The following is a 56364-nucleotide window of genomic DNA, read 5'->3' on the forward strand; positions in this document are numbered from 1 at the left end:
CGTATAGGCGCGGCTGCCGGTGTATGGCGAACCCGTGCCGGCGCTGCTATCCGTGGCTGTCACGGTGAAGTTGAAGGTGCCGCCCGCCGTTGGCGTACCGGACAGCACGCCCCCCGTGGTCAAGGCCATGCCTGCCGGCAGCGAGCCCGACGTGATGACATAACCGTAGGGCGCCGTACCGCCGCTGGCCGTGATGGTCTGGCTATAGGCCGTGGCAATGGTGGCCCCGGGCAGCGTGGTCGGGCTCACCGCAATGGTAGGAACACTGACCGTCAGGCTGTACGCGCGCGCGCCGGTATAGCTGTTGGCATCGGTGGCCGTGATGGTGAAGTTGAACGTGCCGCCGGCCGTGGGCGTGCCCGACAAGCTGCCGCCGCTGGAGAGCGTCAGACCCGCGGGCAACGCGCCGCTCGTCACCGCATAGGTGTACGGCGCGGTGCCACCACTGGCCGAGACCGTCTGGCTGTAGGCCGCGCCGACCGTCGCTGCGCTCGGCGTGATGGGCGACACGCTGATGGTGGGAGCCGCGGTGGTCAGCGTGTACGTACCTGAGGTGGTGTACGGCCCCGTACCTGTGGAGCTGTCCGTACCGGTAATGGTGAAGTTGACGGTGCCCGTGCTGGTGGGCGTACCTGATAGCACGCCAGTGGTGCTGTTGAACGACACTCCCGTGGGCAGCGCGCCGGAGTTGACGCTGAGGCTGTAGTGGTAGGGCGCCGTACCGCCGCTGGTGCTGAACGTCTGGCTGTAAGCGACCCCAGCCGAGGCGCTGAGGCTGCCCGATGCCGGCGTGATCGACAACGTGGGCGCATTCACCGCAAACGAATACGCTCGACTCCCCGTGTACGGGCCTGCACCGCCGGAGCTGTCGGTAGCCGTTACCGTGAAATTGAATGCCCCACCTGCGGTGGGCGTGCCCGAGAGCACGCCACCCGAGCTCAGCGTCATGCCCGAAGGCAGCGAACCTGACGTGACTGCGTACGTGTACGACGCCGTACCGCCGCTGGCCGACACGGTCTGACTATAGGACGTGGCCACCGTTGCCATGGGCAGCGAAACAGGCGACACGCTGATCGTGGGCGCATTGATGGTTAGCGTGAGTGGGCCGCTGGTGGCCGAGAACGGACCGGTGCCGGTGCTGCTGTCGGTGGCGGTCACGGTGAAGTTGAACGTACCGCCTGCGGTGGGCGTACCGGAGAGGACACCGGTGCCGGGGTTCAGGGTCAGGCCTGCAGGTAGCGCGCCCGAGGCGAGCGTGTAGGTGTACGGCGCCGTGCCGCCGCTGGCGCTGGCCAGCGACTGGCTATAGGCCGTGCCCACCGTGCCGGCGGCGGGCGACGACGGTGCATAGGTAACCGTCGCATTCGATACGGTGACAGTGATCGTGGCTGGCGACGACGTGCCGCCCGCGTTGGTGGCCGTGTAGGCAAACGTATCGGTGCCCGAAAACGATGGGTTGGGCGTGTAGGTGAGGCTCAAGCCCGATGCGGTGACCGTGCCGTGGGTTGCTGGTGTAGAGACAGTCACGCTGGTCGGCGCGCCGCCGGTAATGCTCAGCGGAATCGCGTTGTTGGTACTGCCGTGCGCCACGGTGGCGCTGGTTGCACCAGTAATTGGCGGGGCAACGTAGGTGAACTGGTCGGCCGCGCTGGTAGCGCTGGTGCCACCAGTGGTGGTCACGGTCACGTCGACAACGCCGGCCGAGCCAGCGGGCGACGTCGCCGTGATCGATGTAGCGCTGTTGACGGTGAAGCCGGTGGCGTTGGTTGCGCCGAACTTGACGGACGTGACGCCCGTGAAGTTGGTGCCGGTGATGGTGACGGAGGTGCTGCCTGCGGTTGGGCCGGTGGTGGGCGAAATGCCGGTCACAGTGGGAGATTGCAGAGGCAGCGAGACGTTGATTGTCACGTTGCTCGTATAGGGGCCGATACACCCAGGTTGCGCGGCAGGGCACCCATAGAACGGGAACGTCCATGGCCCGGTCTTGCCGGCTGCCTGGATGAACACCAGAATGTCCTTCGGATAGTTGTTCAAGTTGACCGACATCGACGAGCCGTCTGCTGCGTTAACCTGACCCGTGTTACCACCCGAGTCTGAGTAGATACCGGCCTTCCCCGAGTCACAGCTAGCGTATTCGGCAGGAGTCAGTTCCCGCGTGTAGGTGTTACCCGACTGTTCCGACGCCTGCACAGTCCAGTTGATGGTGCAATCAGCCCATGCGGCAGATGCGACCGTCCACAGCACCATCGCCAGCATCAGTGCACGCAGCCAGCGCCACCAAGCAAGACGGTGCGAGTGGCCATGCTGCCGACTGGATTCACTGGCACTCAGCCATGCGCTCCCGTCTGCCCCCAGACGCTGGGCCATCGACCATCCGGCGACCCCATGCCGGCCATACGGGCTGCTTTGTGTCAGCACGCGCATTCTCCCTCGTCCCGCCCGCTGTATTGCAGGCTTTTCTCTTTAGCGTTCTGGGTAATCAGGCCTGACTGCCATCAGGCACCCCTCGTAATGGGGGAATGGCGTGCGAATTCAAATATCTACAACCAATTGCATAATGCATAACTATGCAAATGATTAGGCATTAACCCTTAGAAATTCCCCGCGGATCAGCGAGGCCTTTTCCTTAATTTGACAGCCACACCGATGCCGACGCGATGCTAGGAAAAATCTCCCGTGCCGTCAATACAAACTTTCGGCTTAATCGTTATCCGACAATGGTTTTGGCGGGCTCATCTGCCTTGACATGGGAGCTTCATCGTATCGTTTGAAAATACTTTGCGGCATGTCTTGTTAGTACAACATACCCGTGTCGTAAATCAAATTGCAGTGTCGAGCCGGACAATGATAAAAATACCGGCCATCAAAAATTCAAAATCGTGGCAGTGCCACATCACGAGGGAGGGGGTTGTGGATCAATTTCTTGGCGAGATTCGCCTCTGTGCATTTTCTTTTCCACCAAGAGGATGGGCGCTCTGTAGCGGCGCGCTATTGCCGGTACAGCAGAACACTGCACTGTTCTCGCTGCTCGGCACCATGTACGGCGGTGATGGCATCCGCACCTTCGCACTACCGGACCTGCGCGGCCGTACCCCGCTGCACCGCGACCTTCAGAGCTACGTGCAGGGCGAGGAAGCCGGCTCGGAAACGGTCACGCTGAATGGGCAGCAACTGCCGGTGCACAACCACCAGTTCGTCGTATCGGCTTCATCAGCCACGTCGGTCAATGTCAGCTCGACGCAGGATCACTTGCTCGCCGCCAGCAACCTCTACAGCGCGACCGACCCGAATATCAAAGGCCCCGGCACGGTGCTGTACGGCACCCCCGGCACCCTGACCGCAATGTCGGGCGAAGCCTGCGGCTCCATCGGCGGCTCGCAGTCGCACGAAAACATGCAGCCCTCGCTGGTGCTGAACTACATCATCGCGCTGACCGGCATCTACCCGTCGCGCAGCTAGGAGTCCATTCATGGCAACACCATACATTGGCGAAATCCGTCTGTTCGCCGGCAACTTCGCGCCGGCAGGCTGGCTGCTGTGTCAGGGGCAGATCATCAGCATTGCTGACAACGAAACACTGTTCATGCTGCTGGGCACGACCTACGGCGGCAACGGCCAGACCACCTTCGGCCTGCCCAACATGCAGGGCAGGCTGCCGATTGGCCAGGGTCAGGGCCCCAATCTGACCAACCGTGTGATCGGCCAGTCGATCGGCGTCGACAGCGTAACGTTGACGATCAACCAGATTCCTGCCCACACCCACACCATCAGCGCCACCAGCGCGGCGGCTTCGACCGTCACGCCGGGTCCCGGCGTGCTTCTTGCGACGACACCCGACACGAAGGCCTTCTACGACGACGGCACGCCCAATCCGCCAGGCAAGGCCGCAATGGCCCCGCAAACGATCGGCACCGCAGGCAACAGCCAGCCGCACGCGAACCACATGCCGACGGCGTCCATCAACTACATCATCGCCACGGTGGGTATCTACCCGTCGCAGAGCTAAGCAAGGGGCACTCCATGTCTGATGCATTTACTGGCGAAATTCGCGTCTTCGGCTTCAACTTCCCACCCGCGAATTGGGCCGCCTGCGATGGCACGATCCTCCCGATTTCGCAGAACCCCAACCTGTTCTCGATCCTGGGTGCCACCTATGGTGGTGACGGCAGAACTACGTTCGCCTTGCCCGATCTGCGTGGTCGTGCCGCGATGGGGCCGGTTGGCGGAGCGTTAAACGCCCCACAGGGCTTCCCCACGGTAACACTGACGACCGCTGAAATGCCCATGCATACGCACACAGCGTATGCCGATGGCGGCCGCCCAGCCTCAACCACGGCGGCGGGCCATTTGGCCGCCCGTTTCCTGGTCGCCAACAATCAGGCGTACATCGTGAACAACCCGCTGCCAACGCTCACAATGCTGGCACCGCAAGCCGTCGGTTCCGCCGGTGGCAGTCTGCCGCACGACAACATGCAGCCGTACCTAGTGGCCAACTACTGCATCTGCCTGTCCGGCGTGTATCCGCCGCGCCCGTAAGCCGCGCTGCAATTGCGGACCGGCAGCGCACACCGTGCCGGTCCGTTTTTAGGTTCCCGATTTCCGCCTCTGTTTCTTCGCAGCCTCCATGACGATTTCCGCCGAGCTGTTCCAGCCGCATGTCGGCACCGCGTTCTCCGTGCTCCAGGAGCCGGGTCAAACGCCCAACCCCCAATTCACGCTGCGCCTGGACGAAGTGACCGCCGCACCCGCGGCACGCCCCGGCCAGCAAGCGTTCTCCCTGTTCTTCGCGGGCGATAGCTCGTTCACGCTGCAGCAGGGCACGTACTTCCTGCAGCACGACTCGCTGCCCGAACAGGCCATCTTCCTGGTGCCGATCGAGCGCAACGCTGAAGGCTTCCGCTACCAGGCTTGCTTCAACCTCGGCTGAGCCACCGCATGCCCGTCTTCCCTATCGAACGGCCCGGCACCACGCTGCGCCCGCTGACCAACGCAGACCAACCCTTCCTGCTGCACCTGTACGGCACCACGCGCGAAGCGGAACTGCAGGCGACCGGCTGGACGGATGCGCAAAAAGCGCACTTCGTGCAGATGCAGTTCGATGCGCAGCAACGCGCGTACTTTGCTTACCCCGATGCGGAGTTCTTCGTGATCGAGCAGGACGGCGCACTTGCGGGGCGCCTCTACCTGCAGCAGCGGGAAGAGGCGTTGCTGATCATCGATATTTCACTGGTGCCCCAACGCTGCGGTTTGGGGATCGGTAGCGCGGTGCTGTCTGCCGTGTTTGCGCAGGCACTTGCCGTGGGCAAACGGGTGCAGTTGCACGTGGAGCGCTTCAACCCTGCGTTGCGGCTGTATCAGCGGATGGGGTTTCGGCCGGTGGAGGACAAGGGCGTGTATCTGTTTCTGGAGTGGGGCGGGGCAACCGCTCCAGCAACGCCTGTATAGAATTCCCTTGTAAATGAACTGTTGTTCCGGATGTTCCGCTATCAGGTGCAGTGCCTCTGCACAGGACCGAGCCCGCACGCAGGTTGCAGCGCGCAGAGGCACCGGCCGTGCTGAGACCCTTACGCCGCACGCAGCTCGCGAATGCCTTTGCCCAAGCGCTTGCGCAACAGCGTGCGCAACGTCACGCCATCGGCATAGCCGACCTGCTCGGCAATCTGGTCGACGCTGTGCTTGCTGGTCTTGAGCAGATGCACCGCGCGCTCGACGCGCAAATCCTGGATGTAGGCGATGGGCGTCTTGCCGAGCACCTCGTTCAGCCGCCGCGATAGCGTGCGCTTGCTGGTGGCCAGCGCATCCGCCGCCGCGTCGAGCGTGATGGCGGTGTCGAGCCGCTCGCGCACCCAGCGGTCAAAGCGCTCGACCAGCGGATCGGCATGCGAGAGGTGGTCGGCAATCGCATAGGCTGATTGCGACGGCCGCGTGTCGAACACGAGGTAGCGCGCGACCAGCGCGGCCAGCTCCGGGCTGCTCTGGCGGATCACCCACAACGCCATGTCGATATGACTGAGTGCGGCGCCGGCCGTCAGCATCGTGCCGCTGGGCACGATGATGCGATGCGCGTCGAGCCGCACCTGCGGATAGCGCTGGCGGAACAGCGGCGTGAGCCACCATGTGGTGGTGGCGTCATGGCCGTCCAGCAGGCCGCTTTCTGCCAGCACGAATGTGCCAATGCATGCAGCCGCCATGCGCGCACCGCCTGCCGACCACGCGCGCAAAACGGGCAGCGCGTTCGTCACATCTTCACGGCCCAGCGCGGGCACCAGCACGTCGGGCATCTTGGCGCTGATGGCCGGCACGATCACCCAGTTTGGGGTGGCCGCATCGCCCACGCTGCACACGGGCACCTGCAGGCCCAGTCCGCTATGCACCTGCGGCCGCATGCCGACCACCGCCACCTCAAACGCAGGCACATCAATGCCGGCCATCCGCGCCAGTTCATTGGCCGTGGCAAAGGCATCGAGCACCGTGGCCAGCCCCGTATCGAACACACCTTCCAGCGCGAGCACCGCAATCCGCATGGCAGTATCGATATCAAAGTTGTCAATCGGGACAGTATTTTCCGTCACGACGGCTTTGTAAAGTCGGTCTGTCCGTGCAGACCCCCTGCGCGGCATCTGGAGACCCAAGATGATCAAGTACGCGTTGTTCGCCCGGCTGACTGCCAAGCCGGGCAAGGAGCAGGCTTTGGCTGACTTTCTGCAGGCCGGCCTGGAGATGGCCAATCAGGAAGCCACCACCCCGATCTGGTTTGCGTTGCGCATTGCGCCCAACGTGTTCGGCATTTTCGATGCCTTTACCAGCGAGCAGAACCGCCAGGCCCACCTGGACGGCCCGATTGCCAAGGCGCTCATGGCCAACGCGCCCGAGCTGCTGGCCTCGCCGCCCGAGATTGCACCGATTGAAGTGCTGGGCATGAAGAACACCGGCGCAAACTGAACGCCAGAAACGACAAAACCGCCGCTGCCGGTTTGTGCCCGGATGCGGCGGTTTGGGTTCGCGAAGCGTACGTACCCTTAGCCCGGCACGCGCACCCAGCCTTCCATCAACACGCGCGCGCTGCGGCTCATGATGGCCTTGGTGACGGTCCACTCGCCGTCGACCAGCTTGGCCTCGGCGCCTACGCGCAGCGTGCCGGACGGATGCCCGAAGCGCACCGCACCACGTTCGCCGCCACCGGCTGCCAGGTTGACCAGCGTGCCCGGAATGGCCGCAGCCGTGCCGATGGCCACTGCAGCCGTACCCATCATGGCGTGGTGCAGCTTGCCCATCGACATGGCACGCACCAGCAGGTCCACATCGCCCGTACCGACCTTCTTGCCGCTCGACGCCACGTAGTCCTTCGGCGGCGCCACAAACGCCACCTTGGGCGTGTGCTGGCGCGTGGCCGCTTCGTCGATGCGCTTGATGAGGCCCATGCGCACTGCGCCGTGCGCGCGGATGGTCTCGAACATCGCCAGCGCCTTTGCGTCGCTGTTGATGGCGTCCTGCAGCTCGGTGCCGGTGTAGCCGATGGACTCGGCGTTCACGAAGATGGTCGGGATACCGGCGTTGATCATCGTCGCCTTGAGCGTGCCCACGCCGGGCACGTCCAGGTCGTCGACGAGGTTGCCGGTGGGGAACATCGCGCCGCCGCCGTCGCCGTCTTCATCTGCTGCGGGGTCGAGGAATTCGAGCTGCACTTCCGCGGCCGGGAAGGTCACGCCATCCAGTTCAAAGTCGCCCGTCTCCTGCACCGCGCCGTTGGTGATGGGCACGTGCGCAATGATGGTCTTGCCGATGTTGGCCTGCCAGATGCGCACGATGGCGGTGCCGTTCTGCGGCACACGGCTCGCATCGACCAGGCCGTTGCTGATGGCGAACGGGCCGACAGCGGCGGACAGGTTGCCGCAGTTGCCCGACCAGTCCACAAACGGCTTGTCGATGGAGACCTGACCGAACAGGTAATCCACGTCATGGTCCGGCCGCGTGCTCTTGGCGAGGATCACCGTCTTGCTGGTGCTGGATGTGGCGCCGCCCATGCCGTCGATCTGCTTGCCGTACGGATCGGGGCTGCCAATCACGCGCATCAGCAGGGCATCGCGCGCCGGGCCGGGCTCCTGCGCGGCCAGCGGCAGGTCTTGCAGACGGAAGAACACGCCCTTGCTGGTGCCGCCACGCATATACGTGGCGGGAATCTTCACTTGGGCTGGATGGCTCATGCTGCCTCCTTGTTCGATTCCAGGAAGTCCTGCGCAAAGCGCTGCAGCACACCGCCGGCTTCGTAGATCGAGACTTCCTCATCGCTGTCCAGGCGGCACGTGACGGGCACTTCCACGCGTTCGCCGTTCTTGCGGTGGATCACGAGCGTGAGATCCGCACGCGGCTGGCGCGCCCCGATCACGTCAAAGGTTTCGGTGCCGTCGATGCCCAGGGTCAGGCGCGTGGTACCCGGCTTGAACTCCAACGGCAGCACGCCCATGCCGATCAGGTTGGTGCGGTGAATGCGCTCGAAGCCTTCGGCCACGATGGCCTCCACGCCGGCCAGTCGCACGCCTTTGGCGGCCCAGTCGCGCGAACTGCCCTGGCCGTAGTCGGCACCGGCAATCACGATCAGCGGCTGCTTGCGCTCCATGTAGGTCTCGATCGCTTCCCACATGCGCGTGACCTTGCCTTCGGGCTCGATGCGCGCCAGCGACCCCTTCTTCACCGCGCCATCCACCACAGCCATCTCGTTGATGAGCGTGGGGTTGGCAAACGTGGCGCGCTGCGCGGTCAGGTGGTCGCCGCGGTGCGTGGCGTACGAGTTGAAGTCTTCTTCCGGCAGCCCCATCTTGGCGAGGTATTCGCCGGCGGCGCTGCTCGCCAGAATGGCGTTGGACGGCGACAGGTGGTCGGTCGTGATGTTGTCGCCCAGAACAGCCAATGGGCGCAGGCCCTTGAGCGTGCGCTCGCCCGCCAGTGCGCCTTCCCAGTATGGCGGGCGGCGGATGTAGGTGCTCTGTGCGCGCCAGTCGTACAGCGGGCTCACCTTGGTGGTGTTTTCGCTACGCTGTTCGAACATTGGGATGTACACCTGGCGGAACTGCTCCGGCTTGACCGAGGCACGCACGATGGCGTCGATCTCTTCATCGCTGGGCCACAGGTCTTTCAACGTGATCGGCTTGCCGTTGGCATCCGTGCCGAAGCTGTCGCGCTCAATGTCAAAGCGCACCGTGCCGGCAATCGCATAGGCCACCACCAGCGGCGGCGAGGCGAGAAACGCCTGCTTGGCATACGGGTGGATGCGGCCGTCAAAGTTGCGGTTGCCCGACAGCACGGCGGTGGCGTACAGGTCGCGGTCGATGATCTCTTGCTGGATCTTCGGGTCCAGCGCGCCGCTCATGCCGTTGCACGTGGTGCAGGCAAACGCGACGATGCCGAAGCCGAGTTTCTCCAGCTCGGCCTTCAGCCCAGCCTCTTCCAGGTACAACTCAACCGCCTTGGACCCCGGCGCCAGGGAGCTCTTCACCCACGGCTTGCGCGTTAGGCCCAGGCGGTTGGCATTGCGCGCCAGCAGCGCGGCGGCAATCACGTTGCGCGGGTTGCTGGTGTTGGTGCAGCTCGTGATGGCGGCGATGATGACCGCGCCATCCGGCATCTGGCCCGGGGTTTCTTCCCACTTGCCGGCGATGCCCTTGGCGGCCAGGTCGGTCGTCGCCACACGTGCGTGCGGGTTGGACGGGCCGGCCATGTTGCGCACTACGCTCGACAGGTCAAAGCGCAGCACGCGTTCGTATTCAGCGTGCTTGAGCGTGTCGGACCACAGGCCTGCCGTCTTGGCGTAGGTCTCGACCAGCTTGATTTGCTCGTCGGTGCGACCGGTCAGGCGCAGGTAGTCGAGCGTGTTCTCGTCAATCGAGAACATCGCGGCCGTGGCGCCATACTCAGGGGCCATGTTGGAGATGGTGGCGCGGTCGCCCAGTGTCAGGCGGGAAGCGCCTTCCCCGTAGAACTCCAGATACGCGCCCACCACCTTCTGCTTGCGCAGGAACTCAGTGAGGGCCAGCACGATGTCGGTGGCGGTGATGCCGGACTGGCGTTGGCCCGTCAGCTCCACGCCGACGATGTCCGGCAGGCGCATCCACGAGGCGCGGCCCAGCATCACGTTCTCGGCTTCCAGGCCGCCCACGCCGATGGCGATCACGCCCAGCGCATCCACGTGCGGCGTGTGGCTGTCGGTGCCCACGCAGGTGTCGGGGTAGGCCACGCCGTCGTGTGCCTGGATGACGGGTGACATTTTCTCCAGATTGATCTGGTGCATGATGCCGTTGCCCGCCGGGATCACGTCGACATTCTTGAACGCGAGCTTGGTCCAGTCGATGAAGTGAAAGCGGTCTTCGTTGCGGCGGTCTTCAATGGCGCGGTTCTTGGCGAAGGCGTCGGGGTCGAAACCGCCGCATTCCACGGCCAGCGAGTGGTCGACGATCAACTGCACCGGCACGACCGGGTTGACCTTGGCGGGGTCACCGCCCTGGTCGGCAATGGCGTCGCGCAGGCCGGCGAGGTCCACCAGTGCAGTCTGGCCCAGGATGTCGTGGCAGACCACGCGGGCGGGGAACCACGGGAAGTCCAGGTCGCGCTTGCGTTCGATCAGTTGCTTGAGGGAATCGGTGAGCGTGGCCGGGTCGCAGCGGCGAACCAGATTCTCGGCCAGCACGCGGGAGGTGTAGGGGAGCTTGTCGTAGGCGCCCGGTTGAATGGCTTCTACGGCTTCTCTAGCGTCGAAGTAGTCGAGCTTTGTGCCGGGGAGGGGCTTTCGGTGTTCTGTATTCATGGTGTGGGTGCATCCCTTGTTTCATCCCCTGCCGGGGCTGACTCACTTTCTTTGTCTTGCCAAAGAAAGTAAGCAAAGAAAGGCGCGCCCGAGATGGCGAAAGCCTCCTTGAATTTTCATAACCGAGCGGAGACGGGGAAAACTCGCTTCGCTCAGACAGTTCCCCGTCTTGTTTCCGCTCGCTTACAAAAATTCAAGGCGCCATCTAGGGCAGGAACGTCAACGGCCAAACCGTCTTGGGGGCTGGCGTTGACGCTCCTTTCGCAGGCGCGTTTACGGGCGCTTGCTGATCGGCACGAACTTCAGGTCGTCCGGGCCGGTGTAGTTGGCGCTCGGGCGGATGATCTTGTTGTCGATGCGTTGCTCGATGATGTGCGCTGCCCAGCCCGACGTACGTGCGATCACGAACAGCGGTGTGAACATGGCCGTCGGCACGCCCATCATGTGATACGACACGGCGCTGAACCAGTCCAGGTTCGGGAACATCTTCTTGATGTCCCACATCACGGTTTCCAGGCGCTCGGCAATGTCGAACATCTTGGTGTTGGACGCTTCCTTCGACAGCTTGCGCGCGACTTCCTTGATGACCTTGTTGCGCGGGTCGGACACGGTGTACACCGGGTGGCCGAAGCCGATCACCACTTCCTTGGCTTCCACGCGGCGGCGGATGTCGGCTTCGGCTTCGTCCGGGGTGTCGTAGCGTTTCTGGATCTCGAAGGCGACTTCATTGGCGCCACCATGCTTCGGGCCACGCAGCGCACCGATGGCGCCGGTGATGGCCGAGTAGATGTCCGAGCCCGTGCCGGCAATCACGCGGCCGGTGAAGGTGGAGGCGTTGAATTCGTGCTCCGCATACAGGTTGAGCGACACGTGCATCGCGTCGACCCACGACTTGGACGGCTCCACGCCGTGCAGCAGATGGAGGAAGTGGCCGCCGATGGAGTCATCATCGGTTTCGACTTCAATGCGCTTGCCGTTGTGGCTGTAGTGGTACCAGTACAGCAGCATCGAGCCGAGACTCGCCATCAGGCGGTCGGCGATGTCGCGTGCACCGGGGGTGTTGTGGTCGTCCTTCTCGGGCAGCACGGTGCCGAGCACCGACACGCCGGTGCGCATCACGTCCATCGGGTGAGCGGAGGCGGGCACCCATTCCAGAGCAGCCTTCACGTTGGCGGGCAGGCCGCGCAGGGCCTTCAGCTTGGCCTTGTACGCAGCCAGTTCGGCCTTGTTGGGCAGCTTGCCGTGCACCAGCAGGTGTGCGACTTCTTCAAACTCGCACGCGCCGGCCAGGTCGAGGATGTCGTAGCCACGGTAGTGCAGGTCATTGCCGGTGCGGCCGACGGTACATAGCGCGGTGTTGCCGGCGGTCACGCCCGACAGGGCCACGGATTTCTTCGGCTTGAAGGCGCCAGCGTTCGGGGTGCTGTTGTCTGCTTCGCTCATGGTGAGGTCTCCTTGGATGCGTTGAATCTTGTGGGCGTTACTTTTGGGCGGCAAACAGCGCGTCGAGCTTGTCTTCGTACGCGTGATAGCCGAGGTATTGGTACAGGTCGGCGCGCGATTGCATGGTCTCCACCGCCGCCTTCTGCGTGCCGTCGCGCAGCACGGTTTGATAGAAGTTGAGTGCCGCGGCGTTCATGGCGCGGTACGCACCGCAGCAGTAGAGCGCGATGTCCACATTGGCGCTGCGCAGCTCGTCGAGGGTGAACAGCGGCGTGCTGCCGAATTCGGTCAGGTTGGCCAGGATGGGCACCTTGACGGCGGCCTTGAAGCGGCGGTAGTCGTCCAGCGTCTTCATCGCCTCGGGGAAGATCATGTCCGCGCCGGCTTCCACGTAGGCCACGGCTCGCTCGATGGCAGCGTCCACTCCCTCGGAGGCAGCCGCATCCGTGCGGGCCATGATGACGAAGTTGTCGTCGGTGCGCGCATCCACGGCGGCCTTCACGCGGTCGACCATCTCTTCGGTGGGCACGACCTCCTTGCCGGGGCGATGGCCGCAGCGTTTCTGGCCGACCTGGTCTTCCATGTGCACGGCCGCCACGCCTGCCTTGATGAACGAGCGAACGGTGCGCGCGATGTTGAAGGCGCCGCCCCAGCCGGTGTCGATGTCGACCATCAGCGGCACCTGCACGGCATCGGTAATGCGGCGGGCGTCGATCAGCACGTCTTCCATCGTGCTGATGCCCAGGTCCGGAATGCCGAGCGAGTTGGCGGCGACGCCACCGCCCGACAGGTACACGGCCTTGAAGCCGGTTTGTTCGGCCATCTTGGCGGCGTAGGCGGTAATGGCACCCACCACCTGCAGCGGCTGGGACTCAGCCACCGCCTGGCGGAATTTGGCGCCGGCGCTGATGGGGTGTCGTTGGGTTGTGCTCATGTGGGCTCCAAAAAGAATGGCCCCTTACTGCAGGAAGTGGGCCATCCCGTTTGTCCTGCGTAACCCGTTGATTTTTATAGAAGTGACGTTGCCGCCCAGGCGCACATCATTTCAAAAATGAAATTTCTAATTTCAATGTGGAAATGCGCAGCGCATAATGACCGGACCGCCGTTTCTGCACCTCGCACTGCACCATGAACCCCATCCCCGCTGATCTTGCCGACCGCCCGCGCATCTGGGCCTGCGGCATCAGCCGCCTGAGCGACCTGTTCCTCGACATTGCTGCCGAGTACAACGACCGCGCCGAGCTGCGCGTCATCACGCGCGGCTTTGAAGACATCGTGCGCGAGATCGACGCTGCCGGTGCCGACCGCCCTGACGTGGTGGTCGCGGGTGGGTCCAATGGCGCCTATCTAAAGCCGCGTCTGTCGTTGCCCGTGGTCGTCATCAACCCCACCGGCTTTGACGTGATGCACGCGTTGGCCCGTGCGCGGCGTGATGCAGCGTCGGTCGCACTCGTCACCCACGGCGACACGCCGGATGAAGTGCGCCGCTTCGTCGCTGCCTATGGCATGGACGTGGTATTTGCCTCGTACACCTCGCGCCAGGGGGCAGAAAGCTGCGTGCTGGATCTGCGCGACCGGGGGGTGGGCGCGGTGGTCGGCCCTGGCTTGGTGACGGACCTGGCGGCGCAGGCGGGCATGAACGCGGTGTTCCTGTATTCGCGTGACTCCGTGCGCGCGGCGTTCGACACCGCGCTGGAAGTCGTGCAGGCCACCCGGCGCGAAGCGCAGCGCCGCCAGCGGCTCGACAACCTGCTGCAGCACTTGCGCGACGGCGTGGTCGCGCTGGACGCGCAAGGCCGTGTGGAGGCCATCAACCAGCGTCTTGCCACGGCGCTGGGCATTGATGCCAAGCAGGCTGTCGGCCAGCCGCTGCTCAACATCGCACCTAATCTGTTGGGGCTGCTGCCCGATACCGAGGGGGACACGCTGGGTACCGTGCAGGGCGTGAACTACGTCATCCATCGCGGCCCGCTTGCAAGTACAGGCGCGGGTGCCTCGGAAGGCACCGTGTTCACGTTCCAGGAGTCCCGCGCGGTCGAGCGGCTGGACCGTACGCTGCGTTCACGTCAGCGTCCGCAGCAGTTCAGCGCGCGCTACCGGCTGGATGATCTGGTGGGTGAATCCGCGCCCATCGAGCGCGTGCGCACGCTCGTGCAGCGTTACGCCAAGTCGGATGCCACCGTGCTCGTGCTGGGCGAATCCGGCACCGGCAAAGAGATGGTGGCGCAGGGCATGCATCAGCTCAGCGCGCGGCGCGACTTTCCGTTTGTAGCCATCAACTGCGGCGCCTTTCCTGAGGCACTTCTGGAGAGCGAACTGTTTGGCTATGAAGAGGGTGCCTTCACCGGTGCGCGCAAGGGCGGCAAGACCGGCCTGATCGAAGCCGCGCATCGCGGCACGCTGTTCCTCGATGAGATTGGCGAGATGCCGCTACCGCTGCAAAGCCGCCTGTTGCGTGTGCTGCAAGAGCGCGAGGTGGTGCGGCTGGGCTCTACCGAACCCACGCGTGTGGACATCCGCGTCGTGGCTGCCACGCACCGCGCGCTGACGGATGCGGTGGAGGCCGGTACCTTCCGCGCCGATCTTTACTACCGCCTGAACATTCTCAGCATCGCATTGCCCCCGCTGCGAGAGCGGCCTGACGACGTGATGCCCCTGGCCGCCGAGTTGCTGGTGCAAGCCGCACGCCGCGAGCCGCGCCTGCTGCTGCGCATTCCCGATACCGAAGTTGCCGCGCATGTGCTGGCCGACGTGACTGAGCCGCTGCGGCACTACCCTTGGGCGGGCAATGTGCGTGAGCTGCAGAGCGTGGTCGAGCGCATTGCGGTGGAGCTGGCCCATGCTGATGCCCCCGATGCCGGCACCATCACGCAAGACGTGTTGCGCCTGATTGCGCCGGAAGTGTTTGCCCACGGCGCGCGCGGCAAGCAGCCCGCGTTGACACTGCGTGAGCGCAGCCGGGGTGTGGAAGCGGAAGAGATTCGTGCCGCGCTGGCGGCGCATGGCGGAGACCGCGACGCCGTGTGCGCCGCGCTGGGCATCAGCAAGACAACGTTGTGGCGGCGGTTGCAGGCGGGGTAACTGAGTACCCCATCAGGATCGTTGCACTAGTCCAGCAAACGCAACGCATCCTCAAGCGACAGCACCGTGGTGCGCGACTCGAACGCCGTTGCAAAGAGATGGTCGTGCACGACCTGATCCGGGTCGTAACAGCAATCTTTGACGGTGAACAGACGGAAGTCCGCGTCGCTCGCGTGCGCAATGGACGACAGCATCACACCCGTCGACGCCACGCCCACCATGAGCAAGGTATTGACGCCCTGCGCGGAAAGCCGCACCTGCAGATCGGTGCCAAAGAACACGCTGGCGCGATGCGCGATGACGAGCGGTTCATCGGCTTGCTGGCCAAGCTCCGGCGAGATCCGGTCGTGGACGAACAGGCCAAGCTGCTTGACTCCCTGGCCGTTCTTGTTCAACGGACTGATTTCCGGATAGCCGGGGCTGAAGTGGAACTTGGCGAAATAGATGTGGATGCCCTTGGCCCGTGCCGCGTCGCACAGCGTGCGCGTGTTGGAGAGCAGCGTGGGCGCGACCGATGGAAACAACCCCATGATGTCGGTCTGGTAATGCATGACCAACAGCGCGGTTTGCGACGGAATGAGTGTCGAGGTCTGCATGGTCTCGGTGCCCGGGTTGGCAGTGGAGAGCGATGGCGGACTCTATCACGGCCATCGGACACAGACTTCAGGAAGCCAAACGCGGTGTCTTGCGTTGAATCAGTCAGCCCATACGCTGCCTGAGCGCGACACGGGGCCCTATGGTACGGTTGAGAAGTCTCGCCCATGCCTACCTATCAACGGTGGTGCCTGGGTCACATGAATGGGCTGTCGAGGAGAGTGACGCACCGTGAGTGATGCGAAACAGGACGCGCGGCGCACGCTTCAAACGGACAAAGCCGCCGTCAGCCGGGCTTTACGCCTGAGCGTGCCGCCAGAAGCCAGACCCGCGCCGGTGAGCCGGAAAGAGTGGCTGAAGCAAAGGAAAGCGCAGTTGCAGGCTGCCCGGGCGGCTGCCAAGCAACGGCGCGATCAACTCAAGGCAGAAATCCTGTCGGCCGCGCAGGATGTTGCCCGAGAAGAACGTGTGGCTGCCAAGCTGGAAGCCGATCGCTTGAAGGCAGAAGCCAAGGCTGCAAGCATTCACGCAAAGGAAGACGCCCGCGCCGCAGCCAAGTTCGAGCGCAGCAAGCCCGCTCGTTCCGCGTCAAAGCGCAAGACGCTGAGTGCTGGAAAACGGAAACTCGTTTCGTACGCCGATCTGCTGCGCATGCGCGGGTGATCGGGAGGATCGTCAGAAAAAACGATCCGCCCAGCATTGCAGGCTACGGGTTCCGACGTTACATTCACGCCAGTCGAAAAAGGCAGACTTGGTGTGGTCCAGCCCAAGTCCTTCCCTGAGCAAGATCCAGCGGAAGCTCTGTCCATGCCTCGTGCATGAGTCCCACGACGAACACTGACGCCACTCAGGCGTTGTTTTCTGTTCGTCCGCGTGGTTCTCAAGACATCGAACTGCTCCGGTCGAACGACCATCACGGTGTCGCTCATGCACGATCTACCCATCTACGACGTTGTCATTGCCGGCGCAGGGCCGGTTGGCCTGTTCCTCGCCTGCGAGCTGCGCCTCGCCCACCTTTCGGTGCTGGTGCTGGAGCAAGCCGAAGATCCCCATGCGCCCTTGAAGCAGTTGCCGTTTGGCATGCGCGGGTTGTCTTCTCCCACGCTTGAAGCCTTCCACCGCCGCGGCTTGCTGGATGACGTTGCCGCGCCGCAACGCGCAGCGGTGCCTCCCACGCATTGGATGCAGCAACCCTTGCGCGCTGGCGGCGCCGGCGGCCACTTTGCAGGCATCCAGTTTTTCCATGACAGGATCGACGCGTCGACATGGCTGTACCGCTTGCCAAGCCCGGCCGGCACCCACATGGCCAGCAACATGGCGCATATCGAATCCGTTCTGGCCGCGCGAGCCAACGTGCTGGGTGCGGAGATCCGTCGCGGCATAGGCGTGGATGACGTCGAGCAATCGGACGCAGGCGTGAGCGTTCGCGCCCGTGACCAGACCTTCCGTGGGCGTTGGCTTGTCGGGTGCGATGGTGGGCGCAGCACAGTGCGCAAGGCCGGCGGTTTTGAATTCGTTGGCACCGAACCCGAGTTCACCGGCTACTCCGTTGAGGTGGAACTGGCGCAGCCGCACGCGCTCGTCCCAGGGCGGCAGTACGCGCCCACGGGCATGTTCACGTATCAACCGCCGGGCACCATTGCCATGGTGGACTTTGACGGCGGCGCCTTCCATCGCGCCCAGCCGATCACGCTGGAGCATGTGCAGCGCGTGCTGCGCCATGTATCCGGCACCGCTGTCACCGTGACGGCGCTCAAGCAGGCAACGACCTGGACAGACCGCGCTTTCCAGGCAACGACGTATCGCAACGGGCGTGTGCTGCTCGCAGGGGATGCTGCGCACATTCACTCCCCGTTGGGCGGCCAGGGGCTGAACCTCGGGCTGGGCGACGCCATGAATCTCGGTTGGAAGCTTGCGGCAACCCTTCGCGGCGACGCGCCGGATGGTCTGCTCGACAGCTATGGCGCGGAACGGCATCCGGTGGGCGCACAGATCCTGGATTGGTCGCGCGCGCAGGTCGCACTCATGCGGCCGAGCCGCAGTACGCGCGCGCTTGCAGCCATCATTCGCGATCTCATCGAGACGCGCGATGGTGCAACCTACTTTGCCGAGCGCGTCTGGGGGCTGTCGCTGCGCTATGAGATGGGCGGCAGCGGTTGTGAGCATCCGTTGGTTGGCCGCAGCGCGCCCGACTTCGTACTCGCTGACGGCACCCGGCTCGGCGAGCGCCTGCGCAATGGCAAGGGGCTTCTGCTGGACTTTGACGCGCGCGCACCCCTGCAAGCGCTGGCTGGCCGCTGGCACGGCCGCTTCGCCTATGTCGCGAGCGATGCCCACAACAAGCTCGGCCTTGCCGCCGTGCTGGTGCGCCCGGACGGCATCGTCGCCTGGGCGGGAGTGGACACAGCCGACCAGGCGGCGTTGAAGCAAGCCGCATCGCAATGGTTTGGCGCGGCCTGACAACGCCAGGCTGCGAGGTGCCCGAGGCGGCCGTTGCCAGTGTTGCTTCCGGTGTCAACAGCTTCCTTACGGAAGCCCCATACCGGGCGAGTTTTTAAGTTTTCCTTAACGAACCAACTGTTACGCTTTATTACGGGGTGGGCTCTGGACGCCTGATGTGACGGCTTCCAAGGGCGAACAAATCAAAAAATGGGCCAGATCCATACGTGGGCTGGCCAACTCACCGCAATGCAGTGCGCGACAGAGCCGTCGCAACGGCATTCGGTTTTGGGGAGAGGCGCAATGCGATTGCTGGTGGTCGAGGACGATCCGATGATCGGAGAGGACCTCGAAGAGGGGCTGCGCCAAGAAAACTATGCGGTGGATTGGGTGCGTGACGGCGACGCAGCGGCGCTTGCCTTGCGCCAGCAGGTGTATGACCTGTTGCTGCTCGACCTGGGCTTGCCGGGCCGTTCCGGACGCGAAGTCCTAAAGGCCTACCGCGATCAGGGCGGCGACATTCCGGCGCTGATCATCTCCGCACGGGACACGCCCGCCGACCGCGTGATGACGCTGGATGCCGGTGCGGACGACTACCTCATCAAGCCATTCGATTTTGCTGAGCTCATGGCGCGCATACGCGCCTTGCTCCGGCGGCGTTCCGGCCGGCGCTCCGCCACGATTGTGTATGGCGGCCTCAGCCTGAACCCCGGTACGCACGAAGCCCTCTTTTGCGATCAGCCGCTCAATCTGTCCAAGCGCGAATTCGCGCTGCTGCTCGTGCTGATGGACGCGCGCGGCGAAGTCGTGTCGCGTGGGCTTCTGAAAGAGAAGCTCTACGACTGGGATGCCGACATCGAGAGCAATACCGTTGAGGTGTACATCCACGCGCTGCGCCGCAAGCTCGGGCGAGACTTCATCAAGAACGTACGGGGCGTCGGCTACAAGCTGACGCAGACGCCATGAAGACGATTCGCGGGTACCTCCTGGCCTGGCTGATTGGCGGCATGCTGCTCTGCACGTTCATCGCTGGCGTGTTGCTGTACAACGTTGTGCGGGCAGAAAACCGCCAGCTGTTCAACAACCAGCTCAAGCACATCGCAGGGTCGCTGTTGATCCATCTGCCGCCATTGGCCGCTGAGCCCGGCAAACCAGGCACCGACGAAGGCGACACCCCGGACGACGGCATCGTGGTGCAGGTCTGGGACACCAGCGGCAAGCTGATCTACACATCGCGTCCGGCGCTCATCTTTCCGCGCTACCCCGACGACGGACTGAAGACGGTTCCGTTTCGCGGCGAGCGGTGGCGGGTGTACGGCGAGGCCCGCTCGGGGCAGTTCGTTCAGGTGGCGCAACCGATCGGTTTGCGCAAGGCGCTGGGCTTGCGGTTGATCTGGCTGGCCCTGGCACCATTTTTGGTGCTGGTTCCGATGCTGGCGGCCATCATCTGGTTTGCCGTCCACCGCGGCCTGAGCCCGTTGCGTCGCACCGCTGAGTCCATCGAACAACGCGGGCCCAATGCGCTGGAGCCGGTGGAGACGTTCGCACTGCCGCGCGAACTGCGCCCAATGGTCGATGCGCTGAACAGCCTGATGAAGCGCCTGGAGCGCGAGCTGATCTGGCGCCAGGAGTTCACGGCGGAAGTCGCGCACGAACTGCGTTCACCGTTGACCACGTTGAAGTTGCAATTGCAGTTGGCCGAGCGCGTGCAAACCGATGAGCAGCGCGTCAAAGCCTTTGCCAAGCTGCATGCCCGTCTTGACCGGGCGACCCATCTGGTTCTCCAGTTGCTGACCCTGGCGCGTCACGAGCGTGGCTTGCAGGAAGACGACATGCGTCCTGTCGACCTGGCAAAGCTCGCGCACCAAGTGGTGGCCGATTTCGTGCCGCAGGCAGAGAGCAAGGACATTGCGCTGACGTTGGACACAACGGCTGATGTGCCCGCCAACGTTCAAGGGGACGAAGACGGCCTGCGCACGCTGCTCGCCAATGTTGTCGACAACGCCGTGCGCTACACCGCGCCGGGCGGCCGCGTGGAAGTGGCCGCGCTGTGGCAGGACGATGCACCGGCATGGCGTGTTGTGGATACCGGCCCCGGCATTCCGTGGCAGGAGCGCTTGCGCGTGTTCGACCGCTTCTATCGATTGGTCGACGCCACGACGGTTGGCAGCGGTCTGGGCCTTGCCATCGTCAAGAACATTGCCGAGCGCCACCAGGCCACCGTTACGTTGAGCGACAACCCAGCGGGGCATGGTCTTGTTGTCACCGTTGCGTTTTCACCGGTAGACCGGAAGGCCGCCGAGCTTCCGTTTGCAGACACCGCAGCGCGTCGGCACGGTCAGGATTAAGCAAGCGCGTTCTCGGTATCTGCACATGCGGTTGCGGCACTGTCCACATTGGTCACGCCGTCGCGCCGTGTTGCCTCTCTTTCAGTTACGTCGATCAGTCCATGCAAGCCACATCCTCTTCCGCGCCCGTACTGCCCGTGCCGGTGCCGCCCGTTTTGCGGTCGCTGATCGACGAGGCCATCAACGCGATTCTTGAAGACGCAGCGTCGCGCTCGGGGCTTGAGGCCGGGCCCATCGGACGATGCGGCGATTACGCAATCGTTGGCGCGCGGGTGCTGACCTTACTCACTGGGCACAGCTATGTTGCCGTTGCCGGCGGCGAGCTGATCGACTGCGGCAGCGGCCGCTACGTGGTGCTGAACCCTTCCAGGGCGGCGCGGCGCACGGTGCGAAAACTGTCAGAGCTCCGCGAGTACCACTGCTGGATTCAATCGCTGCACGACGACGCGCCCAACCGGCCCCGCCTGGAGATCGTGGACTTTACCGCCAGGCATGACGAACAGGTGGCGAATCTGCGCGGCGTGCCCTTTACCCGAACCGGCGCACCCAGCTACCTGTGGGAGTGGGAGGATGCCCTGGGTGACGTGCCGGATGACGCCCGCGCGCAGATGAACACGACGCGCAAGAAGCTCGGTTGGCTATGGGAAGACGCCAACTGCACCCAGCTGCTGCACAAGTATGAGAAGGACTATGACCCGCTGTTCGGGCGGCTGACCGCACAGACCATCCTGCGCCTGGCCGACAGCTTTCAGACGGCACTGGCCGCACCCAAAACCGCCGCGCTTTCCGACGCCGGTATCGGATAGGCGATCATGTCGTGTCTGCAAGCACACGCCACCTGAAGAACCATGACCACCGCAACGCCCGACAACCCGCAACCCACGCTGGTTGGCGCCAATGTTGAACTGCGCCCCCTGCAGGCAGACCACGCCGCAGCACTCGTTGCCGCTGCTGCCGATGGCGAGCTTTGGAATCTGAAGGTGACGGTGGTGCCAGGCCCAGACACGGTGGGCGGCTACATAGCGACGGCGCTGCAGGGGCGCCAGGCTGGCACCGTCATGCCGTTTGTGATCGTTCGGCGTGACACCAACCAGATCGTCGGCAGCACACGCTTCTGGAAGATCGACCGCGCCAACCGGAAGCTCGAAATCGGGCATACGTGGCTGAGCCAGTCGGCCCAACGCTCGAGCATCAACACCGAGGCCAAGCTGCTGCTTCTGAAGTTTGCGTTTGACGTCATGCAGTGCGTGCGTGTGCAGTTCACCACCGACGAGCTGAACGAGAAATCCCGCGCTGCGATCCTGCGCATCGGCGCCAAGCAAGAGGGCATCGTCCGCCACGAGCGCATCATGCCCGATGGCCGAAAGCGCAACTCGGTGCGCTTCAGCATCATTGATACCGAATGGCCGGAGGTGAAGGCCATGCTGGAAGCGCGGCTTGCGCGATAGCCGCGGTGGCGTAGCCGGCCACTACTCCAGGTAGGGCAGCAACACCAGCGCGCGGCGGCGCTATCGCCCTTCAGCAAGACCGGTTTGACCGACATCCAAGACGTCGTGCCCTTCATCCGCCGTCTGGAGAGCGGCGCCTGTCGAGCCAGCTCAGCTCGCCCCGCCCGTTGAATTGGCAGCCGGCGCGGATGCAGGTGCCGGGGTAGCAGCTGGCACTGTTGCCTCAGGTGCAGACGCCGGCGCGGGTTCAACATGCGGCTTGGCTTCCGGCGCAGGCGGCGTAACTGCCGGTGCAGATGCCGGTGAGGGAGCCGGTGCATGTGTTGCTGCAGGTGCTGCTGCAGCAGGCACAGCCGCCGGCACAGGCGGCGCCGGCGGTGTCGGCACCACGGGTGTCGTCATCTTCATCGGCTCGCCTTGCGCCGTGGGGGCGGGTTCGGGCAGCGGGGCCACGTGTTCCTTCGCAGCCGCCTCGGCCACTTTCACTGCCGCGCGGTCACGGCGCACCGGGTCGATCTTCAGGAAGTGATCCACCAGGTTGAAGTAGCGCTCGTAGAACACGCCGGCCGGAATCGTCTCGCTGGCTACCTTCACCATCGAATCGTCACCCGAGCCGATCGGCAGCGACACCGAGCCCAGGATGCTCAACCCAACGCTGGCCGACGTGCTCGTCTTCTTGAGCGAGTAGCGGTCTTGCACCGCGTTCACATAGGCCGTGCTGGATGTGCCGTCTGCATTGGCATCCGCACACACCACGTGGAACGAGATCACCACATGCGAATCATTGCTCGGCTGGAAATTCTTGCTGCCGTCGATGGTGTCTGCGCGTGGTGATGTCGACACATACCCCTGGCTCAGCAGCGCGCGGCGCGCGGCCTCACACGTGGCATCCGCCTTGGCGTGGAACGTGCGCGAGTACGGGCTGGCCGCCGCGTCAAACTGCTCTTGCTGATAGAGCGGCGTGGGCGCAGAGCTGCATGCCGACAGAAGCGCGGCAACGGCACACGAGGCGGACAACAGGCGGAAGCGGTAGGGCATGGTGTGGGTCAAAAGGGCAAGGCCTGGCGATGTGTTGCAAGCTGCCATCGCAGGTGCGGCGCAAGTTTTGTGCGCGACGCTGGCTGGCGGCCACGTGGGTTTGCGTGGCCGGGCGACATTATAAGTTTGTTGGGTGATGGGGAGCGCTTGCTTGTGACCACGGTCGAGCGTGCCCCCAACGGAATGTGGATATACCGTAGCGCGAGGAGTCGGCACACTGGCTGTGCCTAACCAAACAGGGAGAGCTGATGTCTTTACCGCTTTCAATCGACGAATGGCTTGCGCGGTCCAGCAAATTGAGTCAAGAGCTGCTTCACGAGTACAGGACGGGTGCGGGGAAAAACCGTTGGGACGAGAACATCATCTCAGCAGGATTGCTTGGTCGCCTTGAGGAAATTGGTCAGGACATTACATGGACAGAGCACAAGCAACGTACGGTCTGGGAGGGCTGCAAACTTGCGGGAACGCCGGAAGAGAACTACGGCGACATCGCAGTGCTTGTGACTGTCTGGCTGAAGGAGTATCTCGCCATCGAGGGCGTCGCTTTCTATGAGGCAAAGCGGCAATACTTTGACAACGGGAAACCCACTGGCTTCAAGCAGCTTGGAGCAGCGCAACTTTCCAAAATCTCAAAGGCCACGACAGCGAGTCACGTCTTGCTCTATGACCATGACGGCGCAACGAGTGGAATAACCACCGCAGTGCCTACAGCCTTTGTGCGCGAGCTTCTTGTGGCCCGTGATGCCAAGAAAGTAGCAACGCCACTCTCACAGGAGCTGCACGCCTATGGTCTGCCCTGGATGCAGCGCCTGGGTAACAACCTTCGGGGCTTCGATCTGGATTTTTCTGATCAAGCGGTGAAAGACGTCAAGCAATACGTTGAAGAACATAGCGCCCCAATGGTCCTTCTCAACGCTGCAACAACCTACATTCCTCAGTTGACGCTTGAGCTCAAGCCGTTCATTCCCGGGGGACGTGGCCACGCGGCGCTTCGTGACACAGCCGAGAAGAGCAAATCATTCAAGATCAAAGGGTAGGGCGATCGTAGGTCGGGTTGGTTTTTGTGCGAGCCTTACCCGAGCAGCCGAGGCACAAGATGTTGCCGAAATTGCGCATACTCCTGCGCACCAGAAAAGCAGCGCCTGGGGAATAGGCTGAAGTTATAGTCAGACCGATACAGCAGCACCATCGCCTCATTCTCTTTGGCCTTGGTAATGTCTGCCCAGCGCAGATTCTCCAGATACCCCTCGGCACGGACGGTGACGCCCTGGTCGTCCCACGAGAACTGATACTCGCGCTGCAGGTTCTTCTGCTGGTGATAGATGCGCCGGCCCCGATTTGGAATGAGCAGGTAGCGGACCGCGACGTGGAGCACCGCCACGCCCACCGAGCCCCCCGCCAAGCCAGCCGCGTACGGGCTTCCTGTCGCGACATAGGCCGCGACCCCTAATACAAACGCGGCGGCCAACCACGCAGCCTTTGTGCGGCTCATGGTGTAGTGAAGCCGGTATCCGGCAATCACCTCTTGTTCGGTTGTCTGGAATGGGTGCGGCATGGCGATGTACGAATGAGGTGCCGCATCGTACCCGAGTGCTTTTGCGTCAGTCAGCACCTGCGGCGCTTAGTTTTATTAACGTACCGTCAGAAATCCCCACCGCAGAGGGCTTCTCAACCCCAAAACGTGGGCTATGCTATTTCTCGACAAAATCTGAATCTGATTACCTTATTCGGATTATAAAAAATCGCCTAATCCTAATTATCTAATCAGGCGGTTCTCAAGAAAGAAACCTTCAAGGGTCAGGCAATGGGGCGTAGGAGAAAGAAACAACCCTCCACGAGCGATGTGCTGCTGGCACTGCCGTGGTGGATGCTGGCGATTGGCTCTGCGGCCAGTTACCTGATCTTCCACAACATCCTTCCGACGGCGTTTGCGGCCAATCCGTTTCTGGGCATCGTCGTGACGATGATTCGCGGGCTGGCGTGGGTGCCCGCGCTGCTGCTCGCCTTCTTCGCGGTGCTGTCGTACCTGCGAGAGCGCAGCCAGCAGGCCGATGCCCGGCTTGGCCCCGCGCGCAACGAACCCGCCATGCGGTCCCGACCAGTGAAAGCGCCGTCCCAGTCCGCACGCAGCACGGCGGGTAGCGATGCACCCAACGCAACGCCTGACGCCACCACGCCCCACCAAGCACCCAAGCAGGCAGAAGCCACCGCACCCCAGAGCTGGACCTTGGAGGCCATTAAGTCGCTTGAGTGGAAGCGGTTCGAGCTGCTGTGCGTGCAGTACTACGAGCACATGGGGTTCACGGTGAAGACGGTGCCGCACGGCCCGGACGGCGGCATTGACGCCACCCTATACAAGGCCGGCCTGGACTCGCCCGTGGCGGTGGTCCAGTGCAAGGCGTGGTCCAAGCCCGTGAAGGTGGAGCAGGTGCGGGCGCTGGGCGGCTCCATGCTGGCGCACAAGGTCAAGCGGGGCGTGTTCTGGTCTTTGTCCGGCTATGTCGGGAATCCGGTGCAGGCATTTTCAGATAGCGCAGGTATCCAGTTGTTGGATGGTCCGGCCATTCTTGAGCGCATTCGCGCGCTGGATGCAGAGAAGCAGGCCGCGCTGCTGGTGAAGGTGTTTGAGGGGGATTACCGGACGCCTTCGTGCCCGGCTTGTGGGGTGAAGTTGGTGGCGCGGAATGGGAAGAATGGGGTGTTTTGGGGGTGTACTAATTATTGGAAGGGGTGTCGGTATAGGCTGCGGACAGGAGTAGGGGGATGAGTCGAGGATGGGAGTCGGGGTTTGCGGTGCGAGTGGGGGAGGCTTGTGGGAAGTTGGTGGCGTAAATGGGTAGGCGCTAATACGAGATTGGAGATCTTTTTCTCTTCGGTGATAGGGATTCAAATTTAAATTAATTTGGCCTGGTGGCGAGGGGTTTAATCATGCGTTTAGCTGGATTGCTCGTTCGAAATTACAAGCAGGTCGGTGCCGAAGTGTGTGGTATTCGGATTGATGAGATTGTCGTCCTCGTCGGGAGGAATAACTCAGGGAAGTCGACGATTCTTGATGCATATGAGGTGTTTGCATCAGCCGGGAAGGAGCTGGACGAAAGCCACTTTCATGATGGAGTAATAACAAATCCAATTGAAATTACCGGTGTCTTCAATTCTATTTCCCAAGAGGATGAAGATGTGATCGGTAAAAGGTGGGCGCACGATGATGGGGATTATGGTAGGTGCATAAAAGTTCGTTGGATTTGGTCTGGGCCGGGCGTTAAAGGTCAGAAGCAGTCTTATGATCCTGCCACTGGAAACTTCGAGGATGGTGGCGTCGGCGGATGGGACTCATTGATTCAGAGTCGGATTCCTCAGCCAGTGCGAATTAGGCCGACCGACCCAGTCGATGCGACGCAGACCAAGATCGTTGGAATGCTGAAGGAGTATGTGAAATCTAGCCTTAGGGCGGATGCTGGTAGCACAAAGGCAGCATTTGATCAAATCGAACTTCTGGCAAAAAAGGTTTTTGATGATTCGAGGGCGTCATTCGAGGATATCGCTCAAAGAATTACTGAAAATGTATCCCAAGTATTTCCTGGTACGACAATTGAGGTGGTGCCCCGATCTAAAGATGCCATCGATGAAAAATTAATAGCTGCGGACTCTTATATTCGCATAGGCACTTCCGGGAGTTCGGCAACGCCCTTGTTGCTGCAGGGCACTGGCCTGCAGCGTGCATTGCTTTGGTCTGCGTTATCGGTAATGTCAGAGGCCCCAGCTAAGAAGAAGCCGAAGGCTGTGGGCGATATTCAGCGAATTTTGCTCATTGATGAGCCTGAAGCATTCCTTCACCCTCCTACGGTGAGAAATGCAAGGGAATCCCTCTACGATTTCGCACTAAATAATCCAGAGTGGCAGGTAATCGCCACGACTCATTCGCCAATTTTTATAGATCTATCTAAAGACCATACAACAATTATTCGAGTCGATCCTGCGGTGGGTGAGCAGCATTTTGTTTCTACGGACATTATCTCATTCGATAAAGATGAGAGAGAGAACATAAAGATGGTTCGTTCTTGTAATTCAGTCGTGAATGAGTTCTTTTTTTACGAGAACATTATTCTGGTTGAGGGACCAACGGAGCATCTCGTGGTCAAGCACGTTGCTGAGAAGCTTGGGTTGGAAGTTCATGTTATTGATTGCATGGGAAAGGGCAATATTCCTTTGTTTGCCCGTGTGTTGAATCAATTTAAGATGCCATATATCGTAATTCATGATTCCGATACTCCAAAATTCAAGCGTAAAGACACTATGGTTGCAAGCGGAACATGGACGTTAAATGGAAAAATTCGCGACACGGTGCAGGAGGCGGGGATCGGAAAAATATTTACCCAATTCCCGCATTTTGAGGGGCAGTTTCTTGATGAAGAACTGACCGGGGGGAAGGTCGATCGTGCGCTTGATGTACTGTCAGACCAAGCTACCCCTGAATACAAAGTTATATTCGAAACATACAGTAGCGTACTCAATCGCGACGTTGCGGTATTTACGACAACTGAAGCTGCTTTCGAAGCACGGAAGGCCGCCTATATTGACAGCAAGAAATTGCATGCAGACCCACATTGGGCATAGCGCTTGGTTTTGGTATCGATACCCTGCTAACCGAGCCCAGCTCAACTTGCGCTGCCTTACTAGCGAACGCTAAACTCACTCCCGCTGCGCAAACAATCGCAGCCGAGACTGCAATCTCGATCGTTCCTGTCCGGAAGAAACTCAGGTTTCTACCGCTGTCGTCGTTCGCCCTACGGGCGGGCCCGACAGGGAGGGCTTCGGCCCTGCCGTCATGACAGTAACGTCGGTATTGCAGACCTTGTCGTGTGCCCGCCCACCCTCACCGGTGGGTGGCTCCCCACTCAATCAGCAGAGGGCAAGACAATGGATCAACCGACCCAAGCCGTACCCACCGCACGCGGGCATCGCCCCGCACGTTCTCTTCTCACCCGCATCGCGCAACACCCTCCCTCCGGAGGCGCCCGATGAGCCTTGAAACCAAGCGCGACTATTTGCAAGGCGCCCTGAGCGGCCGAGATTTTCTGCGCCGCACGCAGGCGGGCCTGAAACTGCATCGCCAGTTCGAGCCCAAGACGCTGCGCTGGGAATACCAGCTCCACATCCAAGACAAGCCCGCCGAATATCAGGCCGGGTTTCTGGATGCGATTGGCGCGTACATGCTGACCACGCTGGAGGGCGTGCTGGTCGACCTGTACCGGTGGGAAATCCTGCGCGTGCTGGAACACGCAAATCAGCAGAAATAAAAGAACAGCAGTAAAGGCGACCCCGAGACGGGCGGGGTAGCAAGCGCAATCTCGCGCGCGCCAAGAATCGGTGCGGCCGATAACCGATAACCGATCGCCGATAGCCCGACGTACCCCCGGCCCTTCACAGTGCGGCCCAGCTGGCTTGCCAGGCCGATGCGTTTACGTTGACGCGGCTGAATGCGCTTCCGGGCTGTTTCAAGCGGCCCAAGCCCGAACATCAGGCGCGGTTGATCGATACCCCTCCGTCAACCAGCAGCGCTCCGCCGGTCATGAATGAAGAGGCGCTGGAAGCCATGTAGAGAACCGACTGCGCAAGTTCTTCCGGCGTTGCAATGCGCTTGAGCGCATGCAGCCCCGCCACATGGGCCATTGCTTCGGGCGACGCACTCATGGTGCGCCCCATCGGGGTGTCGACTCCACCGGGGAGGATTGCGTTGACGCGAATGGCCTTGGGCCCAAACTCCGCGGCAAGTGACTGGGTCAACCCGATCAATCCTGACTTGCTGGCAGCGTAGGCTGCCACGCCAGGAAAGCCGACGGTGTACCCAACAAAAGTCGAAGTGAAGATCAGGCTTCCGGCGCCACGAAGCATCATCGCCGGGATCTGATGCTTGGCGCCGAGGAACGCGCTTGTGAGATTGGTGGCAATCGTCTCGCTCCAACCCGTCTCGGATATTTCTGGCGTGGGCCCCATTTCACCAAGCGTGCCCGCGTTGTTGAACGCAATGTCCAGACCGCCAAAGCGGTCAACGGCCGTCTGAACAAGGGTCTGCGCATATGTCTCATCTCTGACATCGCCCGCGACATATGTCGCCGTTCCGCCATGTGCGGTGATGTCGTCCACAAGGCTTTCCAGCTCAGCCTTGCGACGGGCGGCAACTACTACCGCCGCGCCCTCGCGTGCGAAAAGCAATGCCGTCGCGCGTCCAATTCCGGAACTGGCACCGGTGATGATGGCGACCTTGTTTGCAAGCACGTTCATTGTCGTTTCTCATGTTCGGATTGATCAGCGGCCAGTCTGATCGCACCTCGACGCGCGGGCATTCCGTTTCTTGCTATTGAATTTGGGCAGGAATCTTCATGGCTAGCGGCTGGCCAAGATTGGCACGTGGTCTTGATGCCCGCCGCTGTTCCGGCGCGGCCGGCCATCTTGTGGAGCGCAGAGGCCCGACCGTCGAGCAAAAAGCTTCAAGCGCCGAGCTCCAACACGCAAGCGCGGAGCAAAAAGACGCGACTGCTGAGCTCAAAGCGCCAGGCACCGAGTTCGGAGCCTTGATGTGTCCGCGCGAAAAACCTCAACCGCTGGGCGTTGAGCCCGGAGCGCAGAGCAAAAAGCGCCGAACGCCGAGATAAAAGGTCGAACGTCGGAGCGCAGAGCCCCAAAGTTTGAGCGAAAAAGAGTCGAACGCCGGGTTCAGAACCCCAAACGCCACGTTCCGCACACCGTTGGTGTGTCGTGAAGCACGGCATGCGTCGCCAAACAGCCGAAGGTGCGCGGTCAATGCGTCGCGTGCCCCACGCAACACCCGGTCAACCCCGGTACTTGCCGACAAAGTGCTCGCACTTGCCAACGCGCCTCAGGTTGGCCGCCCATTGGTACAGCGCTTCGACAAGGCCTTTGTTCACCGTCACTGGCTGATCATCCACGCGGCCAAGCAGGGCGGCTTGGTCTGGGTAGGGCTTCTCAAGCAGGAGCCGAATCTGGCCGCCGCCACTCAACGTCAGATAGATCGCTTCCCGTGGCTCGAACTGCGGCGAGAACGTGGCGTGGCGCAAGCCAGCGCCGTCCACGGCCTCTGCAAGCTTGGCAATGAGCGCCGTGTCTTCGGTGGTGTATTCGCAGCCAGCCTGCTTCAGGCGGTCTTCGTCCATGGTCCTGAGCGGTAACAGGGCGGGGTCGGTCAGGTACAGCGTGGCGGCCGTCGCCTTGTGCATCCGCGTGCTCAGGCCGTCGAGCGCCCAGTAGTCGTGGTTGGCGTTGGCCTTGATAACGGGCTCCGTGCTGGCCAGCTCCGTTGTGGCTTGCGCGAATGCCGCCTGGCTCATGGCGCAAGCGCAAGCGCAGGCCAAGGCCAGAGAGATGATTGTGCGCATCAAGTTTCGCCCCCTCGAAACATGCAATGTTGTTGTGCCGTGGATCTTAGACTGGCGACGTGGCCGATTTGGTTACGGACTCACAACTTCCCGATCTGCAACCACTGCACGGAGGGGTGTTCTCCGGGCACCGTCTCCGGAAGCACGGTATGCGCCAGTCGCAAACCGCGTGCGGAATTGGCAAGCCACACCACCGCATCCCGAGTCGTGCGGTTGCCGACCACGTAAGCGCGAAACCCAGGGCCGTGCCCCCAATGGAAGAAGCACTGCTGCGCGGGCTCTAATCCCCAGCCCAGGCCCCACGCAACGTTTGGGTCGGGCGGGTTGGTGCCTGACAAGTCCTCCGCGTTGTCACCCTGGCGCACCTGCACCGCGGGCGCAAACCACTGCGCGTAAGAACGGCTGGAGAGTCCCTCCGCATGCAGCACAGCGCGGACAAAGCGCAGGTAGTCCGATGCGGTGGTCAGAAGCGACCACGATGCCTGCGCCGCTTCCACGCGGCGCTTGGGCACGGGTTCGCCCTCCCACTCGTGCCCTTGGGCGTGATTGGCGGCAAAGCGGTCTTGCCATTCCAGGCTTGAGTGCGCCATGCCAAGCGGCGCGAAAACCCGCTCACGGGCAAGCGTCTCCAGCGGGCGCCCTGTTACAGCCTGCATCGCACGCTGCAGCCAGGCGAATGCGCTGCTGCCATAGCTGAACCGCTCACCCGGCGCGAAGTAGGTCTGCAAAGGCGCGGCTTCCCGCACGATGTTGGGCAGTCCGCTGGTGTGCGTCAGCACGTGCCGGCTCGTGATGCGGTGGGCGCGGGGGTCGTTGGGCACGTATTCGCCGCAGAGGTCCAGCAGCGGTATGTCCAGGTGCAGCAACCCTTCGTCAACCAGCTGCAGGGCAATGAAGGAGACCAGTGGCTTGGTAAGTGAGGCGGCCTCGAACACCGTCTGCGCGTCGACTGGGCTTGGGTCGTGCGCGCCTCGAATCCCGAAGCAACGTTCCGTGATGACGTTGCCCGATCGCAGGGTTGCGATTGACACGCCGGGGATGCTGCTGGCAGCCGTCGTTGCTTCGAGCCATGCGTCCAGGGTGGTCATTGCTGAGCCGGGGTTCGTGGGGGTAGTGCCGCAACCCCCCTGGCAGCAAAGCCGGCTGCTTGCAGGTGTGCAAAGCCAGACCACGCGCCTTCCGACCCGTGCAGCACCAGCACATGGGGCACGCGAGTATTCCCAGGGGGCTCATAGAGGCGGCCAAGGCCGGGGAGGTCCACGATCATGAACGGCTGCGTCGCCATGCGATGGCCGGCGTTGTTGGGCGGTGGCAAGTGGGCCTCCCTATCTCTATCTATTGGATTGAAGGAATCGTGACCGATACGCTCGCGCGATTCTGCTGCCAGCCTGTGTCGATGTCACGCCCCACGTGAGGCCAACATGCACCCACCCTATCCAGGCAGTTGCCTGTGCGGCAACGTCAAGTACCAGCTCATTGCCGATCCGCTCACGTTCTACGTCTGCCACTGCACGATGTGCCAGCGCCGCACCGGCGGCGCGGCGCTCCCCGTGATGTGGGTCCGGCGCTCGGATCTGGAGATTCTGGAGGGCCACGCAACGCTCGCCGAGTTCGACCTCGGCAACGGCCACACCCGGCGCGCCCGCATCTGCCCGCGTTGCGACACGCGCCTATGGGCCGAGCCGCTGGATAAACCGCATATCGCCCTGCTCAGGCCCGGCACGCTGGCGCATCAGCAAGCCTTCGCGCCCATCGCGCACGTGTACACGCGCAGCAAGCAGCCGTGGTTTCTCATCCCGCCCGGTGTGGCGCAGTTTGAGACGTATCCGGCAGAGCAGGAGGAGTTGGTGCGGTTGTGGCGGGTGGAGAGGGGGGAGGCTTGATGCTGTCCAGCTACACCGCCACCACCCCCCGCCCCAACTGCGCAGGCACCGGCACCACAACCACCCGGTTGCCTCCATCCGCCTTGGCCATCTGCAGCGCGCTCTCGGCCACCTTGGTGAACGCTTGCGGCGCCACGCCTTCCTGCGCCCATCCGCTCGCCACACCCACGCTCACGGTCACGTGGTCTGCCACGCTGGAGCTTGCGTGCGGTATGGCCAGCGCGGCCACGGCGTCGCACAGGCGCTGCGCAATCTTGGCTGCCGTGGCCATGTCGATGTTCGGCAGCAGCACGGCAAACGCATCGCCGTTGTAGCGGGTGACCACGTTGCTGTCGCGCTGCATCTGTTTGGTCAGGCATTGCGCAACGGCGGTCAGGCACTGGTCGCCCAGGATCGGGCCGTAGCACTCGTTGTAGTCTTTGAAGACGTCGATATCGACAGCCAGCAATGACAGCGGTGCCTCCCAATGCGCACCGTGCCGCCAGGCTTCGTTCATGGCAGTCTCAAAGGCCCGGCGGTTGGGGATACCGGTCATCGGGTCGGTGGCGGCCAGGCGTTTGAGTTCTGCGCGGGCGGCAGCCAGGCGCGAGTGCAGGACGCTGTTTTCGATCAGCAGCAGCAAGAGGACAAAGCTTGCGCCCAGTAGCCCGAATGCGCGCCCGACATAGAAGCCGAGGTCGTAGCGCCCGGCGTTGAACACGGCGCTGAGGGCGACATCGCAAATCCAGACGCACAGCACCACCAGCAGCCAGATGTCGAGGGTCAGGTGTGGCTTGCTACGCCACAGCACGATCAGGGCCACCATGCAGCACAGCCACGTTGTGCCGGCCACCACGGTTTGAGCGGGTCCATAACGATTGCCCACCATAAAGGCCGGTAGCAGATGTTCGCCCGCCGTGGCCAACGCCACGCATGCGGCGGATGCCCCCAGCACAGCAGCCACGACGAGCAACACTGTGCCGCGCGCGAGCGGGGCTTCGATAAACCGGTCGGGCTCCCGGTCTTCACGCACCTTCAGCACGGCATACACCATCACGAACAACGGAAAGCCCGCATGCCAGAACATGTAGATCCAGGCGGTGCTTTGCGGCCCCGCGCCCAGCAGCCCGTCGTGCGAAAACAGCCCGGGGAACGACAGCAGGTGCCCGATGGCAGTGGTTGCCGTGAATAGATAGCCGCTGGCCAGCGCCAGCATGGCGCGTGAACGTGTGATGGCAAATTGCCCGAACAGCAGGGCGGCCGTAATCAGGTCATTGAGAATGAGTGCTGATTCGTACGTGGGGATGAACGAGGGGAGCGGTGCCAATTGCACCTTGGCAAATGGCAATGCCGAGATGAGGACCACCAGTGACAGCAACGCCACCGCCTGTGCCGCCAGATAGGTCCTGCGCCCCGGAGACAGGCTCAGCAACAAGCCCGGCTGCACTTCAAGATGTCCCGATCTCAAAATGGCCCCCTTGTAGCGGTGACTGCGTCACTCGTCTTATTGCATCGCGCGGCTGTTGTCGTGCGGGGTGTCTGTGTCCGCCAAAGGCCTTGCGTGCCATCGATGCCTACCCATCGTTGATAGTCACGAGGGGGGCCGATGTCAAAGCCCAATGATGCGCACCCGCCCAGCGCACGCGGCGGGGGTAAGATGCGTCGCACCCGCGCCACACATGCCCAGCCCGCCCCGGAGTCGCCCATCTTGAGCCGCGCCCAACACCCTCTGCAGGGGATTGCTTTTCTGATTGCAGCGGTCGCGTTCTTTGCCGCGTTTGACACGCTCACTAAATATGTCAGCACCACCGTGCCGGTGGCCATGGCGCTCTGGTTCCGCTACCTGTTCCAAATGGTCACGACAGGCGTGACGCTGTTGCCCAGCCGCGGGCGCGCATTGTTGTGTACACGCCGGCCATGGCTGCAGGTGCTGCGCGGGGTGCTGTTGCTGTCGGTCAGCCTGTTTGCGTTTTTGAGCCTGCGGCAGATGCCGGTGGGCGAGGTGACGGCCATCGTGATGCTGACGCCGCTGGTGATTACCCTGGTGGCGGCCATGCTGCTGGGCGAGCAGGTCTCCGCCATGCGCTGGGTGTTCATGGCGGGTGGGTTTCTCGGCGCGATGATGGTGCTCCGGCCCGGCGGCGGCACCTTTGGCTGGAGCCTGCTGCTGCCCCTGGGGTTGGTGGCTGCCAATGCCGCCTTCCAGATTGTCACCAGCCGGTTGGCCAACGTGGATGAGGCAGGCACCACCCACTTCTATACGGGCGCCGTCGGTACGCTGTTCCTGACCTTTGCGCTGCCCTTCGGCTGGCAGGCGCTGGAGTGGACGTGGTGGCTGCTGCTGATCCTGATGGGCGTTGTCAGCTCGGCAGGCCATGCCTTGCTCATCCTGGCGTACACCCGCGCGCCGGTGGCAATGCTCACGCCTTACCTGTACATGCAGATCGGCTTTGCCATGATTGGCGGCTGGCTGGTCTTCTCGCACGTGCCGGATGGCTGGTCGGTGGCAGGCATTCTGGCCATTGCGATGTGCGGGGCGGCGGGCACATGGGTGGCGGCACGCGAGCGGCGCATGGCGATGGTGCTGTCGCCATCCGCGTCGCGCGGCTAGTGACCGCGCATATGCGAATGACGCATATGCACATGCACGGTCACGGGATGCCCATATAGCCAATTGATTGTTCGCGCCCACGGGGCACGTGACTATCCTTGCCGCTTTCGTCAAGGATCACCATGTTGTCTCACGCATTGCCGATCGTTCCGCGCGCGCTTGCCGCGCTGCTATTGCCCCTGTCGATGGCGGTGGCCACACCGGCACTGGCCCAGAGCCCGACGCCCGTTCTCGACCAGATCCGCCAGTCCGGCACCATCACCCTGGGTTACCGCGAAGGCGCGGTGCCGTTTTCGTTTTCTGACGCCAAGGGCCAGCCTGCCGGCTATGCGGTGGACCTGTGCCTGCGCGTGGCCGAAGCGGCGCAGCGCCGCCTCAATCTGCCGGAACTGAAAGTACGCTGGTTGCCGCTGACCGCGCAGAGCCGCGTGCCGGCAGTGGTCAATGGCCTGGTCGCCATTGATTGCGCGCCCAACACCATTACGGCCGAGCGCAAGAAGCAGGTGGATTTCAGCCTGGCGTACTACGTTTCGGCAGTGCGCATGCTGGTGCGTACGGATTCGGGCATCCAGTCGTTTGACGACATGCGCGGCAAGACCGTGGTGACCAGCGCCGGCTCCACCAGCGATCGCCACGTGCGTCGTCTCAAGGATCAGTACGGCTATCGCGAGGTCTACGCCAAGGACCACGTTGAATCGTTCCTGATGCTCGACACGGGGCGTGCGCAGGCGTTCGTGCTCGACGATGTGGTGCTCTACGGCCTGCGCGCGAACGCAAAGACGCCGGCGCAGTACGAGGTGGTCGGCCCCACGCTGTCGGTGGAGCGGAACGCGCTGATGCTGTCCAGGGCCGATGCGCAATGGAAGGCACTGGTCGACCAGACGCTGGCCGCGCTGTTCGCGGGCCTGGACGTGCTTGCACTGCAGAAGCGCTGGTTCCAGCAGCCGATTGGTGCGCGCGGCATTGTTCTGGGTCTGACGCCGTCGCCGGAGGTGCTGGCGGCCTGGAAGCATCCGTCGGACGAGGCCGTTGAGTGACCACGATTGCCGCAACAGCCTCCGTGTTGCCGGATTGGAGCGATGTGCAGGCCGCCAGCGCACGCCTGGCTGGCCATGCGCTGCGCACCCCGGTGCTGCGCTCCCCCGAGATGGATGCCTGGGTCGGGGCGCAGGTCTACTTCAAGTGCGAGAACCTGCAGCGCACCGGGGCGTTCAAGTTTCGTGGCGCGTTCAACGCGCTGGCGCGCTTTGATGCCGGGCAGCGCAAGCGTGGTGCGGTGGCGTTTTCAGGTGGCAACCATGCGCTGGGCATGGCCCTGGCCGGGCAGATTCTCGGCATTCCGGTCACCGTGGTCATGCCGCAAGATGCCCAGGCCAGCAAGGTGGATGCAGCACGGCGTTGCGGCGCACACATCGTTTTCTACGACCGGCGGACCGATGATCGCGAAGCCATCACGCGCGAATTGTCAGAAGCGCATGGTCTGACGCTCATTCCGCCCTATGACCATGCGGACGTCATTGCTGGCCAGGCAACCGTCACGCGCGAGCTGATCGAAGAGGTCGGGCCGCTGGATGCCATCTTTGCCAGCCAGGGCGGTGGTGGGCTGCTTGGCGGCGCAACGCTGGTGACCGCAGCGCTGGCGCCGGGCTGCAAGGTGTATGGGGCGGAACCGGTTACGGGCAACCACGGCCGGCAGTCATTGCAAGCCGGCCGCATCGTGCATATCGGCCCGCCAGAGACGATTGCGGACGGTGCGCGCGCACAGCATCTGGGCGCGCTGACGTTTGCGCTGTTGCAGCGCGGTGTGACAGAGATCGTTTCGGTGGAAGACGCGATGCTGGTGGCGTGCATGCGCCGCTTTGCGCAGGCCATGAAGCTGGTGGTGGAGCCGACAGCCTGCCTTGGCCTGGCCGCCGCACGCTACGGCGGATTGCCCATCAAGGGGGCGCGCATCGGCGTGATCGTGACGGGCGGCAACATTGATTTGCCGCGTTACCTCGGTCTGCTGCAGGAAACTTAGGCACTGCAGCTACGTCAGGCGATGCAGGACAGCCGCTCCCGCATGGTGTGCAGGATGTTCCGCCAATGTGAGTAGATCAAGAAGTGGCCGCCATCCTCCACTTCGTGCAGCTGTGCCCCCGGAATGCGCCGGACCAGCGCGCGTGCTGCGTTGATGGACACGTGCCAATCCAGTGCGCCGTGAAAGAACTCAACCGGCATCGCAAAGCGGTGGCCGTCGACCTGCCAGCCATGCACGTTCAGTAGCGTCTCGACCACGAAGTGCTGGCCGCCGTGTTTGACGCCGGCCAGCAGCTCCTGCGCGTAGTTCTCGCGAAACGCGGCTTGCCGAAAGACTTGCTGGTCCACTTCCGGCATGGCTTTCAGGATGGATTCGATATAGCGGTAGACATCCTTGCGAATGCTGCGCACCACCACATGCAGCAGCGGCGGCAGCAGGTTCGGCATGTAGCGCGCCACCATGAGCGCCATGCGAAAGTGCGCAGAGTAGGCCTTGATGTCGTCCACGCGTTCGATTGGGGGCGTGGCCGCCACAATGAACATGGCGCTCACGCGTTCAGGCATCGCCTGTGCGGTGGCAAATGCGTAGGGCATGCCGGCGGAGTACCCCAGCACGGCAAAGCGATCAAGCTTGAGGTGATTGGCCAGCGCCCGTACGTCAGCCGGCCAGTCGGCCACCTTGCGCCCGGGCATCGGGTCGGAGTCGCCGGTGCCCGGGCGCTCGGGAATGATGAGGCGGATCGATGCCTCCCGCAGCAACGCATCGTCCGGATGCCGCAAGTGCCGCGAGCAAGACAAGCCGTGCATCTGGATCACGGGCAGCCCATCCGGGTCCCCGCTGTCTGACCACGCCAGCGCGCGGCCATCGGGCAGGACCATGCGGCCGTCTCCTGCAGAGGTGCGGGGCGCGGGTGTGGCGTGTTTGCCCAGCGGCAAGCGGTTGGGTTGGCCGCCGCCCTGGTCGAGCCACAGCGGTGTTGACCAGATCGCCTGCACCAACTCCGGCTGGCGGCGTACACCCACCTTGGCAAAGATGGCCTTCAGCTGCGTCTTTGCGGTGTTGGTGGTGGTGCCCAGATCCTGCGCGGATTCCTCCAGCGTCAGCCCGCGCACCAGCCGCTGGGCAAGCCGCGCTTCTGCGGCGGTCAGGCCGAACAGTTCGCGCAGGCCGCCCTCCGGCACCAGCGGCACATCGGCGCTTGCCACCCACAGCATCGCCAGCGGGGTGGTCTCGTTGGTCGGCTGCAGCTTGCTCACGAGTACAGACAGCGGCCCAGCAGCCTGCTCCAGGCGGAACGCCGTGCGGGTGCCTGGGTGCGCAGTGGCCGAGGTCACTTCGCGCAGCGCATCTTCCAGCAGTTTTCTTGGGCGGGATTCCATGCGCCCGGCAACGAGCACCAGACCGTCGTTGTTGTCCAGGATCAGCCGCAGCGCGCGGTTCATGCTGACCACGGCGCCGGTGTTTTCCACCAGCGCCACACCCACCGGCAGGCGGTCCAATACGGAGTCACTGATCTGGCGATGCGTTTCTGCGTCGGCCTGGGTCTGGCGCATGTCCCACGCGCGCACGAAATGCGGCGCGAGCAGTTGGAACACCTGCTGTTCCGCCGCGCTGGCAGTGCTTGGCAGCGGGCTGCTGGTGTCGCCAAACCAGCTGGCGACGATGGCGTCGGTCTCTGCGGTCGAGACCAGCCGTGCGTCCTGCGCGCCGGCCTGCATCAGGAAGTCGGCCATGGCCTGCAGCAGGCTGGGCCATAGGTCGTCGTCGCTGGCGGCGCCGTAGATCAGGCCAATGAGCCTGGAGAGCGTTTCCGCCGGAATGTCCACTGTCTCGCGCATCGGCGCCTCCTGCGTGGCATGACCTGAACCGAGCAATACCGGGGCCGATCATGACACGGCCCAGGCAGGCAACGCATACCCCGAACGGGTGATGCATCTCGATCGCGCACCATCCACCATGAGCCTCGACGGAATGCACAGGAATGCACGACTGGGTCTGGGGAGGCCACATGACGGATCTGCTGAGGGGCGGTGCCACGCCCAGCTCTCACGCGCTGCCGCGCAGTGGTTGGCCAATGCCCGCGGCGTGGGGCGATTCGCCCGTCACGCACATGCTCCGTCTGCTGGAAGACGCGTTTTCTGCGATGGATGAGGCGGTGCTGCTGTTGTCGGAAGGCGGCGCGGTCGTGCATGCATCCGCATTGGCCAGGGCACTGCTCGACAACCGGTGTGGCCTGCGGGTTCGGCACGACAGGCTCTGGCACCCGAGCCAATCCGTGCTGGATCACCTGGCCAAGGTGATGGCGAGCACCTTGCACACCGGATGTCGCGCAAAGATGACGGTTTCGCTTGCCTGGGGCGAGACCCTGAGCCTGGACATGGCCCCCGCCAATCCGCAACTGTTTCCGTCGGACGCGGCGCTCGTGTTCGTGCGGATGCGCCGCAACAGCGCGCGCAAGCAGGCCGATGCCGACAACCTGATCACCGCGTTCCAGATCACGAAAACCGAGGCGAAGGTGCTGGCAGGGCTGGTGGCGGGGCTGGCACCCTCAGAATTTGCTGCGCAGAACGGCGTGTCGGAGCACACCGTGCGATCACACATCACCAGCATGAAGGGGAAGATGCACTGCAACCGGATCGTGGATCTGGTGAAGCTGGCGGTGCTGGCGTAGCGCAGAGGTTGGCCGGTGTGCCGTCAGGCGGGGGGCGCTGCCGCGTAAGCTGGTTCCGCGGTTGCCAGCGCTTGCGGCACCGGCTGAGGTTTGTACTCGCCCACCTGCGCAGTCTTCACGCGGTTGCGCCCGTCTTTTTTGGCGGCGTACAGCGCTTTGTCCGCAACAAGCATCAAGGCATCGAGCGTACAGTCTGCGCCGCCGGTGCCGGCCACACCAATGCTGCACGTGTACGGCGGAATGCCCGGGCCGACGTGGTGCAGGATCGCGCAGCGCACCGCTTCGGCCTGTGCATGGGCGCTGGCCATATCGACACCCGTCAGCAGGATCGCAAACTCTTCACCGCCAATGCGGGCCAGCGGCGTGTCGGGTGGAATGGCGTTGGCCGCGCTGCGGCAGAAGTCGAGCAGCACCTGGTCGCCCACGCTGTGCCCGTAGTGGTCGTTGATTGATTTGAATTGGTCCAGATCGACCAACAGCAGAGCGATCGGCAGGCCAGAGCGCGCGGCGGCCGCGCGTTGCCGCTCATGAACGCAGGCAAATGCGCGGCGATTGAGCAGGCCGGTCAGTGGGTCGATGGAAGAGCGTTGTTCCAGCTCGGTTTGCAGGCGGCACGTGGCCGCCATGATAAAACCGACGGTCAGGATCAATGCCGTCATGCTGTAGCTGGCCAGATAGGCGATCTGAAACGGCGTGACGGCGTAGAGATCCGTCTCGGCCACCCGGTCGGGCAACAGCGCAGTCACGCAGCGGACCGCGACGATCAGAAGCTGGATCACCAGCGCCACCGCCAGGAACCACGTATTGAAATGGCGCTGGCCATGGCGTACGACCAGCACCAGCTGCGCGCCATAGAACACGCTCAGGACGAACGTGATGCAAGCCAGCCGCGCCATGTAATCGGGCTGCACGAGCGACCACCAGGCAATGCCCGCAGAGCCGGCCACCACCAGGGCACACAGCAGGCGCCAGCGCAGCGGGCGGCCATAGAACGCCTGGATGCCGAACAGCCACAGGCAGAAGCCCACCAGCAGCATGGCGTTGCCACCCACCAGTGATGCCCACTCCGGCAGATAGCTGCGCAGCATCAGCAGGCAGCCCGCCACAAACAGCACCGCTGAACCCAGTGCCCACGCACCCAACCCGCGGATGAAGCGTGGAAAACCGCGATAGACCGAGAACTGGACGACCGCCATCAACCCGACCGTGATGACGGCGATGAGGGTGACAGTGCGGAGGTCGATCGGGATCGGCATGCGGGCGCTCGTACGGGTTCCCGTGCGGGCTGGGGCGGGTGAGTGAGAGGGCCACAGCCGGTTAAGTTGACTGGTACCGGATCGTAGGGAGCGGCATGCATCGCGCACACCCTGCCGTCAGGGGGAGTTTGCGATTGTTTTCAATTTAGAATTACTTAAATCTGATGTTTGATTTACTTTCTTCTCGCTTCAGACGGGGCTACCGCGCTCGCAGCACCGACGGCGGCATGCCCAGCAAACGCTGAAAGCTGCGGCGCATCCGTTCCGTATCGCCAAATCCGCATTCGGTCGCCACGCGCTGCATGGACGTGGCGCCGCTCTCCAGCGCGGCGCGGGCAGCCTCCACGCGCAGCTTCTCGACGGCCTTGGCAGGTGTGAGACCGATCTCGGCCTGGAAGGCGCGTGCGAAGTGGCGTGGGCTCATGCACGCGTGTTCTGCCAGGTCGCCCACGCGGTGGGGCGCACCCAGGTTGCGGCGCACGTGATCCAGCAGGGGTTTGAAGCGGCCGCGCGCGGAGTCCATTTCATTGAGCGCTGAGAACTGCGATTGCCCGCCGGGGCGCCGGTAATAGACGACCAACTGCCGTGCCACCGCACGCGCCACGCGCTCGCCCAAGTCGTCGGCAATCACCGCGAGTGCGAGGTCGATGCCGGCGCTGATGCCCGCGCTGGTCCAGAAGCGGCCGTCGTTCACGTAGATGTGGTCGGCCTCCAGCTGCACCTGCGGGAAGTCTCGTGCGAACTGCTCGCTACGGCACCAGTGCGTGGTAGCGCGCCGCCCGTTCAGTACACCTGTGGAGGCCAGCAGCAGGCTGCCCGAGCACACGCTGGCCACGCGCGCGCCACGCGCCGTGCAGCGCTGCACGAAACGGCGCGTGCGAGCATCCAGCATGGCGGCGTCCACCCCATCGCCGCCGACCACGAGCAGGGTGTCGACCTGGCTGGCGGGCGGTAGGGCCTCGGCCGCCCAGAGTGCACCGGATGAACTGCGCACCAGGCCGGGCTGTGCGGCCACGACCCGCAGCGCGTAGTGGCCATCGCGGTAGCGGCTGGCCACCTCAAATGCGGCCACTGGCCCGGCGGCATCGAGCACCTGGAAGTCAGGAAACACAAGAACGGCAATGCGATGGGACATGGCGGTGGGTAGGCGCGGATGGCAGTAAATGCGGGAAGCATGACATTGCTGCCAACACGATAGAGCGCGATGCTACGCAACGTCAACCTACCCAACAGGAGATTCGTGCCATGAGTGCTTCCCCCTTCATTGTTGTGTTTGCCTTGTTCGACCGCGTGACCCAGCTGGATTTCACCGGCCCCAACGAAGTGTTCTGGCGCCTGCCCGGCGCGCAGTGCGTGATGGCTTCGGCGCGTGGCGGAGAGATCCGCGCAGATGGCGGCCTCACCATCACGAACGTGCAGCGTCTGGCTGACATTGAACGTGCCGATCTCATTTGCGTACCCGGCGGCTTTGGCGTGATCGAAGCCATGGCCGATGCCGACTTCGTGCGTGAAGTGCGCCGGCTGGCGGACGGCGCGCGTTATGTCACCTCGGTGTGCAGCGGGTCGCTCGTGCTTGGTGCCGCCGGCTTGCTGCGCGGCAAGCGTGCGGGCTGCCATTGGGCGTGGCGTGATCTGCTGCCGCCCTTCGGCGCCATCGTCGACGAGCACCGCGTGGTGCGTGACGGCAACCTCATCACCGGCGGCGGCGTAACGGCGGGCATCGACATGGCGCTCACCGTCATGGCCGACATTGCGGGTGCTGAGTATGCGCAATCGGTGCAGCTCGGTATCGAGTACGCACCGGCGCCGCCGTTTGAGTGCGGGCGCCCAGAGCTGGCTGCGCCGCAAGTCCTCACGGCCGTGAAGGCACGGCTGGACAACCTGCGCGCGGATCGCCACGCTGCGGTGCAGAAGGCGGCACAACTGCTTTGAATGTGCGCGGTGCGCGCGCAGATTGCGGCGACAATGGCGTCCTTTCCCGATGTCATTGCCGCCAGGATCGGCGCACCGAACCGCACATGAACACTCCGTCCCCCAATCAGAACGCCAGCAGCTCCGGTGGCCCCATCGGCATCGTGGCCGCCCTGCATGAAGAGATCAACGAGCTGCTGACGCTGCTGTCCTGTGCGCGCGCCGTGCACATCGGCAGCCGCGATTTCTGGACGGGCGAGCTGGATGGCCAGGCGGTTGTTGTGGTGTTGTCGCGTGTTGGCAAGGTGGCCGCGGCGTCCACAGCAACCATGTTGGTCGCGCAGTTTGGTGTGCGGGCGGTGGTGTTTGCTGGCGTGGCCGGTGCGTTGGCGCCGGGGGTGGCGGTGGGCGATGTGGTGGTGTCGTCCGAACTGCTGCAGCACGATGTGGATGCCTCGCCGCTGTTCCCGCGCTGGGAGATTCCGCTGACGGGCGTCGCCCGCTTTCAGGCCGATGCGGCGCTGGCGCAGGGGCTGCTCGAAAGCGCCCGGGCTGTGCTGGCCGATCCGCTTGGGCTGCTGGGGCAGCCGGTCATGGAGGCGTTCGGTATTGCCGCGCCGCAGGCCCACGCCGGTCTCATCATCAGTGGAGACCGTTTCGTTTCCACCTCGGCCGAAAGCGCGACGCTGCGGGCAGCATTGCCTGACGCGCTTGCCGTTGAAATGGAAGGTGCCGCAGTGGCGCAGATCTGCCACGAGTGGGGCGTACCGTTTGCAGCCATCCGCACGATCTCTGACCGCGCAGACGATGCGGCCAGCGTGGACTTCGCACAGTTCATTGCGGAAGTGGATTCGCGCTACAGCGTGGCCATTCTGCGCCAATGGCTGTCAGGGGCAGCACAGGCTGCTTGATTACCCCTGCAGGTACGGTACCAGGTGCTTCAGGGCGTTTTCCACATAGGCCTCTTTCTCACCCACAGGTGCCAGGTAGTGCAGCGCTTCGGTGGCAGCTTCCAGGCCTTCGGTGCGTGCAATGACCCACGCCGCCAGGTACGGTGAAGCAAAACACCCGCCTGCCGTCGCCACATTGCTATTCGCATAGAACGGCTGGTTCAGCACTTCTACCCCTGCTTCCTGCACCCAGGGTTTGGTGGTCAGATCCGTGCATGCCGGCACGTTGCCGACCAGCCCCAGCTTGGCGAGGACCAACGTGCCGGAACACTGTGCGCCAATCAGCTGACGCGCGGGGTCGAGCGCCAGGCGCGCCATCAGCGCCGTATCAGCGACGACCTCACGCGTGCGCACGCCGCTGCCGACGAGGACAGCGTCCGCAGTACGCGCCGCTTCCAGCAACGATTGCGCGTGGATCGTCACTCCGTTCATTGACGTGACCTCCGCTTGCGGGCAGCACAGCGTCACGCGCCAATTGGGCTTCTTGATGCGGTTGAGCGCGCCCAGGGCGATGAGCGAGTCCAGCTCGTTGAATCCGTCAAAGGTGAGGATGGCGATGTGCATGGCAGTCCTGGATGTGCTGGCCGGAGCCCAGTTGGGTGGGGATGTGGGGCATGCTAGGGTGCAATGGCAATACAATCAAAAAATTGTCATTAATACATCCGTACGCCCGGTCCCCCGCAATGACGCAAGCCCGCTATCAGCCATTGGTCGATGCACTGGCCGCGCAGATCCGCTCTGGTGAGCTGCCGCCCGGCACGCGCTTGCCTACGCACCGTCGGCTGGCCGCGCACCACGGCATTGCGCTGGTCACGGCCACGCGCGTATATGCGGAACTTGAAGCGATGGGACTGGTGAGCGGCGAGGTGGGCCGCGGCACCTTCGTGCGCGAAGCCGCACTACCGCGTGGCCTGGGGGTCGACCAGCAGGCCGTGGCGGCGGGGGTGGTGGATCTGAACTTCAACTACCCGTCACTGCCGGGGCAGGCCCAGTTGCTGAGCCGTGCGCTGCGGCAGCTTGCAGCCCAGGGCGATCTTGAGGCGCTGCTGCGTTATGCCCCGCATGGTGGTCGGCCGCACGAGCGTTCCTGCGTTGCGCGGCATTTGGCGCTCCGTGGCCTGACGGTTGCGCCCGACAATGTGCTGGTCGTTGATGGTGCGCAGCACGGGCTGGCCGTGACGGCCGCAGCATTGTTGAAACCGGGTGACGTGGTGGCCGTGGACGCGTTGACTTACCCCGGCTTCAAGGTGCTGGCCGAGATGCTGCATCTGGAGCTGGCGCCGGTTCCCGCAGCAGGGCAGGGCATGGATCTGGACGTGTTGGAGCGCTTGTGCACGCGCCGCCGTGTTCGCGTCGTCTACATCATGCCCACGCTGCACAATCCGCTCGGCTGGGTCAGCGGTATCGCCTGGCGGCGCCGGCTGGCCGCCATCGTGCGTCGACACGGGTTGATTGCGATTGAGGATGCCGCCTACGCATTCCTCGCAGACGATGCGCCCATGCCATTGGCAGCGCTTGCGCCGGAAGCGACGGTCTATGTGTCGGGCCTCTCCAAGAACGTGGCGACAGGCCTGCGCTTTGGTTTTGTTGCGGCGCCGGCGGCCTGGGTGCACAAGCTCGAACGCGCCATTCGCGCCACCACCTGGAACACGCCTGCCATCATCACGGCCCTGGCGTGTGCGTGGCTGGACGACGGCACGGTCACCCGCCTGGAAGCCGAGAAGCGGCGCGACGCAATCGAACGTCAGGCCATCGCACGCAAGGCCCTGGCCGGGCTGACGCTCATCAGCCATCCGGTGTCGTATTTCGTCTGGCTTGTCTTGCCGCCGGAAGTGCGGGCCGACCACGTGGCAGCAGTCTTGCGGGCAGACGGGATCTCCGTATCCACGGCGGAGCCCTTCGCAACATCGAAGCAGGTGCCGCACGCGTTGCGCCTGGCGCTGGGCTCTGTGGCGCTTGACCGGTTGCCGGCCGTGCTGCAGGTCGTCCGGCAGCGCGTTGAGGAACAGGTCGACCGATGAAGGTGGCTCCCCCTAACGTCTGTCAGCTTGAATACACTCACACCCCAACAACGACATCCGACCGCTTTACCGATGGGAGAACGTATGAAGCACTGGCTTGTGACACTGGCAGGATGGGCAATCTGCGCCTGCGCAACGCTGAGCGGCACGGCGCACGCTGCCGAGTTTGCTACGTTGACGGTTGCCGTTGGCGGGCAGCCGCGCATGTGGACGCGCGAGGCACTGCTGCACAACCCGCGCCTGATCGACGTCACCGTGGAAGACGAAAACCTGAAGCGCCGCCTGACCTTCAAGGCCGTTCCCGTGACTGAATTCTTCAAAGGCCAGCCGACCAGCCCAGACGCCAGTGCCACCACCGTCGCCAGCGACGGCTACGTATCGCATCTGCCGATGCGTCTGCTGCTGGCTGACCGCGCCGACGGGCCGCGCGCCTGGCTCGCCGTGGAAGACCCGGACACCCCGTGGCCGACACTCAAGGGCCAGGACATCGGGCCGTTCCGCCTGATCTGGACGGCGCCGCCGGCCAAGGCCTCCGTGGTGAACGAAAGCCTGTGGACGTACAACATCGTGCGCATTGACGTGGCTGCGCAGCCGCAGGAGCGCTTTGCGGCCATCCGGCCTGCAGCCGGGCTGCCTGCCGATGGCCCTGTCATGCGTGGCTTCGCCACGTTTCAGCGCGTTTGCTTCTCTTGCCACACGCTCAACCGCGCGGGCGACGCCACGCTGGGGCCCGACCTGAACGTGCCATACAGCCCGGTCGAGTATCTCGGTGACGAGAAGCTGCGCCACCTCATTCGTGATCCGCAGTCGCTGCGCTGGTGGCCGAATGCGCGCATGTCGTCCATTGATGAGAAGACGCTGTCCGAGGCACAGCTCAATGACCTGCTGGCCTACTTCCACCATATGGCGCATCACAAGGTGGCAGCCCCGCATTGATGTGCTTTGGCGTTAGTGCCCGAACTGCGCCTGGTATTGCGATGGCGTGAGATCAAACCGGCGGCGAAACGCCTTGGCCAGATGTGCCTCCGAACCAAAGCCGGCATCGCGGGCGGCGCGCTTGACGGAGTCACCCGCTTCCAGATGTGCGCGGGCGGCCTGCAGCCGCAGCGTTTCCAGAAAGGCGCGTGGCGTCATGCCGGTTTCGCGCGTGAAGCGGCGGTGGAAGGTGCGGGGCGCCTCACCGGCCGCCGCTGCCATCTGCTCGACGTCGATCGGTTCGCGCAGGCGCGTGCGCAGCCAGTCGACCAGCGCGGCGTACTGCCCGGACTGGGTTTCCAGCGCCAGCGAGTACTGCGACTGATTGCCCATGCGCCGCACAGCAAGAATCAACTGCTTGGCCACCCGCGCCGCCACCCAGCGGCCAAGGTCCTGCTCGACCATCGACAGGCACATGTCGATGCCCGCCGTGACACCGCCTGACGTCCACGCCTTGCCGTCCTGTACGTAAAGCGCATCGGGCTCGACCGCAACGTTGGCAAAGACCTGCGCGAGCAAGTGTGCGGATGCCCAGTGCGTGGTGGCGCGGTGTGCATCGAGCAGGCCCCAGTGCGCCAGCACGAACGCGCCGGTGCAGACCGACCCGAACCGCCGCGCCGAGGCGCACACCTCGCGCGCCCACTGCGCCAAGGCGGTATCGGCGCCTGTTGCCAGCAAGCCCTCGCGTTCTCCACCGGCAACGATCAGCGTGTCGATGGCGGTCGATGCCAGCGAGGCGGTCGATTCCGTATCGATGGCAATGCCATTCGACGCGCGCACCAGCCCGCCCTGCGATGAGACCGGCACGACGCGGTAGGCAGGCTCCACATTGAAGGCATTCGCCATGGCAAACACATCGGCGGGGCCCGCGACGTCCAGCATCTGCACCGCTGGGTAGGCGACCAGCCCTACGACGCGCGGGCCCGTTGGGCGGCGGTTTGCATCGGACCGGGGCACAGTGGGTGCGCGTGGCATGGCTGGAGCAGTGTTGGCAGAAATCGACAAATCATTGTCATTGCTGCCAATGGGAGCGTCAAGCTACGCTGGATTTCCCAAGACTGCGCACACACCTGACCATGAACCTAGTCTTCTTCTCACCGTTCAACTGCCTGCTTGCCCGGGAGGGGCGTTGATCGTGCGGCGCGCTTTGCTCGTCGGCTGGAGTGTGTGCGCCATGGCTGTCGGCCTGGCCGGCTGCTTTGCGTTGCAGGTGCATCAGGACCCAGGTGGTGTGCCCGCTGCCGTGCATCATGCGGATGCATCCGTCGTGCAGTCTGAGATTCCCGCCAACCATGCGCACCCGTGGCGCGCCCGGCCGCTCGTGGCCGTGGTCGGGCATAACGCCAATACGGAGTTGACCGATTTCGTGGTCCCCTATGGCGTGCTCAAGCGTGCTGATGTGGCGGATGTGATCGCCCTCGGCACGCAGCCGGGGCCGATGCAGATGTTTCCTGCATTCCGCCTGGAACCCGATGCCACCATCGACGCATTCGACGCGCGTTTTCCCGATGGCGCGGACTACGTGGTGGTGCCGGCCGTGCATGAGGATGACGATCCGCGTCTGCTGGCCTGGGTGCGCCAGCAATGGGCCAAGGGCGCGACGGTTATCGGCGTATGTGACGGTGCATGGGTGCTTGCGCGTGCCGGCCTGCTGGCGGGCCGCCGCGCGACTTCCCACTGGTATGCGCGCGATGCGCTGGCCAGGCAGTTTCCGCAGACGCAATGGATGTCCGGCCACCGTTACGTGGCCGATGGCCGTGTTGTGACGACGACTGGCGTGAGCGCCTCGGTGCCCGTCACACTGGCGTTGATCCAGACGATTGGCGGGGTAGAGCGCGCCCGTGCTGTGGCAGATGCCATCGGTGCGCCGGATTGGTCAGCTGAACACGCAAGCGCAGGCTTCAGGTTGAGCCCACGGCACCTGTACACGGCGGCCAGTAACATGCTGTCGCTGTGGCGGCGCGAAACGCTCGGTGCTGCCCTGCAGCCCGGTGGTGATGACGTTGCCCTGGCGCTGGTGGCCGATGCCCATGCCCGTACCTATTTCACGCGCGTGCTGGCAACGGCGGGCACCTCGGGCGGCGTGCGCATGGGCAGCGGCCTGGTGTTTCTTCCTGACCGGGTGGGAGCGGCAGCAAATGCGCTACCGCTGCTATCCGACACACCGCGGCTGCCTCGCGCCGTGGTTGCGCTGGACATGGCACTCGATGACATCGCCCAGCACCACGGTGGCGATACCGCAGCGTTCGTTGCGCTTCAGATGGAATATCCGATGCGTAGTGCAGCGCGTCATGTACCGCCACGACCCTAGGCCCGGATTGAGGATGCCGCGTATCGGGCCGGCAATCGGACCGGGAGTCGACCTGCAAACGTTTTCCAACGCTGGTTCGTGATGCTGTCAGGCCACATCTCCCCAAATTTGGGGATAGCCCGGATGCAAGACTTCTGCCAAACATGGCGGTATGACACCGAGCGTGCAGCGTAGGGCCAGCGATTGCTGGTGCCTTGCGCAGCATCGGTGTGCGCGGCGCTGTCACGAGGAAGGGGAAGATCAGCATGGCATCCGAACGTTCGGCCGACAACGTCATTGCGGCGCTGTATTCCGCCGCAGTCGATCCGAAGGCGTGGAGTACTGCGCTGGAAGCATTGCGGCACTTGGCCGATGCGCGCGCCGCCAACTGTTTCGTGCATGACGCGGTCACGGAAGGCTTTCTCGAGTACCGCTTCGTTGGCTACAGCACCAGCTGGGCGGACGACTACGCGAAGCACTATCACAGCCTTGATCTCGCGCGCGGGGTGTTGCTGCGCCAGCCGGCCGGCAGGATGTACCCCATGCACCGCTACGTGTCGAGCAACGTCGTGGCGCGCAGCGAGTACTACCAGGATTTTTACCTCCCAGAGGGGCTCCGATACTCATGCGGCGGCACGCTGTTCGACGGCAATCGGCGCCTGATTCTGGCGGTGCATCGTCCGGTCGGCCACCGGCCGTATGAGCAGCACACCGTGCGTGAACTCCAGCGGGTTCTGCACCATTTGCCGAACGTATTTCGCGTGAAGGACGTGGCTACGCGCGGGCAAGACAGTGCAGCGCTGTCGAGCGGGGCGCTCGCTGCGTTGCCACGCGGCGTGGTGATCGTGGACGAGGGCATGAGCATCCACTACGCCAACCTTGCCGCTGAGGCCCTATTGAACCAGTCGACAGGGCTGCTTGTGAGGGGGAACCGCCTGGGCTGCACTGTTGCGGCGCTGGCAACGCTACTGGTGCGACGGGTGAGAGCGGCCTGCGATAGCGTGCCGAAGGTCGATCCTGTGCCGCTGTACATGACAGACGAGGACGGTCGGGTCGCCATCGAGATGCACGTCGTGCCCTTGCAGCCGCACCTCGCAGCCGATGTCATGCGCCCCCAGCCGATGGCCATGGTTCTGTTGCGATGCCCCTTCTACCGATCGACGTGGCCACGTTCTGCGCATCGGCCCTACGATCTGACGCATGCAGAGATGGCAACGCTGGCGGCGATGATCGAAGGCTTGACGCCTGGCGAGCATGCCGAGAGAAGCGGCGTGCGGATCAGCACCGTACGCAGCCAGATCAAGGCGATCCTGGCGAAGACGGGCTCCCGCCGCATTGCTGAGGTGGTTGCACTGTTTGCCGCGGTCGACATGCCGCGCGCGGATCGCTCGGCTTCCTGATCTATTGCGCCGCCCACGCAACCAGCGTGGCAACCGTATTCATATTGCGCGCGGTGCCCGTCTTGGCGGCGGGAATCTTCAGCTTGGAGTGCGCCATGCCGTCGCCGTAGTGCACGTAGATCTCACGTGCGCCAAGGGCGACTTCCTCTTCCTGCCGGCCGCTCATGGCGACCAGCGTATCGGCGGGCGGGGGGCCATCCAGAAAGATGGCGACTGTCCGATTGGCGGCCTGGGCCTTGAACGGATTGCCCTCCAGCACCGCGGCCAATTCCGCACCCGTGCGCACGAGCACACCCACGGGCTTGCCGGCGTAGTCCTCCAGGCAGCGCTCCAGCTTGGCCTTGACCGAGGCTTCAGAAAGCCGGCTCTGAAAGACCACATTGCCGCTTGCAATATAGGTGCGCACGTTGGTCAGGCCAACGGATTCGCACATGGCGCGAAGGTCGGCCATGGGCAGCTTGCCGGTACCGCCAACATTCACGGCCCGCAGGAAGGCGACATAAGTCGGCATGGGGGAGGTATCTCCTGATTCTGTCGGTCAACTTACCAACGCAACGGTTGCGTACATTTTGTTACTGGTGTGACGGGAATGTATAACCCGGGCCGTCGCACGCCCGGTATTCTGCGCCGCGAATCGATTGATCCAGGTGCGGCCTGCCAACGGGGGTGTGGCGCATCCTGCATTTGAGCATGTGCAAACAAGGAGAACCCAGCATGTGGAAGAAGATTGCCCCAACGTTGATCGTTGCCGCACTCGCCGGTCTGACGGCCTTGCCGGCAGCGGCCGATGATTTGCGCAATGCGCTCGGTGGCGCATTGGGCGGCGCAGGTGGCGCTGCCGTGGGCGGCGCGCTTGGCGGCCAGACGGGTTCGGTGATTGGCGGTGCGATTGGCGGCGGTGCCGGCGGTGCACTGACGGCCAACGGCCGCGAGCGCAAGGGCGCCATCGTTGGTGGCGCACTGGGCGGCGGCGTGGGTGCTGCTGCGGGCAACGCCATGGGCGGCCGCACGGGCGGCATCGTCGGCGCGGGCCTGGGTGGCGGTGCGGGCGCGGCACTGGGTGGCAACGTGCAGCGCAATTCGTACGCCGACCATGACGACCACGGCCGCCGCCGCCGCGGCAAGCATCACCATCACCACTGATGTGATGTCCACCAGGGGGCGTGCGCACTCCCGGGTGCCCAGATTTTCCTGCCTTCAATCAGCCGTTCTGGCTGACGGTGCCCATTCCCAAGACACATCTCTGACGCCGGGTCGCCGTTGACGCCTGCGCGGTCTACCATACCGTGGCAATCGATGCCGCCACGAAGGAGACCGCCATGACGCAACGTTTCGACGCCATCATCATCGGTACCGGGCAAGCTGGCCCGGCGCTGGCCGCGCGGTTGTCCGGCGCCGGCATGCAGGTTGCCATCATCGAGCGCGGGCGGTTTGGCGGCACGTGCGTCAACACGGGCTGCATTCCTACCAAGACACTGGTGGCCAGCGCTTACGCCGCGCGTCTTGCGCAGCGGGCTGCCGAGTACGGCGTGATGATCGATGGGCCGGTCAATGTCGACATGGCACGCGTGAAGGCACGCAAGGACGAGATTTCCGGGCGCTCCAGCCAGGGCGTGGAACAGTGGGTCCGCGGACTTGAGCACTGCACAGTCTTCGAAGGTCATGCACGCTTTGAAAGTGCGCAGACCGTGCGTGTCGGCAATGCTCTGCTGGAGGCCGAGCGCATCTTCATCAACGTTGGCGGGCGCGCGCTGGTTCCCGCGATGCCGGGGTTGGACCAGGTGCCGTACCTCACCAACGCCACCATGATGGACGTGGACTTCCTGCCCGAGCACCTGATCGTAATCGGCGGCAGTTACGTGGGGTTGGAGTTCGGCCAGATGTATCGGCGCTTCGGCGCACGCGTGACGATCGTGGAGAAAGGCCCACGCCTGATCGCCCGTGAAGACGAAGATGTATCGCAGGCGGTGCGTGAGATTCTGGAAGCCGAGGGCATCGACGTGCAGGTGGCCGCCAACTGCCTGAGCGTGCGCAGCGAAGCCGGCAACGTGGTGGTCGGGCTGGATTGCGCGGGCGGCGCGCGAGACGTGTTGGGCTCGCACCTGCTGCTGGCCGTGGGGCGTGTGCCCAATACCGATGATCTGGGCCTGGACAAGGCCGGTGTTGAGACCGATGCGCGCGGGTACATCCGTGTCGACGAGCAACTGCGCACCAACGTCTCCGGCATCTGGGCCCTGGGCGATTGCAACGGGCGCGGCGCGTTCACGCATACGTCTTACAACGACTACGAGATCGTCGCGGCCAACCTGCTCGATGGTGACCCGCGCAAGGTGTCAGACCGCATTCAGGCGTACGCCATGTACATCGATCCGCCGCTTGGCCGCGTTGGCATGACGTTGACGGAGGCCAAGCAATCGGGCCGCAAGCTGCTGGTCGGCAACCGCCCCATGACGCGCGTTGGGCGTGCGGTGGAGAAAGGCGAGAGCCAAGGCTTTATGCGGGCGGTGGTCGATGCGCAGAGTCACGAGATTCTCGGCGCGGCGATCCTGGGCGTGACGGGGGATGAGGTCGTGCACGCGCTGCTTGATGTGATGTACGCCAAGGCGCCGTACACGACCATCAGCCGTGCCATGCATATCCACCCGACTGTGTCGGAACTGGTGCCGACGCTGCTGCAGGAGATGCAGCCGGTGGTGTAGCGCCCGAGTCGAACGCAGACAGGGCGCACCCATCACACCCCCAGGTGAATCGACGGAAGCACCGTACTCAGCCGCGCCACCACCAGCGTGTCGACCTGGAACAGCATTGCAATGGCCGTGACGACGACCGCCGCGCCAAACACCTGCTGCAGGCGCTGTGCATACCGCGACACCTTGCGGACCTGCGCGGTGACATAGCGGCCGCCATAGGCGATGGTGAGCAACGGAATCGCGGCGCCTGCAGAGAACAGCGCAAGCAGCACCCCGGCGCGGCCCAGGTCCTGCGCCTTGGCCACCAGCGCCAGGATGGCGGCCAGTGTGGGGCCGGCACACGGCGTCCAGACCACGCCCAGCGTCATGCCCAGTACGAACCCGCCCGCCAAGCCAGTGCCAGTGCGGGATGCCACCCCCGCAAAGCGATCGATGATGCCGCCCAGCGGCGCCACGAGCCGCTCGAACGCGCTGGGCCACAGGCGGGCCAGCCCCGACAGCAGCAGGATCACAATCGCCAGGGTGCGGATGGCGTCCTGCGCCCAGGCAAGCGAGCTGGAGAGCGCGCCAAATGCCACGCCCAGCGCAGAAAACGCGAGCACGAAGCCCAACGCAATTGCCACCGGGCGCAGCGCACTGGACTCGTCGCTGGACGCACTCAGCACCATGGGCAGCACCGGCAGCACACACGGCGATGCAATCGTCAATACGCCGGCCAGCGCGGCAAGAATGAGGTCAATCATCGGGCGTCTCCTGGTTGGTTGATCCGATGACTGCATTGAATGCCCCACACGTATCGCGGCGGTTTCTGCCGGCCCGCGCAAGTGCAATGTTTCTTGTTCAAGAGCCCGCCAGATACAGAGCGATACAAAAGGCCGTGCAAACCGCCGCACAATGCGTCCATCGCCTGCCGTCGGTGCTACGGTGCGCCTGCTGAAAGGATGCCTGCCATGAAGGATCTGCTGCTGCTTGCCACCATGACGTTCTCCGCATTGACCTGTGAACTGGGTGGTGCGGGCGTTTGCCGCTGGGTGGCACCCGGGCCGGCCAATATTGTTGGCAGGCGGCTGACCAAGTCCGACCGGCGCCGGCACGCCACCACGTTGCCGACCCAGCTTCCCACCCCCATCGAGCGCAAACCATGAGCCAGCCCGACCACATCCTCATCGTTGACGACGACCGCGAGATCCGCGAGCTGGTGGGCACCTACCTTGAGCGCAATGAGATGCGCGTGACGCTGGCCGCCAATGGACGCGAAATGCGTGCCGCACTCGACAAGGGCTCGGTCGACCTCATCGTGCTCGACCTCATGCTGCCCGGTGAAGACGGCCTGGCCCTGTGCCGCGACCTGCGTGCCGGCCCGCGCAAGAACCTGCCCATTCTCATGCTGACCGCCCGCAACGAAGAGGCCGACCGCATTCTCGGCCTGGAGATGGGGGCTGACGACTACCTTGTGAAGCCGTTTGCCGCACGTGAACTGCTGGCCCGCGTGCGCTCTGTGCTGCGCCGCACGCGCATGCTGCCGCCCAACCTGCAGATCACCGAGGCAGCTACCCTGCTGGCCTTTGGCGACTGGCGGCTCGATACCACGGCGCGGCACCTGCTGGACGCGCAGGACGTGGTCGTCGCCCTGAGTGGTGCGGAATACAAGCTGCTGCGAGTGTTTCTCGACCACCCCCAGCGGGTGCTCAGCCGTGACCAGTTGCTCAACCTCACACAAGGCCGCGATGCCGAGCTGTTCGAGCGCTCCATCGACCTGATGGTGAGCCGCTTGCGGCAACGCCTGGGCGACGACGCGCGCGAGCCCAAGTACATCAAGACCGTGCGCAATGGCGGATACGTGTTCGCCTCGGTGGTGGAGATTCGCGAGGAGCGCGCATGACAGTCTTGCGCACCTTGCACCTCTGGCCGCGCACCTTGTTTGCGCGCCTGATGGTCATCCTGCTGGTGGGGTTGGCACTGGCGCAGGGGCTGGCCTTCAGCCTTGTCTTGCATGAGCGCTCCGATGCGGCTGACCGGCTGATGCTCGGCAACCTGGAAACCGACGTCGCCAGTTCCGTCGCTATGCTCGACATGCTGCCCGCAACCAAGCGCGAGCTTTGGGCAGACCGACTGAGCCGGCGCACGTACCGCTACGAGCTCGATGCCGGCATCCGCAGCGATACGCCGCCGCGCGACGCCTTGTCCCGCGAGGCGGTGGCCACCATCGATCGCGCGCTGGAGGGCCGGTACAACGTCACCGCCAACGCAGTGCCCGGTGGCGGCAATCAGTACCAGGTGCACCTGACACTCACCGATGGCAGTCCGCTCACGATCGACGTGCATCCGAATCCCATGGGTCTGTCGACCTGGCTGCCGGTGCTGCTGGGTGTGCAGCTCGTGTTGCTGGGCGGATGCGCGTGGCTGGCCGTGCGCCTGGTCACCCGCCCGCTCAAGCAACTGGCCACCGCTGCAGAAAGCCTCGGCCCCGATCTCAAGAGCGAAGCGATTCCAGAACACGGTCCGGTGGAGGTGGCGCACGCAGCGGCGGCCTTCAACGCCATGCAGCAGCGCATTGCCGGCTATCTGGCCGAGCGTGTGCAGATCCTGGCGGCGATCTCGCATGACCTGCAGACGCCGATCACCCGCATGCGCTTGCGGCTGGATCTGATGGACCCTTCTGAAACGCAGGAACGGCTGGTGCAGGATCTGCGCGCGATGGAGCACCTCGTGCGTGAAGGCGTGACCTACGCACGCACGCTGCACGGCAGTGCAGAGGCACCCGCACGCGTGGATATCGACGCGCTGCTCGACAGCCTGAGCTACGACTATCGGGACGGCGGCTCGCCCATCGTGGTGCAAGGCAGGGTTGGGGCGCCCGTTGAAACCCGACCGCAGGCACTACGGCGCATCCTGACCAACCTCATCGATAACGCCATCAAGTTTGGCGGCGACGCGGAGGTCACGGTGTCGCGCGAGCCGGGCGGCGATCTTGCCATTGCCGTGCTGGACCGGGGCCCCGGCATTCCCGAGGCGGAGCTGGAGCGTGTGATGCAGCCGTTCTACCGGCTGGAGACATCGCGCAATCGGGGGACGGGCGGTACGGGGCTTGGCTTGGCGATTGCGCAGCAACTGGCGCAGGCCT

Annotated in this window: 53 protein-coding genes (1 of these 53 only partly in view); 33 read left to right on the top strand and 20 right to left on the bottom strand. The window is 63.8% G+C overall.

Features of this window, described 5'->3' with window-relative positions:
• A partial coding sequence (locus JHD73_RS01205) for an S-layer family protein (protein WP_199026840.1) occupies positions 1-2424 on the bottom strand: 2424 nt, incomplete at its 3' end.
• A 486-nt stretch (positions 2425-2910) separates the two neighbouring features.
• Between JHD73_RS01205 and JHD73_RS01210 the strand changes: the two genes are divergently transcribed.
• The 5 genes from JHD73_RS01210 (at position 2911) to JHD73_RS01230 (ending at position 5445) form a co-directional block, all read left to right on the top strand.
• On the top strand, positions 2911-3459 hold the full coding sequence (locus JHD73_RS01210) for a tail fiber protein (RefSeq protein ID WP_199026843.1): 549 nt from the start codon (positions 2911-2913) through the stop codon (positions 3457-3459).
• Between the two features lie 10 nt (positions 3460-3469).
• On the top strand, positions 3470-4006 hold the full coding sequence (locus JHD73_RS01215; RefSeq protein WP_199026846.1) for a phage tail protein: 537 nt from the start codon (positions 3470-3472) through the stop codon (positions 4004-4006).
• 14 nt (positions 4007-4020) lie between these two features.
• Complete coding sequence (locus JHD73_RS01220; protein ID WP_199026849.1) at positions 4021-4536, top strand: phage tail protein; 516 nt, start codon at positions 4021-4023, stop codon at positions 4534-4536.
• Between the two features lie 88 nt (positions 4537-4624).
• Entirely contained in the window at positions 4625-4927 is a 303-nt protein-coding gene (locus JHD73_RS01225; protein WP_199026852.1) for a hypothetical protein, read from the top strand.
• Between the two features lie 8 nt (positions 4928-4935).
• Positions 4936-5445: a GNAT family N-acetyltransferase gene (locus JHD73_RS01230; RefSeq protein WP_199026855.1), complete on the top strand. Its 510-nt coding sequence runs from the start codon at positions 4936-4938 to the stop codon at positions 5443-5445.
• A gap of 119 nt (positions 5446-5564) precedes the next feature.
• Here JHD73_RS01230 and JHD73_RS01235 read toward each other — a convergent pair whose 3' ends face one another.
• Positions 5565-6524: a GlxA family transcriptional regulator gene (locus JHD73_RS01235; RefSeq protein ID WP_199026859.1), complete on the bottom strand. Its 960-nt coding sequence runs from the start codon at positions 6522-6524 to the stop codon at positions 5565-5567.
• Positions 6525-6633: 109 nt separating this feature from the next.
• On the opposite strand from JHD73_RS01235, the gene JHD73_RS01240 reads away from it, so the two are divergent.
• A complete protein-coding gene (locus tag JHD73_RS01240; RefSeq protein WP_199026862.1) occupies positions 6634-6942 on the top strand; it encodes a putative quinol monooxygenase in 309 nt (102 codons plus the stop codon).
• A gap of 77 nt (positions 6943-7019) precedes the next feature.
• On the opposite strand, the gene prpF is transcribed toward JHD73_RS01240, so the two are convergent.
• From prpF to prpB, 4 genes are all read right to left on the bottom strand, one after another.
• Positions 7020-8204, bottom strand: a complete 1185-nt coding sequence (prpF, locus tag JHD73_RS01245; RefSeq protein WP_199026865.1) for a 2-methylaconitate cis-trans isomerase PrpF — start codon at positions 8202-8204, stop codon at positions 7020-7022.
• Entirely contained in the window at positions 8201-10798 is a 2598-nt protein-coding gene (gene acnD / locus JHD73_RS01250) for a Fe/S-dependent 2-methylisocitrate dehydratase AcnD (RefSeq protein ID WP_199026868.1), read from the bottom strand. Before acnD ends, prpF begins: the two co-directional genes overlap by 4 nt.
• Before the next feature lie 273 nt (positions 10799-11071).
• Positions 11072-12241 (bottom strand): 2-methylcitrate synthase, encoded by a 1170-nt coding sequence (prpC, locus tag JHD73_RS01255; protein ID WP_199026871.1) that lies wholly within the window; start codon positions 12239-12241, stop codon positions 11072-11074.
• A 37-nt stretch (positions 12242-12278) separates the two neighbouring features.
• Positions 12279-13175 carry a methylisocitrate lyase gene (gene prpB / locus JHD73_RS01260; RefSeq protein ID WP_199026874.1) on the bottom strand — a complete coding sequence of 299 codons (897 nt, stop codon included), beginning with the start codon at positions 13173-13175 and terminating at the stop codon, positions 12279-12281.
• 194 nt (positions 13176-13369) lie between these two features.
• Here prpB and prpR point away from each other — a divergent pair, with 194 nt between their 5' ends.
• Entirely contained in the window at positions 13370-15322 is a 1953-nt protein-coding gene (prpR, locus tag JHD73_RS01265; protein WP_199026878.1) for a propionate catabolism operon regulatory protein PrpR, read from the top strand.
• Positions 15323-15348: 26 nt separating this feature from the next.
• Here prpR and JHD73_RS01270 read toward each other — a convergent pair whose 3' ends face one another.
• Positions 15349-15918, bottom strand: coding sequence for an isochorismatase family cysteine hydrolase (locus tag JHD73_RS01270; protein ID WP_199026880.1), 570 nt, complete (start codon positions 15916-15918; stop codon positions 15349-15351).
• A gap of 229 nt (positions 15919-16147) precedes the next feature.
• Between JHD73_RS01270 and JHD73_RS01275 the strand changes: the two genes are divergently transcribed.
• The 6 genes from JHD73_RS01275 to JHD73_RS01300 all read left to right on the top strand — a co-directional run bounded on the left by JHD73_RS01275 (position 16148) and on the right by JHD73_RS01300 (position 22151).
• The gene (locus tag JHD73_RS01275; RefSeq protein WP_199026883.1) at positions 16148-16579 is read left to right on the top strand and encodes a hypothetical protein; all 432 of its coding nucleotides are present in this window, start codon (positions 16148-16150) and stop codon (positions 16577-16579) included.
• 264 nt (positions 16580-16843) lie between these two features.
• Positions 16844-18376, top strand: coding sequence for an FAD-dependent monooxygenase (locus JHD73_RS01280; RefSeq protein WP_199026886.1), 1533 nt, complete (start codon positions 16844-16846; stop codon positions 18374-18376).
• A 282-nt stretch (positions 18377-18658) separates the two neighbouring features.
• Positions 18659-19321, top strand: a complete 663-nt coding sequence (locus JHD73_RS01285) for a response regulator transcription factor (RefSeq protein ID WP_199026889.1) — start codon at positions 18659-18661, stop codon at positions 19319-19321.
• Positions 19318-20703, top strand: coding sequence for an ATP-binding protein (locus tag JHD73_RS01290; RefSeq protein WP_199026892.1), 1386 nt, complete (start codon positions 19318-19320; stop codon positions 20701-20703). The genes JHD73_RS01285 and JHD73_RS01290 overlap by 4 nt, the downstream gene beginning before the upstream one ends.
• Before the next feature lie 101 nt (positions 20704-20804).
• Positions 20805-21509, top strand: coding sequence for a hypothetical protein (locus JHD73_RS01295; RefSeq protein ID WP_199026894.1), 705 nt, complete (start codon positions 20805-20807; stop codon positions 21507-21509).
• A 42-nt stretch (positions 21510-21551) separates the two neighbouring features.
• The gene (locus JHD73_RS01300; protein WP_199026897.1) at positions 21552-22151 is read left to right on the top strand and encodes a GNAT family N-acetyltransferase; all 600 of its coding nucleotides are present in this window, start codon (positions 21552-21554) and stop codon (positions 22149-22151) included.
• Positions 22152-22301: 150 nt separating this feature from the next.
• On the opposite strand, the gene JHD73_RS01305 is transcribed toward JHD73_RS01300, so the two are convergent.
• Positions 22302-23189 carry a DUF2242 domain-containing protein gene (locus JHD73_RS01305; protein WP_199026899.1) on the bottom strand — a complete coding sequence of 296 codons (888 nt, stop codon included), beginning with the start codon at positions 23187-23189 and terminating at the stop codon, positions 22302-22304.
• Positions 23190-23437: 248 nt separating this feature from the next.
• Here JHD73_RS01305 and JHD73_RS01310 point away from each other — a divergent pair, with 248 nt between their 5' ends.
• Complete coding sequence (locus JHD73_RS01310) at positions 23438-24226, top strand: hypothetical protein (protein WP_199026902.1); 789 nt, start codon at positions 23438-23440, stop codon at positions 24224-24226.
• A 35-nt stretch (positions 24227-24261) separates the two neighbouring features.
• Here the strand turns inward: JHD73_RS01310 and JHD73_RS01315 are convergent, their stop codons facing one another.
• Entirely contained in the window at positions 24262-24801 is a 540-nt protein-coding gene (locus JHD73_RS01315; RefSeq protein ID WP_199026904.1) for a YcxB family protein, read from the bottom strand.
• Positions 24802-24993: 192 nt separating this feature from the next.
• Between JHD73_RS01315 and JHD73_RS01320 the strand changes: the two genes are divergently transcribed.
• The 3 genes from JHD73_RS01320 (at position 24994) to JHD73_RS01330 (ending at position 28486) form a co-directional block, all read left to right on the top strand.
• Complete coding sequence (locus JHD73_RS01320; protein WP_199026906.1) at positions 24994-25956, top strand: restriction endonuclease; 963 nt, start codon at positions 24994-24996, stop codon at positions 25954-25956.
• 161 nt (positions 25957-26117) lie between these two features.
• Complete coding sequence (locus JHD73_RS01325) at positions 26118-27803, top strand: ATP-dependent endonuclease (protein ID WP_199026909.1); 1686 nt, start codon at positions 26118-26120, stop codon at positions 27801-27803.
• 404 nt (positions 27804-28207) lie between these two features.
• Complete coding sequence (locus tag JHD73_RS01330) at positions 28208-28486, top strand: hypothetical protein (RefSeq protein WP_199026911.1); 279 nt, start codon at positions 28208-28210, stop codon at positions 28484-28486.
• A gap of 220 nt (positions 28487-28706) precedes the next feature.
• On the opposite strand, the gene JHD73_RS01335 is transcribed toward JHD73_RS01330, so the two are convergent.
• The 3 genes from JHD73_RS01335 to JHD73_RS01345 form a co-directional block, all read right to left on the bottom strand.
• Complete coding sequence (locus JHD73_RS01335; RefSeq protein WP_199026914.1) at positions 28707-29471, bottom strand: SDR family oxidoreductase; 765 nt, start codon at positions 29469-29471, stop codon at positions 28707-28709.
• A 548-nt stretch (positions 29472-30019) separates the two neighbouring features.
• The gene (locus JHD73_RS01340) at positions 30020-30583 is read right to left on the bottom strand and encodes a hypothetical protein (protein WP_199026916.1); all 564 of its coding nucleotides are present in this window, start codon (positions 30581-30583) and stop codon (positions 30020-30022) included.
• Positions 30584-30663: 80 nt separating this feature from the next.
• A complete protein-coding gene (locus JHD73_RS01345; protein ID WP_199026918.1) occupies positions 30664-31671 on the bottom strand; it encodes a serine hydrolase in 1008 nt (335 codons plus the stop codon).
• Positions 31672-32004: 333 nt separating this feature from the next.
• Between JHD73_RS01345 and JHD73_RS01350 the strand changes: the two genes are divergently transcribed.
• Positions 32005-32466, top strand: coding sequence for a GFA family protein (locus JHD73_RS01350; protein ID WP_199026921.1), 462 nt, complete (start codon positions 32005-32007; stop codon positions 32464-32466).
• Positions 32467-32476: 10 nt separating this feature from the next.
• On the opposite strand, the gene JHD73_RS01355 is transcribed toward JHD73_RS01350, so the two are convergent.
• Positions 32477-33880: a GGDEF domain-containing protein gene (locus tag JHD73_RS01355; RefSeq protein WP_233176731.1), complete on the bottom strand. Its 1404-nt coding sequence runs from the start codon at positions 33878-33880 to the stop codon at positions 32477-32479.
• Between the two features lie 273 nt (positions 33881-34153).
• Between JHD73_RS01355 and JHD73_RS01360 the strand changes: the two genes are divergently transcribed.
• The 3 genes from JHD73_RS01360 to JHD73_RS01370 all read left to right on the top strand — a co-directional run bounded on the left by JHD73_RS01360 (position 34154) and on the right by JHD73_RS01370 (position 37076).
• Positions 34154-35056: a DMT family transporter gene (locus JHD73_RS01360; RefSeq protein ID WP_233176732.1), complete on the top strand. Its 903-nt coding sequence runs from the start codon at positions 34154-34156 to the stop codon at positions 35054-35056.
• Between the two features lie 185 nt (positions 35057-35241).
• Entirely contained in the window at positions 35242-36093 is an 852-nt protein-coding gene (locus tag JHD73_RS01365; RefSeq protein ID WP_233176737.1) for an amino acid ABC transporter substrate-binding protein, read from the top strand.
• Positions 36090-37076, top strand: coding sequence for a pyridoxal-phosphate dependent enzyme (locus JHD73_RS01370; RefSeq protein WP_368735488.1), 987 nt, complete (start codon positions 36090-36092; stop codon positions 37074-37076). The genes JHD73_RS01365 and JHD73_RS01370 overlap by 4 nt, the downstream gene beginning before the upstream one ends.
• Positions 37077-37090: 14 nt before the next feature.
• Here the strand turns inward: JHD73_RS01370 and JHD73_RS01375 are convergent, their stop codons facing one another.
• Positions 37091-38914 carry an alpha/beta hydrolase gene (locus JHD73_RS01375; protein ID WP_199026936.1) on the bottom strand — a complete coding sequence of 608 codons (1824 nt, stop codon included), beginning with the start codon at positions 38912-38914 and terminating at the stop codon, positions 37091-37093.
• Between the two features lie 170 nt (positions 38915-39084).
• On the opposite strand from JHD73_RS01375, the gene JHD73_RS01380 reads away from it, so the two are divergent.
• Positions 39085-39747 (top strand): helix-turn-helix transcriptional regulator, encoded by a 663-nt coding sequence (locus JHD73_RS01380; protein ID WP_233176733.1) that lies wholly within the window; start codon positions 39085-39087, stop codon positions 39745-39747.
• A gap of 23 nt (positions 39748-39770) precedes the next feature.
• On the opposite strand, the gene JHD73_RS01385 is transcribed toward JHD73_RS01380, so the two are convergent.
• Positions 39771-41003 (bottom strand): GGDEF domain-containing protein, encoded by a 1233-nt coding sequence (locus JHD73_RS01385; protein ID WP_199026938.1) that lies wholly within the window; start codon positions 41001-41003, stop codon positions 39771-39773.
• Positions 41004-41202: 199 nt separating this feature from the next.
• A complete protein-coding gene (locus JHD73_RS01390) occupies positions 41203-42138 on the bottom strand; it encodes a GlxA family transcriptional regulator (RefSeq protein ID WP_199026941.1) in 936 nt (311 codons plus the stop codon).
• Positions 42139-42248: 110 nt separating this feature from the next.
• Between JHD73_RS01390 and JHD73_RS01395 the strand changes: the two genes are divergently transcribed.
• Positions 42249-42935, top strand: coding sequence for a DJ-1/PfpI family protein (locus tag JHD73_RS01395; RefSeq protein WP_199026944.1), 687 nt, complete (start codon positions 42249-42251; stop codon positions 42933-42935).
• Between the two features lie 86 nt (positions 42936-43021).
• A complete protein-coding gene (locus tag JHD73_RS01400) occupies positions 43022-43825 on the top strand; it encodes a 5'-methylthioadenosine/adenosylhomocysteine nucleosidase (RefSeq protein WP_199026947.1) in 804 nt (267 codons plus the stop codon).
• Here the strand turns inward: JHD73_RS01400 and JHD73_RS01405 are convergent, their stop codons facing one another.
• Entirely contained in the window at positions 43826-44428 is a 603-nt protein-coding gene (locus JHD73_RS01405) for a DJ-1/PfpI family protein (RefSeq protein ID WP_199026952.1), read from the bottom strand.
• A 119-nt stretch (positions 44429-44547) separates the two neighbouring features.
• On the opposite strand from JHD73_RS01405, the gene JHD73_RS01410 reads away from it, so the two are divergent.
• A complete protein-coding gene (locus JHD73_RS01410; RefSeq protein WP_199026954.1) occupies positions 44548-45885 on the top strand; it encodes a PLP-dependent aminotransferase family protein in 1338 nt (445 codons plus the stop codon).
• Positions 45886-45969: 84 nt separating this feature from the next.
• Positions 45970-46821, top strand: a complete 852-nt coding sequence (locus JHD73_RS01415) for a cytochrome c (protein WP_199026956.1) — start codon at positions 45970-45972, stop codon at positions 46819-46821.
• Positions 46822-46833: 12 nt separating this feature from the next.
• On the opposite strand, the gene JHD73_RS01420 is transcribed toward JHD73_RS01415, so the two are convergent.
• Complete coding sequence (locus JHD73_RS01420) at positions 46834-47865, bottom strand: GlxA family transcriptional regulator (protein ID WP_233176734.1); 1032 nt, start codon at positions 47863-47865, stop codon at positions 46834-46836.
• Between the two features lie 169 nt (positions 47866-48034).
• On the opposite strand from JHD73_RS01420, the gene JHD73_RS01425 reads away from it, so the two are divergent.
• Positions 48035-49171: a DJ-1/PfpI family protein gene (locus tag JHD73_RS01425; protein WP_233176735.1), complete on the top strand. Its 1137-nt coding sequence runs from the start codon at positions 48035-48037 to the stop codon at positions 49169-49171.
• Between the two features lie 245 nt (positions 49172-49416).
• Positions 49417-50550 (top strand): helix-turn-helix transcriptional regulator, encoded by a 1134-nt coding sequence (locus JHD73_RS01430; RefSeq protein ID WP_199026961.1) that lies wholly within the window; start codon positions 49417-49419, stop codon positions 50548-50550.
• Position 50551: 1 nt separating this feature from the next.
• On the opposite strand, the gene JHD73_RS01435 is transcribed toward JHD73_RS01430, so the two are convergent.
• The gene (locus tag JHD73_RS01435; RefSeq protein WP_199026964.1) at positions 50552-51061 is read right to left on the bottom strand and encodes a DUF1697 domain-containing protein; all 510 of its coding nucleotides are present in this window, start codon (positions 51059-51061) and stop codon (positions 50552-50554) included.
• Between the two features lie 203 nt (positions 51062-51264).
• On the opposite strand from JHD73_RS01435, the gene JHD73_RS01440 reads away from it, so the two are divergent.
• Positions 51265-51693, top strand: coding sequence for a hypothetical protein (locus JHD73_RS01440; protein WP_199026967.1), 429 nt, complete (start codon positions 51265-51267; stop codon positions 51691-51693).
• Between the two features lie 176 nt (positions 51694-51869).
• Positions 51870-53249 carry an FAD-containing oxidoreductase gene (locus JHD73_RS01445; RefSeq protein WP_199026971.1) on the top strand — a complete coding sequence of 460 codons (1380 nt, stop codon included), beginning with the start codon at positions 51870-51872 and terminating at the stop codon, positions 53247-53249.
• Between the two features lie 32 nt (positions 53250-53281).
• On the opposite strand, the gene JHD73_RS01450 is transcribed toward JHD73_RS01445, so the two are convergent.
• Positions 53282-53983 (bottom strand): cytochrome c biogenesis CcdA family protein, encoded by a 702-nt coding sequence (locus tag JHD73_RS01450; protein ID WP_199026973.1) that lies wholly within the window; start codon positions 53981-53983, stop codon positions 53282-53284.
• Positions 53984-54190: 207 nt separating this feature from the next.
• Between JHD73_RS01450 and JHD73_RS01455 the strand changes: the two genes are divergently transcribed.
• The 3 genes in view from JHD73_RS01455 to JHD73_RS01465 are tightly spaced (each overlapping or abutting the next) and all read left to right on the top strand, a layout consistent with a single transcriptional unit that may run on beyond the window.
• Positions 54191-54385, top strand: a complete 195-nt coding sequence (locus tag JHD73_RS01455) for a hypothetical protein (RefSeq protein ID WP_199026975.1) — start codon at positions 54191-54193, stop codon at positions 54383-54385.
• A complete protein-coding gene (locus JHD73_RS01460) occupies positions 54382-55122 on the top strand; it encodes a response regulator (RefSeq protein WP_199026978.1) in 741 nt (246 codons plus the stop codon). The genes JHD73_RS01455 and JHD73_RS01460 overlap by 4 nt, the downstream gene beginning before the upstream one ends.
• Positions 55119-56364, top strand: partial view of a HAMP domain-containing sensor histidine kinase gene (locus JHD73_RS01465; protein ID WP_199026980.1) — the 5' portion only. The gene runs 71 nt beyond the window's last position; 1246 of the gene's 1317 nt are visible here — the first part of the coding sequence; the start codon lies at positions 55119-55121; its stop codon lies off the right edge, out of view. The genes JHD73_RS01460 and JHD73_RS01465 overlap by 4 nt, the downstream gene beginning before the upstream one ends.

This window comes from Ralstonia sp. ASV6, assembly GCF_016429285.1.
Taxonomy (GTDB): domain Bacteria; phylum Pseudomonadota; class Gammaproteobacteria; order Burkholderiales; family Burkholderiaceae; genus Ralstonia; species Ralstonia flaminis.

Coding starts and splice junctions, on each gene's coding strand:
- acnD (WP_199026868.1), bottom strand. CDS start 10,798: ATGAATACAGAACACCGAAAGCCCCTCCCCGGCACAAAGCTCGACTAC.
- JHD73_RS01320 (WP_199026906.1), top strand. CDS start 24,994: ATGGGGCGTAGGAGAAAGAAACAACCCTCCACGAGCGATGTGCTGCTG.
- JHD73_RS01345 (WP_199026918.1), bottom strand. CDS start 31,671: ATGACCACCCTGGACGCATGGCTCGAAGCAACGACGGCTGCCAGCAGC.
- JHD73_RS01365 (WP_233176737.1), top strand. CDS start 35,242: ATGGCGGTGGCCACACCGGCACTGGCCCAGAGCCCGACGCCCGTTCTC.
- JHD73_RS01340 (WP_199026916.1), bottom strand. CDS start 30,583: ATGCGCACAATCATCTCTCTGGCCTTGGCCTGCGCTTGCGCTTGCGCC.
- JHD73_RS01325 (WP_199026909.1), top strand. CDS start 26,118: ATGCGTTTAGCTGGATTGCTCGTTCGAAATTACAAGCAGGTCGGTGCC.
- JHD73_RS01405 (WP_199026952.1), bottom strand. CDS start 44,428: ATGCACATCGCCATCCTCACCTTTGACGGATTCAACGAGCTGGACTCG.
- JHD73_RS01215 (WP_199026846.1), top strand. CDS start 3,470: ATGGCAACACCATACATTGGCGAAATCCGTCTGTTCGCCGGCAACTTC.
- JHD73_RS01410 (WP_199026954.1), top strand. CDS start 44,548: ATGACGCAAGCCCGCTATCAGCCATTGGTCGATGCACTGGCCGCGCAG.
- JHD73_RS01235 (WP_199026859.1), bottom strand. CDS start 6,524: ATGCGGATTGCGGTGCTCGCGCTGGAAGGTGTGTTCGATACGGGGCTG.
- JHD73_RS01335 (WP_199026914.1), bottom strand. CDS start 29,471: ATGAACGTGCTTGCAAACAAGGTCGCCATCATCACCGGTGCCAGTTCC.
- JHD73_RS01230 (WP_199026855.1), top strand. CDS start 4,936: ATGCCCGTCTTCCCTATCGAACGGCCCGGCACCACGCTGCGCCCGCTG.
- JHD73_RS01375 (WP_199026936.1), bottom strand. CDS start 38,914: ATGCGCGAGACAGTGGACATTCCGGCGGAAACGCTCTCCAGGCTCATT.
- JHD73_RS01240 (WP_199026862.1), top strand. CDS start 6,634: ATGATCAAGTACGCGTTGTTCGCCCGGCTGACTGCCAAGCCGGGCAAG.
- JHD73_RS01445 (WP_199026971.1), top strand. CDS start 51,870: ATGACGCAACGTTTCGACGCCATCATCATCGGTACCGGGCAAGCTGGC.
- JHD73_RS01225 (WP_199026852.1), top strand. CDS start 4,625: ATGACGATTTCCGCCGAGCTGTTCCAGCCGCATGTCGGCACCGCGTTC.
- JHD73_RS01295 (WP_199026894.1), top strand. CDS start 20,805: ATGCAAGCCACATCCTCTTCCGCGCCCGTACTGCCCGTGCCGGTGCCG.
- JHD73_RS01310 (WP_199026902.1), top strand. CDS start 23,438: ATGTCTTTACCGCTTTCAATCGACGAATGGCTTGCGCGGTCCAGCAAA.
- JHD73_RS01455 (WP_199026975.1), top strand. CDS start 54,191: ATGAAGGATCTGCTGCTGCTTGCCACCATGACGTTCTCCGCATTGACC.
- JHD73_RS01380 (WP_233176733.1), top strand. CDS start 39,085: ATGACGGATCTGCTGAGGGGCGGTGCCACGCCCAGCTCTCACGCGCTG.
- JHD73_RS01435 (WP_199026964.1), bottom strand. CDS start 51,061: ATGCCGACTTATGTCGCCTTCCTGCGGGCCGTGAATGTTGGCGGTACC.
- JHD73_RS01280 (WP_199026886.1), top strand. CDS start 16,844: ATGCACGATCTACCCATCTACGACGTTGTCATTGCCGGCGCAGGGCCG.
- JHD73_RS01305 (WP_199026899.1), bottom strand. CDS start 23,189: ATGCCCTACCGCTTCCGCCTGTTGTCCGCCTCGTGTGCCGTTGCCGCG.
- JHD73_RS01395 (WP_199026944.1), top strand. CDS start 42,249: ATGAGTGCTTCCCCCTTCATTGTTGTGTTTGCCTTGTTCGACCGCGTG.
- JHD73_RS01390 (WP_199026941.1), bottom strand. CDS start 42,138: ATGTCCCATCGCATTGCCGTTCTTGTGTTTCCTGACTTCCAGGTGCTC.
- prpR (WP_199026878.1), top strand. CDS start 13,370: ATGAACCCCATCCCCGCTGATCTTGCCGACCGCCCGCGCATCTGGGCC.
- JHD73_RS01385 (WP_199026938.1), bottom strand. CDS start 41,003: ATGCCGATCCCGATCGACCTCCGCACTGTCACCCTCATCGCCGTCATC.
- JHD73_RS01450 (WP_199026973.1), bottom strand. CDS start 53,983: ATGATTGACCTCATTCTTGCCGCGCTGGCCGGCGTATTGACGATTGCA.
- JHD73_RS01270 (WP_199026880.1), bottom strand. CDS start 15,918: ATGCAGACCTCGACACTCATTCCGTCGCAAACCGCGCTGTTGGTCATG.
- JHD73_RS01220 (WP_199026849.1), top strand. CDS start 4,021: ATGTCTGATGCATTTACTGGCGAAATTCGCGTCTTCGGCTTCAACTTC.
- prpB (WP_199026874.1), bottom strand. CDS start 13,175: ATGAGCACAACCCAACGACACCCCATCAGCGCCGGCGCCAAATTCCGC.
- prpC (WP_199026871.1), bottom strand. CDS start 12,241: ATGAGCGAAGCAGACAACAGCACCCCGAACGCTGGCGCCTTCAAGCCG.
- JHD73_RS01290 (WP_199026892.1), top strand. CDS start 19,318: ATGAAGACGATTCGCGGGTACCTCCTGGCCTGGCTGATTGGCGGCATG.
- JHD73_RS01415 (WP_199026956.1), top strand. CDS start 45,970: ATGAAGCACTGGCTTGTGACACTGGCAGGATGGGCAATCTGCGCCTGC.
- JHD73_RS01330 (WP_199026911.1), top strand. CDS start 28,208: ATGAGCCTTGAAACCAAGCGCGACTATTTGCAAGGCGCCCTGAGCGGC.
- JHD73_RS01440 (WP_199026967.1), top strand. CDS start 51,265: ATGTGGAAGAAGATTGCCCCAACGTTGATCGTTGCCGCACTCGCCGGT.
- JHD73_RS01300 (WP_199026897.1), top strand. CDS start 21,552: ATGACCACCGCAACGCCCGACAACCCGCAACCCACGCTGGTTGGCGCC.
- JHD73_RS01400 (WP_199026947.1), top strand. CDS start 43,022: ATGAACACTCCGTCCCCCAATCAGAACGCCAGCAGCTCCGGTGGCCCC.
- JHD73_RS01430 (WP_199026961.1), top strand. CDS start 49,417: ATGGCATCCGAACGTTCGGCCGACAACGTCATTGCGGCGCTGTATTCC.
- JHD73_RS01460 (WP_199026978.1), top strand. CDS start 54,382: ATGAGCCAGCCCGACCACATCCTCATCGTTGACGACGACCGCGAGATC.
- JHD73_RS01425 (WP_233176735.1), top strand. CDS start 48,035: ATGGCTGTCGGCCTGGCCGGCTGCTTTGCGTTGCAGGTGCATCAGGAC.
- prpF (WP_199026865.1), bottom strand. CDS start 8,204: ATGAGCCATCCAGCCCAAGTGAAGATTCCCGCCACGTATATGCGTGGC.
- JHD73_RS01350 (WP_199026921.1), top strand. CDS start 32,005: ATGCACCCACCCTATCCAGGCAGTTGCCTGTGCGGCAACGTCAAGTAC.
- JHD73_RS01285 (WP_199026889.1), top strand. CDS start 18,659: ATGCGATTGCTGGTGGTCGAGGACGATCCGATGATCGGAGAGGACCTC.